Below are 56,810 nucleotides of genomic sequence, written 5' to 3'. Positions count from 1 at the left end.
CGAGGACCGATGCGAAGGATGGTTATGCCGACCTCACCAGCCACCGCGACGAACAGTTCGTCGAAGGGAACCACCCAAGCGATCCTGCTCGAACTGGTCGACGAGCACGGCAACACCATCGGCACCGCGGAGAAGCTCGCCGCGCATCAGGCGCCCGGGCTGCTGCACCGGGCGTTCTCCGTCTTCCTCTTCGACGAGCACGGGCGGCTGCTGCTCCAGCGCCGCGCGCTGGGCAAGTACCACTCCCCCGGGGTCTGGTCGAACACCTGCTGCGGTCACCCGTACCCGGGCGAGGCCCCGTTCGCGGCGGCCGCCCGGCGTACGCACGAGGAACTGCGGATCTCGCCCTCGCTGCTCGCCGAGGCGGGCACGGTCCGCTACAACCACCCCGACCCCGACTCGGGTCTGGTGGAGCAGGAGTACAACCACCTCTTCGTGGGACTTGTGCAGACTCCGCCGCGGCCGGACCCGGACGAGGTCGGCGAGACGGCCTTCGTGACGCCGAAGGAGCTTCAGGCGCGGCATGCCGAGAGTCCGTTCTCGGCATGGTTCATGACCGTGCTCGACGCGGCACGCCCGGCGATCCAGGAGCTGACCGGTCCGTCCGGCGGCTGGTGACCGGACTGGCACGGCGACTTACGGGACGGGCCGGGCGACCCACCGGCCCGGGCAGGATGGCTAAAAGACCGCGGAGCCACCCGGTCTGAGCGGCAGCGCGGCCCAGATGATCTTCCCGCCGCTCGCGGTGTGCTCGACGTCGCAGGATCCCCCGGCTTCCAGGGTGATCTCGCGCACGAGAAGCAGACCGCGGCCGCCGGTCTGTCCGTAGTCCGTCTCCAGCGCCTTGGGCCGGTAGGGATGGTTGTCCTCCACCGACACCCGGATCCACTCCGTTCCGATGGCGACCTCGACGGCGACCTCGGGCGAGAGAAGGGCGGCGTGCCGTACGGCATTGGTGACCAGCTCGGAGACGATCAGCAGCAGTCCCTGGACGAGGTCGTCCTGGGCGGGGACGCCTTGACGGTTCAGCAGGTCCCGTACGGCGTGCCGGGCCTGCGGTACGGACACGTCGACCGCTGGAGCGGTGAATCGCCAGACGCCCTCGTACGACAGGGGCCGGGCCGGGACGCTCCCGCGGCTCTCCATAGTCCGGCACCCACCCTCGGCTCGACTGCCACTGACCATCGAGTAATAAGTGTTGGTGTCCGTTGGTCCGGACCCGGCGGCTGAACACAAGTCAGCGTCTATCGACGCCTTTTGACCGAGTGCGCATGACGCGGTCAGCCGTGTGACCGTTCCTGATCTTCTTCTGGCTGATTGGTGGGCTCGGGGGCGGCGGATAGCATCCGGCGCATGGAGCCGCAGCTGGACCTCACCGTCGCGGACGGGGTCGCCACCGTCGTCATCAGCAATCCCGCCAAGCGCAATGCCATGACCGCGGGGATGTGGCGCGCGCTGCCCGGGCTGCTCGCGGAGCTGGCCACGGACGCTTCGGTACGAGCGCTCGTACTGACCGGCGAGGGCCCGACCTTCTGCGCCGGCGCCGACATCTCCTCACTGCGGGAGCCCGGCGAGGCACCCCAGACCCTCGCCGTACAGGCCGAGGAGGCGCTGGCCACGTTCCCCAAGCCGACGCTCGCCGCGGTGCGCGGCTACTGCGTGGGTGGCGGCTGCCAGCTCGCCGCGGCCTGCGATCTGCGGTTCGCGGAGGACGACGCGCTGTTCGGGGTGACCCCCGCGAAGCTCGGGATCGTCTATCCGGCCTCGACCACCCGGCGGCTGGTCTCGCTGGTGGGCCCGGCGTCGGCCAAGTACCTGCTCTTCTCGGGCGAGTTGATCGATACGGAGCGGGCACTGCGCACCGGACTGGTGGACGAGGTGCTGCCGAAGGGCGAACTGGGCAAGCGGGTCGCGGAGTTCACGCGGATCATCGCGTCACGCTCGCAGCTGACCCAGGCGGCGGCAAAGGAGTTCGCGGCCGGCCGCACCGACCGGGACGCCCACTGGGAGCAGCAGGCGCACACCGGCGGCGACACCGCCGAGGGAGTCGCCGCCTTCCTGGAGCGCCGGGCGCCCCGTTTCACCTGGTCTGTGTGACCTTCTTTGCCCGCGCCCGCAGCGTTACGTTTGCGCCGTGCCCCACTCGGGGTTTCACGACGTACCGACCAGTCGGTAACATCTCTCGTATGAGCACTCTGCCCGCGCGCTCCGGCCGCCACTGTCACCACGCCCTCAATCCGACGCACTCGACGCTCTACTTCTCGCCGGACTTCGCGGCCGAGTACGCGCGGCTCGGCATCGAGGACGAGCGCGCTGCCTACTTCGCCGCGCGCGCGGCCGCGATGGGGGCCGTCGGCCCGGGCGCGGTCGCGGCCACCTTCTACAACTTCAATCACGAGCTGATCGCCCAGCATCTGCCCGCCGTGTGGGACACCGCCTCGCCCGAGGCGGTGCTCGACGCCCGGCTGCGCATCGTCGACCGCACGCTGCGGCGGCTGCTCGGCGACGAGGTGATCGCCTCCAAGGAGCTGGCGGAGGCCGCCGAGCTGGCGCTGCGCGCCACCGAGGCCTGCACCCGGCACGCCCGGCCGCTGTATGCCGCGCACGCCGATCTGCCCGTGCCCGCCGAGCCCCATCTCGCGTACTGGCACGCCGCGACCCTGCTGCGCGAGCACCGTGGCGACGGCCATCTCGCCGCTCTGCTCTCGGCCGGGCTCGACCCTCTCGAAGCGATGGTGAGCCACACGGCGACCGGAAAGGGCGCTGCGCCGCGCTGGATCCTGGCCACGCGCGGCTGGCGGCGCACCGACTGGGAGGCCGCCCAGGACCGGCTGCGCGAGCGCGGACTGCTCGACGCCGAGGGCGAGTTGACCGAGGCGGGCGCAGAGCTGCGGGCCGGGCTCGAAGACCATACGGACCGCATCGACCAGGCTCCGTACGCACATCTGGGCGCCGAGGGCGTCGAGCGGCTGACCGAGCTGGCGCGCGGCTTCCTGAGCCTCGCGGTGGGCGCCGGTGCCTTCCCCGCGGACCTCCGCAGCAAGGACTGACACCTGCGGGCGCGGCACGATGGCCGGATCGGGTCCGAGGCGGCGCGCGACACGGGCCCCGGCCACCCGGCACAATGCACTCTCAAGCACAGCCAGCACGACCAGCATGAGAAGGCGAGTCGGGGAACCGTGACGACGTCCATCGAAGGCAGGATCGCCGAGGAGCTCGGCGTACGCGAGCGGCAGGTGAAGGCGGCCGTCGAGCTGCTCGACGGCGGGTCGACCGTGCCGTTCATCGCGCGCTACCGCAAGGAAGCGACCGAGATGCTCGACGATGCGCAACTGCGCACGTTGGAGGAGCGGCTGCGCTATCTGCGGGAGCTGGAGGAGCGGCGGGCCGCGATTCTTCAGTCCGTGGGCGAGCAGGGCAAGCTCACCGGCGAGGTCGAGGCGCAGATCCGGGCGGCCGACACCAAGGCGCGCCTCGAGGACATCTATCTGCCCTTCAAGCCCAAGCGGCGCACCAAGGCACAGATCGCGCGCGAGGCCGGTCTCGAACCGCTCGCCGAGGGGCTGCTCGCCGATCCGTCGGTGGAGCCGCTCGCGGCCGCCGCCGCCTTCGTCGACGCCGACAAGGGCGTCGCGGACGCCGCTGCGGCGCTGGACGGCGCGCGGTCGATTCTGACGGAGCGGTTCTCCGAGGACGCCGACCTGATCGGCGAGCTGCGTGAGCGGATGTGGACGCGCGGGCGGCTGGCGGCGAAGGTGCGCGCGGGCAAGGAGGAGGCGGGCGCCAAGTTCGCGGACTACTTCGACTTCGCCGAGCCTTTCAAGGAACTGCCCTCGCACCGGGTGCTCGCCATGTTCCGGGGCGAGAAGGAGGAGGTCCTCGACCTGGTCCTGGAGCCCGAGGAGCCGTCCGAGCAGCCGGGTCCCTCCCTCTACGAGTCGATGATCGCCCGGCGGTTCCATGTCGCGGACCGAGGCCGTCCCGGCGACAAGTGGCTCGCCGACACGGTGCGCTGGGCGTGGCGGACCCGGATCCTGGTGCACCTGGGCATCGATCTGCGGCTGCGGCTGCGCACGGCCGCCGAGGACGAGGCGGTACGCGTCTTCGCCTCGAACCTGCGTGATCTGCTGCTGGCCGCCCCGGCGGGCACCCGGTCCACGCTCGGGCTGGACCCCGGCTTCCGTACGGGTGTGAAGGTCGCCGTCGTCGACGCGACGGGCAAGGTCGTCGCGACCGACACGATCTATCCGCATGTCCCCGCCAACAAGTGGGACGAGTCGCTGGCGAAGCTGGCGCGGCTCGCCAAGGAGCACTCGGTCGATCTGATCGCGATCGGCAACGGCACGGCCTCCCGCGAGACGGACAAGCTCGCCGGTGAACTGTGCACCAAGCACCCAGAGTTGGGCCTCACCAAGGTGATGGTCTCGGAGGCGGGCGCCTCGGTGTACTCCGCCTCCGCGTTCGCCTCTCAGGAGCTGCCCGGCCTCGATGTCTCGCTGCGCGGCGCCGTCTCCATCGCCCGCCGCCTCCAGGACCCGCTGGCCGAGCTCGTCAAGATCGACCCCAAGTCGATCGGCGTCGGGCAGTACCAGCACGACCTGTCCGAGGTGAAGCTCTCCCGCTCGCTGGACGCGGTTGTCGAGGACTGTGTGAATGGCGTCGGAGTTGACGTCAACACCGCGTCCACGCCGCTGCTTTCACGGGTGTCCGGCATCGGCACCGGACTCGCCGAGAACATCGTGGCGCACCGCGACTCCAACGGCCCCTTCCGCTCCCGCAAGGCGCTGAAGGATGTGGCGAGGCTCGGCCCCAAGGCGTACGAGCAGTGCGCGGGCTTCCTCAGGATCCGCGGCGGCGACGACCCGCTGGACGCCTCCAGCGTGCACCCGGAGGCGTATCCGGTGGTGCGGCGCATGGTGAAGACGGCGGGCGAGGAGGTCGCCTCGCTGATCGGCAACGCGCCGGTGCTGCGCTCGCTGAAGCCGGCCGACTATGTGGACGAGACCTTCGGTCTGCCGACGGTGACCGACATTCTGCGGGAGCTGGAGAAGCCGGGGCGCGACCCGCGGCCCGCGTTCAAGACGGCCACCTTCAAGGAGGGCGTGGAGAAGATCGGCGACCTGGCGTCAGGGATGATCCTGGAGGGCGTGGTCACCAATGTGGCTGCCTTCGGTGCCTTCGTGGACATCGGCGTCCACCAGGACGGCCTGGTGCATGTGTCGGCCATGTCGAAGACCTTCGTCAAGGACCCGCGGGACGTGGTGAAGCCGGGCGACGTGGTGAAGGTGAAGGTCCTGGACGTCGACATCCCGCGCAAGCGGATCTCGCTCACGCTGCGTCTCGATGACGAGGCCGCGCCGAAGGAGGCCGGCGGCCCGAAGCAGCGGGAGCGCGGTGAGCGCGGCGGCCGTCCGCCGCAGCAGCGCGGACGGCAGGGCGGCCGCGGGGACCGCGGCGGCGACCGCCAGGCTCCGCCGCCGGCGAACAGCGCGATGGCGGACGCGCTGCGGCGCGCGGGTCTCACGGATCCCGACCGGCGTCGCTGACAACACGTCAGGGCCCCGTCACCGTCCGGTGGCGGGGCCCTTCGCGTCCGTTCCGATCGCGGTTCAGTTCCGCGGAAGTGACGAGACGTCAGCCTTCGGTGACCTTGCCGGCCGACACGTCGATACGCCGCGTGGTGCGGACCGAGTCGAGCATCCGGCGGTCGTGTGTGACCAGAAGCAGCGTGCCGGTGTACGAGTCGAGCGCGGACTCCAGCTGCTCGATCGCCACAAGATCGAGATGGTTGGTCGGCTCGTCGAGTACGAGGAGATTGACGCCGCGGCCCTGGAGCAGCGCCAGCGCGGCGCGGGTGCGTTCACCCGGCGAGAGCGTGGTCGCCGGGCGCAGTACGTGCTCGGCCTTGAGCCCGAACTTGGCCAGCAGGGTGCGCACTTCGGCCGGTTCGGTGTCGGGGACGGCGGCGCTGAACGCGTCGAGCAGGGTCTCGGTGCCGTAGAAGAGACCGCGCGCCTGGTCGACCTCGCCGACCACGACGCCCGAGCCGAGCGAGGCATGGCCGGCGTCCAGTTCGATGCGGCCCAGCAGGGCGGCGAGCAGCGTCGACTTGCCCGATCCGTTGGCTCCCGTGATGGCGACCCGGTCGGCCCAGTCGATCTGGAGCGAGGCCGGGCCGAAGGTGAAGTCGCCACGGCGGACCTCGGCCTCGCGCAGGGTCGCGACGACGGAGCCGGAGCGCGGGGCGGAGGCGATCTCCATCCGCAGCTCCCACTCCTTGCGGGGCTCGTCCACAGCGTCGAGCCGCTCGATCATGCGCTGCGTCTGGCGCGCCTTCGCCGCCTGCTTCTCGCTCGCCTCGCTGCGGAACTTACGGCCGAGCTTGTCGCTGTCGGTCGCCTTGCGGCGGGCGTTCTTGACGCCCTTGTCCATCCAGGACCGCTGCATCTGGGCGCGCCCTTCGAGCGCGGCCTTCTTGTCGGCGTACTCCTCGAAGTCCTCGCGAGCGTGGCGGCGGGCGGTCTCCCGCTCCTCCAGATACGCCGCGTATCCGCCGCCGTACAGGGTGATCTGCTGCTGTACGAGATCGAGTTCCAGGACCTTGGTGACGGTACGGGTCAGGAACTCGCGGTCATGGCTGACGACGACCGTCCCGGCGCGCAGTCCCTGCACGAAGGTCTCCAGACGGTCCAGGCCGTCCAGGTCGAGATCGTTCGTCGGCTCGTCGAGCAGAAAGACGTCGTAGCGCGACAGCAGCAGGGAGGCGAGGCCCGCGCGGGCCGCCTGGCCGCCGGAGAGCGCGGTCATCGGCAGGTCGAGCCCGACGGTCAGACCGAGGCTGTCGGCGACCTCCTCGGCGCGCTCGTCGAGGTCCGCGCCGCCGAGAGCGAGCCAGCGCTCCAGGCTGTCGGCGTACGCGTCGTCCGCGCCGGGCGCGCCGTCCACGAGCGCCTGGGTCGCCTCGTCCATCGCGAGCTGGGCGGCGGCGACACCCGTCCGGCGAGCGAGGAAGTCCCGCACGCTCTCCCCGGGCCGCCGCTCGGGCTCCTGCGGGAGGTGCCCGACGGTGGCCGTGGGCGGGGACAGCCTCAGCTCGCCCTGCTCGGGCCGGTCGAGCCCGGCGAGCAGACGCAGCAGGGTCGACTTGCCGGCGCCGTTGACTCCGACGAGACCGATCACGTCGCCGGGCGCGACGACGAGGTCGAGCCCGGAGAAGAGCGAGCGGTCGCCGTGCCCGGCGGCGAGTTCTTTGGCGACGAGGGTTGCGGTCATCAGGGGGCGATCCTAGCGGCGGGGGTGGGGGTGGTTGTGGGGGCGGTGGGGGGGTGGGCCGCTGCGGCAGGGCTCGGGGGCGGGGTGTCGGGGTGCTGGTAAGAACCGCCTTGGTCTACGTGAGCACCCCGATGCTCCAGGACGTCCTGGGCGAGCCGGAGTGGGCCGACCCCTCCTTGCGCCTGCCGACCGGCGCCTTGACCCCGCTGTTCTGGTCCCATGTGCGCCCGTACGGCGAGGTGAACCTCGGTATGGCCGCCCGCCTCAACCTCACCGCGGTCACCGTGCCCAGCCCCCGTACAGCGGGCGATGAGAAGCCGGCCGAGGAAGGTGCGGACACGCAAGGCTGTCCAGTCCCGTCACTGACGCGATCCCGGCTACCAGCAAACTTTCCAAAGGAATTTCTGCAAAAATACTTTTGGAAAGTCCTCAGATCGCTCTACCCTCCCGTCATGGTCAGCGAAGAGCAGAAACGCGTACTCGATCCCGAGCGGGACGCAGCAGCCCTGAAAGCCCTCACGCACCCTCTGCGCATCCGGCTGCTCGGGATGCTGCGGCAGGACGGCCCGGCCACCGCGAGCGAACTCGCGGTCAGGACTGCGGAGTCATCCGCTTCCACCAGTTATCACCTGCGGGTGCTGGCGAAGTACGCGTTCGTCGCCGAGGCCGAGCACCGTGACGGGCGGGAGCGCCGCTGGCAGGCGGTGCACTCCGTGACCTCCTGGAGCAACAAGGCAATGGAGGCCGCGCCGGGCAGCCGCGCCTGGGTCAGCCTGTCGCGCCGGGCCCAGATCGAGCACCTGGAGGCATCTCTCGCCCGGCACGAGGCCGACATCGCCGATGGGCGGCTGGGCCAGGAGTGGGTGGAGCCGTCCGGAATCAACGACCTGATGCCCCGCCTGACCCCCGAGTCGCTCACCGAACTCTGGGAGGTGCTTGGCCGGAAGCTGGAGGAACTGACTACCCGCGACGCAGAAGATCCGCGCGCAGCGCAGGTCGTATTCCTCACTGCCGGGCTGCCCTTGGCACCGTGCGACCCCGCCACTGCGGCGGACGCCTCTGCCCCTGCGGGGACAGACACCGAGGACGCGTCATGACCGGGCCGCTGGGCATACGCACCGCACGCCGCCGCTACATCACGGTCTGCGTTCTGTTCTGGCTGCCGCTGGGACTGAGCATTGCCCCCCTGATCCTGCTGTTCATCGAGCGCGGCACGGCCATGGCGGCCATCGCGGGCTTCTTCGCCGCACACTCCCTCACCGCCGCCGCGCTGGAACTGCCCACCGGAGGACTGTCCGACGTCCTCGGACGCCGCGCCGTTCTGGCCGCCGCCGGCCTGCTGAACCTGGCCGCCTTAACCCTCGTGGGCCTGGGCACTGCTCCCTGGCTGCTCGGCCTCGGCATGGCCCTCATGGGCGCGGGCCGTGCCCTGTCCAGCGGACCGGCCGAAGCCTGGTACGTCGACACCGTCCAGACGCACTCCGGCCCCGACGCCGAACTGCGCACCGGACTGGCCCGCGGCGGCTCCGCGACATCCGCCGCGCTCGCCACGGGCACCCTGCTCGGCGGCGCCCTTCCCTGGCTGCTCGGCCTCGGCCCCGACCTCGGCGCCAGACTGAGCGAAGCAACGTCCGAGCTGGTGCTGCCCCTTTCCGTCCCGATGCTGCTGGGCGCAGCAGTCGAGATCGCCTTCGTGCTGTATGTCCTGACCGCTCTGCGGGAGCCGCCCCGACCGGCAGCCACCCTGCCCGACGTACTCCGAGGCATCCCGGCCACCGTCGTGGGCGGACTGCGACTGGGGGGCCGCGATGCGCTGGTCCGCCGGGTGTTCCTCAGCGCAGGGGCCGCCGGCAGCGCCCTGGCCGCGATCGAACTGCTCACGCCGGGCCGTGCCGCGGCCCTCACGGGCACATCGGAGTCGGGGGCGGTGCTCTTTGCCGCACTCGCCTGCGCCGGATTCATCTGCGCGGGTATCGGCAGCCACCTTGCACCGCTGACGGCTCGGCTTGCAGGCAGTGGTGAGCGTGCGGTCATGGTGAGCCTCGGCGCGAGCGCGTGCGGCCTGCTTCTGCTCGGCGCCACCGCAGCGTTCACAGGAGTGGGCCCCATTGTCCTCGCGGCCATCGGCTACGGCCTGGTCTACGTCGGGCTCGGCGCGGCGGGGCCGAGCGGAAAGGACCTCTTGCACCGCCGTGTCCCAAGTTCGGGCCGGGCCACCGCGCTGTCCGTCCAGTCTCTCGCTCTGCAACTGGTGGGAGCGCTCACCGGCTTGATCATTGGTGTCCTTCCGTCAGGCGCGCCGCCCTGGCTGCTGGGAGGCACGGTGCTGCTGGCAGGACATCTCCTGTGGATTCACCACAGCGGGACCACGCCCCCGACTCCGGCGGCAACGCCTCAGCCCCACGCCGTGTCGTCCTCCCCGAGCACCGCTGGCTCCGACCACCATCAGCAACATGCCGATCAGTAGCGCCGGGACCAATAACCCGCAGACCGCACAATCGCACGGGTGCCCGAAAGGCGCCGCGCATGTTCGCGAACACACGACTCGTTCGCACGGCGCTCATCTATCGACCGATTGTTGAGCAAGATCGGTTGGCGGGGGATCGGAGCCGGATCGACGCTGGATCTTGCCCATAAAACGATGTCAAAAAGTGGGCGTGCTCAAGAACTTCGGCATGACCCGAGGCCCCGTCCATGCGTCACGAGGATGTACGCAAAGACGGAGCAGCCCGACGCACTGAGCCGGGCCGTCCTGGGCGTGCCGCAGCTCTACTCGTCCCGCGTCACACGGGCGTGATCAGTCGCGACTCGACGGAAAAGGTCATGGCCGGTGCGGCCGGTGTGGCATAGGCGCCAGTCCTGAGTCGACTCCTGGGCCTCCTGGAGACCGGATGTCTCGCCACAGCCGGACATGACGCAGAACGCTTCGTACGTGACTCCGCCCTCGGGCTCGTGCCGGATCGTATGGCGCACGTGGCGCAAAATGGCACGGCTCATCCGAACGCCTCACCGGGCAGGGCGCGGCCACCGTCGATGTCGCCGTCGGGCAAGGCCAAGGGAAGTGCGTTCAATAGCTTCACCACTGAGCTGATCGGGAGCGCCCCGACTTCCACGTACGCGCGTCCCCTGCCCGTCACCAGGGCACGAACGCGCAGCGTCCTCCGGGATTCCGGCGCGCATGAGGGCTGCACGCAACAGCGCTGCCGTGTGCTCCGCCTCAGCGCGTAAACCCTTGTACTGCGCCATGGGGATCATGAGCAGCGCTGTTCGTGTGGGTGGCTGCGAATCTCGACGTTGCAGTCAGAGACCTTCGACCCGTTGCCCACGGCGCGTGCCCCGCTGCGTTCCTTGTCCAGTGCGTCGCACACATCGCAGCCAGCAACAGGGGGAGGATCGGCGTTGAGTCTCCGTGGTAGTTTAACAGGCGGACCGGGATACGTCGTTGGGTGAGTCATGGGGCCGTCCCCTCGCGGGCGTCATCCTGATGGCGACAACGCTAGGAACGACGGACAGCCAACCTCAACGAACATGCACGAACTTGCGCACGCTCACCCGAGAGAGTCGATTGCCGACGTGATCAGCGCGCGTGCAGCGGCACCGTAGACCGCCAAGTCGGCCAGATCAACGAAGGTCTGGGCGTACATGCCAACCTCGTGCGGCTGCGTGACCGTTAGGAAGGCGGAGACCAACTCGACGTTGACTTGGGCGTCATCGAAGATCCAGAAGTCTTCGACAGGCCACAGTGCGGTACGGTCCGCGCTGAGCGGGATCACGCCCAGGCTCACGTTCGGCAGCGTGGCCAGGGAGAGCAAGTGACCAAGTTGACCGGCCATGGTCGCGGCGCCGCCGATCCGGTGCCGTAGGGCGCCCTCCTCCAGGATCACAGCGAAGCGGCGTGGCCCTTCGTGCAAGACTCGCTGCTTGTCCACGCGGACTTGAACGGCTTCCTCTAGGTCGTCGGGCAGCGCGCGACGGTCCCGAATCGCTCTGAGCAGTGCCTCGATGTATGCGCGTGTCTGGAGCGGTCCTGGGATGAGCCATGACGAGTAGGCACGGAAGTGCCGGGTTCGCTCCCACAGCGGGATGACCGACTCCTGCGCACGGCGCAGCCCGGACCGTTCCATGCGCCGCCACTCGACATATGCGCCGTCGATGTTGCGCGCGGTGGCAATCAGGTCGGCCGTCTGGTCCGCGGCACCGCAGTGCAGCGTGTACGCGCGCAGGTCGTCGTCTGACGGTGGGGTGCGGCCATTCTCGATACGGCTGCACTTGCTTTCATGCCAACCGGCCCGAGAGGCAAGCTCCCGCCCTGTCAGTCCGGAATCTTTCCGGATCTCACGCAGCCGCTTGCCGAGAGCCTCTCGGGCTTGCTGGACGCTGGACGATGAAGTCACGTTCGACTGTTCCGGATACGTGCTGTCAGACCGGCCGGTACTCCTCGTGCGGGGTAGCGCGTTCCCATGCAGCGGCGAACGCGGCCACGCACAGCTCCACCACGGCAGGGTCAGTGACCAGCTCTTCGCCGGTCATCGTTCCGTCCCCTGCGAAGTGGTTGAACAGGACCGACGTACCGTCGAACAGCCAGAAGTCGTTACCAGGCAGCGCCAGGTCGGATGCTCGCCGGCGAGGTAGCCAACGTACGGCCTCGCCGGCCTTGACGTTGTGCCCGCTGGTCAGCTCGTACTCATACCGCACGTATGGGGAGATCGGTTCGGAGACGATGCGCGCTCGGTGTACGTCCACGCCACGGGCCACCGACGCCGAGACGAGATCGATCCACCATGACCAACGCTCCGCAGGATCGAACCGGTGGCCCGAAGTCCACTCCTGGAAGTCGCCATCGAGCCCGTACGCGTCCCTCATCTCCAAGTGATACGCGCCGTGTTGAGCGGAGCGGAACAGATCCTCAAACGTCGGCTCCGTCGCCACCGCTCACCTCCGGGAAGAACTCCATCATGCGCCTCGGGAACTCGATCACCGTTTCATGATCCGGGATGTTCATCTGCGCCAGGCGCTCAGCGTCCGTCACGCGCCACCCTTGCAGGATGTAGTTCCCGGTCTCATCGTCCAAGTACACCGTCGGAGAGCCGTTGTTGGGGCTCTCCGGGTCCTTGCCCAGCCGGTGCAGCGTCATGGTGGCCTCCTCGGCCTCAGGTGACGATCGACATGGCTGAGCTTGGATCGCACGGCCGCTGCGCGCCAGCAACTTGCACGAACTTCTACGTGATGTTCGGGCACGACGAAAGCCCCCGCGCCCGCCGCTCTCATGAGGGTGACGACCAACGGGGGCTCTGTGGTGGGGTCAGCCATTCAAGACATGGCCGTGAACCCAACCGCTGAGTCCTAACGGCCCACCCGGCGAACACCGCCCTGTCCGCGCCCAGTTACAGGAAGGGGCGGGGTGGGGGGAAAGAACCTCACCCCACCACCGGCGCCACCACCACGCCCCCCATCGTCCGCCCCACCAGGAACGACCGCCCCCGCACCGCCCGCCCCTCCACCGGAATCCGGTGCCCGCCCGGGTCCAGCACCCCGTCGAACACCTCCCTCGTGTGGGTGCGGTACAGCCGGTCCAGGCGGTACGCGACCAGCTGTACCCGGCACGTCGAGGTCACCTCCACGTGTGCCAGCCTCGCCGACGCCGTCAGGCTGATCAGTCTCCGGCGTTCCGGCGGGCTGCGGTCCAGCGCGTGTTCTATCTGGGCGACCAGCAGGGGGATGATGGGGGCGAGTCCGTCCACGTACACCGCGTCCGCGCCCGCCGCCTCGAACGCCGCCCGAACCGCCGCGCGTTCGGGTTCGCCGACCGCGCGGCCGAAGGCGACCGCGCCGTAACCCAGAAGCTCGTCCGCGTGGATCGCGGTCGCGTCCTGGGTGATGTCCGCGCCGATGCCGATGGTCCGCAGGGCGGCGGCCAGCTTGGCCAGTACGTCGACGCGCGCGCCGATGAGCAGGACCCGGCGGCGCGGGGGCGGTGCGGCGTCGCCGTCCGGCAGCAGGCGTTCGAGCTCGGCGCGGTACGCATCGCCGCGGAAGCGGAACGGCCCTATCCCGTGGTAGCCGTTGAGTTCCAGGTCCGCCGCCTCGGACGTCTGCCAGGCGAAGTCCCGCCAGACGACGTCGTCACCGTCGCACTCGATGACGGCGGTCACCGCGCCGCACTCGATGCTCTCGCACTCGGGGCAGCCGTAGATCACACAGCGCCCGTCCGCCAGCGGCGCCGGCGCTTCGAGCAACAGGGTACGCAGCTGGACGGTGAGTATCGCCGGGGGTATGTCGGCAGCCAGCGGAGAGACGGCGTCGAGGTCGCTGAGCTGGAACAGCAGCGGCCGCCCGTCGACGATGAAGTCCATGAAGTCCCGGTGCACTTGGTGGCCACCATCCGCGAGGACTCCCCCGACCCGCGTCGCCGGCGACAGCTCGAAAGTCGCGTACACGGCAGACATGTCCTGAGTATCCCCACCTATGACCCGTTCTGAGCACGGCGCCCGCCATTGGGTACGGTCCCGTCATGAGCGGCGACGTGTTGGTGGTGGGTGGCGGGGTCATAGGGCTGACGACGGCGATCGTGCTTGCGGAGAGTGGCCACCGCGTACAGGTGTGGACGCGGGACGCGCCGCAGGAGACGACATCGGCGATGGCGGGCGCGTTGTGGTGGCCGTACCGCGTCGAGCCGCTGGAGTGCGTCGGCGCATGGTCGCTCGCCTCGCTGCGGGTGTACGAGCAGCTGGCGGGCGACCCGGAGGAGACGGGCGTGCGCCTGGTCGCGGGCGTGCACGCCCATGAGCGGCTGTCGGGTCTGGGACCGTGGGCCGCCGAGGTGGCGGGCCTGCGCGAGGCGCGCGCCGACGAGCTGCCCGAGGGGTACGGGAACGGGCTGTGGGCCAGGCTTCCGCTGATCGACATGCCGGTTCATCTGGGCTGGCTGCGACGGCGGTTGGAGGCGGCGGGCGGCACGCTCGTGACGCGTACGGTGAAGACTCTGGCCGAGGCGTCGGACCGGGCACGGGTCGTGGTCAACTGCGCGGGGCTCGGCGCGCGCGAGCTGGTCGGGGACGCCCGGCTGAGGTCCGTGCGCGGGCAGTTGGTGCTGGTGGAGAATCCGGGCATCGAGGAGTGGTTCACCGCGGCAGACCACGCTTCCGCGAAGACGACGCATTTCTTCCCTCAGCCGGGCCGGCTGATTCTGGGCGGCACGGCGGAGGAGGACGACTGGCGGCTCACGCCGGATCCGGCGACGGCCGAGGAGATCGTGGAGCGGTGTGCGCGCATTCGCCCGCAGATCGCGGGGGCGCGGATCCTCGGACACCGGGCGGGGCTGCGTCCGGTGCGGAAGAGCGGCGTGCGCATCGAGGCCGAGGAACTGCCCGGCGGCGGGCTGCTGGTCCACAACTACGGCCACGGCGGCGCCGGAGTGACGGTCGCCTGGGGTTGCGCGGAGTCTGCGGCGGCGCTGGCCGCACGGTGACCGGAGTGGGGCGCACAGCCGCATCGCCCGCCCCGAAGTGTCCCGGGGCGGGCGATGTCGATGTGAGACCGCTCGGCGTCAGCCGCTCGTTTGGTCAACCGGCCTCAGCACGTGGCCACCGCCAGCCCCGAGGTGAGGTGATATGTCGCACGGGAATCGAGCAGCAGCGGGATCAGCTCGCGCTGGGACTGCCGCAGCGGTACGAAGGCCCCGTCGCCGTCCGGTCTCGACGCGACGCCGTGCAGGGCCAGTTCGTCCCTGACGTCCGCGTACTGCGCGCCGTCGAGGCGATAGCCGCAGGGCGGGTCAGCGAGGGTCTCCTCCGGGGTCGCAGGATCGTTGTCGGCGCCGCCCAGATAGACCGGGCCACGATCCTTGAATCCGGCCGTCCTGGCCTCCGCGGTCACCGCCCCGATCCGGCCGCGCCGTTCGTCGGCGAAGGCCAACAGTCCGCCCAGGGCGTCCAGTTGGCTGCTGACACGGCGGCGGTTGTTCAGTGCGGGATCGGCCTTCTCCTCGGGTGTCATGGGGTCGACGCGGCTCTCGATGAGCAGTCCCAGGGCGTTCTTGACGCCCGAGGCATTGCGCAGGATGCGCTCCTGGCCGTCGCCCGCGGTCTGTTTGACGGGGTCGCCCGTGACCGGGTCGGTCCAGATGCCGTAGGTGCCCGTACTGAAGCCGCCCTCGTGTGCGGCCGGGCGGACATAGTCCCGCGAGAGCGTCTGTGACTCCTCGTGGACCTTGGCGTCGGTGTTCAGATTGCGCGGCCAGAGGTCGAACAGGTCCTTGTCGTAGTACGGAGGGGTCGCGCCGTACTCGTGCAAGTCGTAGACCACGTCCGGGCGTTGGTCTCGGATCACCGCGGCCATCGCCCGCGCCTCGGCGGTCTTCAGGGCGATGTGGTCGCGGTTGATGTCCAGGCCGTCGGAGTTCTCGCGGGTGTCGGCGGCCCGTCCGTCCGGGTTGGCGGTGGGGACGACGAGGATCCTCGTACGGGACAGCAGCCTGCGGGTGTCGCTGTCCCTTGCGTACGCGAGATCGCGGATCGTGGTCAGACAGGCCTCCCGGCCCGAGGGCTCGTCCCCGTGCTGCGTGCAGATCAGCAGCACGGTGGTCGGCGCGTGCCGGGAGCCGATCCGTACGAGCTGGAGCGGCCGGCCCTGCTTCGTCGTACCGATCCGGCCGACCGAGACCCGCTCGCTGCCCCGGTCGACGGCGGCGAGGAAGGTCTGTTCCTCGGGCTGCCCGGTCCAGCGCGCGCCCTTGCTGGTCTCGAAGCCGGTGCGCGGCACGCTGTGCGCCGCCTCGGCCGGGGCGGAGACGAACGGCAGCGCGAGCGCGGCGGCCGTGACCGTGAGGGCCATGGTGCGGGCACGGGAGATCATCGGCCGCTGCCTCCCGGGATCGGGCGGATCCTGCGCGGCTCGGCCACACCGCTCAGGCGCGACTCGCTCGGGGCGGCGGACGCGGTGGAGCCCGCTGTGGCGCGTACGAAGGCGGGGGCACCGCCGACGATCGGCAGCTTCGCCGAGGTACGGGCCAGATCGAGGGTGAGCGTCGGAGCGCTCGCGGGCGGGTCGATCAGATCCCTGTCCGTGCCGCCGACGATCAGTGCGAGCCGGTGCCCGGCCGGGACGACATGGTCACTGGCATGCAGGTCGAGAGTGATGGTGTACGCCGTGCCGGGGGTCAGCGGGCGGCCCGTGGCGTCGGAGGCGTAGTTGCCCAGATCGGCCCAGCCTCGGCTGAAGACCGTGTAGTCGACGGCGGCCGTGCGTGCTTTGGTCTCCTTGAAGCAGGGGCTGTCGCCCGGCGTGCTCGCTCCCCAGCAGGTGCGGTCGGTGAGAGTGGTGATTCCCTCGCCCGCCGCCGCGTAGTCGCGGATGGTGTCGGGACCCAAGTCGATGAGGACCGCGGAGAGATGGGCACTGGTGGTGGACGGGGTCGCGGTGATCGTCACCTTGGAGGAGCCGGAGATCCGCAGATCGCGGCCGAGCGGCTTGGTGAGGAATCCGGCCTTGGCGGGCGTCGACGTGTCGATCGCCGCGGCCCAGTCGGTCTCGTCCAGCGTCCGGTCGTCGGTGAACGTCTCGGTCGCGCCGGGACGTGCGGGGGTCAGCGCGAGGGTGCCGACGCCTGCCGCAGTGCCCTTGCCCGGACGGAGGCTGGTGGTGCCGGTGACCCGGGGCGGCCAGACCCGGTCGGTGGACCACTGGTCGGGGGCGCGCTCGATGTCGGCCATCGGCTCGCGGTCGATGCCGTTGTCGTAGCCGAGGAGATAGTGGTCGAACCAGCGGTGCAGGGTCCTGGTCCACTCGGCCCGGCGGAAGTCGAACGGGTCGACGTGCCCGGTCTGTGAGAGCCAGACCTTGCGCTCCACGCCCCGGTCGGCGAGGGCGTCCCACCACTGGCCGAAGTGCTTGCTGCGGACATTGAGGTCCTGCATGCCGTGCACCGCGAAGACGCTGGCGCGGACGTTGTCAGCGGTGCGGACGTAGTCGCGCTCGCTCCACAGCCGGGTCAGGTCACCGGTGCGCGGAGCCTCGTCGACCAGCCGCTTCTGGACTGCCTGGCAGCGGGCGCGGGCCTCGGGGCTCTCGACATAGTCGGAGAGCCATTCGGGTCCGGAGTCGTAGAGCGGGGCGCCCTTGGCGAAGTAGTAGTCGTACCAGGAGGAGATGGCGGCGATCGGGACGATCGTCTTCAGCCCCTCGACTCCCGTCGCCGCGACGCCGTTGGCGATGGTGCCGTCGTAGCTCTTGCCGATCATCCCGGTGTCGCCGGTGGTCCAGCCGGCCCGGGCGGGTGCACGGCCGGTGCGGGTGGTGTAGCCGCGTGCGCGGCCGTTCAGCCAGTCGACGACGGCCTTCGCGGACTGGACGTCGGAGCGGCCGCCGACATCGACGCAGCCGTCGGAGCGGTTGGTTCCCGCCAGATCGACGCCGACGAAGGCGTAGCCGCGCGGGACGAAGAAGTTGTCGTAGTAGAGCGGCATCTGTACGACGTTGCCGTTCGCGTCGTAGGTCTTCTTCTGGCTCTCGTTGCCGCGTCCGCAGCAGGAGTAGTACGGACTCGCGTCCATGATCACGGGGATTTTCCGGCCCTGCTGGGCAGGCTCCCGCGGCCGGACGATGTCCACGGCGACACGGTCGGTCCTGCCGTCTCCGTCACCGTCAAGACGCGTGTCGACCCACACGGACTCGCGTATCGCGTTCTCGTACGAGTAGACGGGCCTGCTCTCCCGCAAGGGCGTGCTCTGGGCGCCCGTCGGGGCCAGGGTCATGGCCATCAGGGCAGCCGAAGCCGCCACCACCAGCGATCTGCACGTCAAGCGGGTGCCCCGCGCGCGTATCGGCATGGGCGGAAGGTACTCCGGCCAACTCCCTTGCGACAGAGGGCCATCAGGGCATCAAAGTGACGACTGGGACACCCGGGTTCATGTCGGCCGAATGGCGATCCCGTGAAAGGCCGAGCTTCGCTCCTGACTGAGAGCCCGGCCTCTGCATAGGGTCCAAGTGATCATCACCCCCCACGACTTGGAGCATCCGTGCACCGCAGACTCATCGTCCCGAGCGCGCTCGCGGCCTCTCTCGTGCTGGCGATCCCGGCATCGGCCGCGGACTTCTCGCCGGGCGCACCGGGCATCGGCGACCCCTACTACCCGGCCAGCGGAAACGGCGGATACGACGTATCCCACTACGACCTCAGGCTCACCTACCAGCCGAAGACCGATCTGCTGGAGGGCACGGCGACGATTCTCGCCACCACCCAGCAGAATCTGAGCCGCTTCAACCTCGACTTCGGCCTGAACGTCAAGGAGGTCCGGGTCAACGGCAAGAAGGCGACATTCGCCAAGGAGGGCGACCAGGAGCTGGTCATCACTCCTGTCGCACCGCTGGAGAAGGGCAAATCCGTCTCGGTGGTGGTCCGTTACGCGGGCAAGCCGTCCGAGCTGAGCATCGGCGGATACACCGCCTGGCACCGCACCCCGGACGGCGGCGTCGCGGCCCAGGAACCGGACTCGGCCGTGTGGTGGTTCCCCAGCAACGACCACCCGCTGGACAAGGCGACGTACGACATCTCCGTCTCGGTGCCTGACGGCACCCAGGCCATCAGCAACGGCGTACTGCAGTCGCAGAGTTCGAAGCTCGGCTGGACCCGCTACAACTGGCGCTCCAACAAGCCGCAGGCGTCATATCTGGCCACGCTCGCCGTCGGGAAGTTCGACATCACGACGGACAAGACGGCCGACGGGCTGCCGATCCTCAATGCGTACAGCAAGGATCTCGGCGACAACGCGGGGGCTGCGCGGGCGAGCGTCGAGCGGACCGGTGAGGTCGCCGAATGGCTGACCGAGGTCTTCGGCCCGTACCCGTTCAACGCGCTCGGGGGCTATGTCCCCAACGTGAAGAGTGGCTACGCGCTGGAGACGCAGACCCGCCCGTTCTACAGCCCGCGCCAGTTCGCGAACGGCGCGAATGTCTCCGTGGTCGTCCACGAGCTGGCCCACCAGTGGTACGGCGACAGCGTCTCCGTCCACGGCTGGAAGGACATCTGGGTCAACGAGGGCTTCGCCCGGTACAGCCAGTGGCTGTGGTCGGAGAAGGAGGGCGAGGGCACGGCGCAGCAGCTCGCGGACTGGGTCTACGCACAGCACCCGGCCGACGACGCCTTCTGGACGGTCAAGCCGGGCGACCCGGGCGCTGACAAGCAGTTCGACATCGCCGTGTACGACCGGGGTGCGCTGGCGCTGCAGGCGCTGCGCACCGAAGTCGGCGACAAGGACTTCTTCGCGATCCTCAAGGGCTGGCCGGCCGAGCACGCCTACGGCAACGCCAAGGTCGGCGACTTCGTGAAGTTCGCCGAGAAGATCTCCGGCAAGCCGCTGGCCGGGCTCTTCGACACCTGGCTCTACCAGCCGTCGAAGCCGGGCGCTCCTGCGGCTGCCGGGGCGCGGATCGCGCGGGCGGACGTGGAGCCCGCCCGGCCCGCGTCGTGGAAGAAGATCGCCGCGACGAACTCGATCCACGATCACGATCACGATCACGACCACAACTGAGGTGCCCGCGTGCGGCGTCGCGGTCCCAGGCCGGGACTGCGACGCCGTTCACCTCGGGACACCGCGGGTGGGAGCGCTCTCAGCCGATCGCCGGGACCGGATACCCTGTACGTCCCACGCGGCTGAATGACGCAGACGAGGAGCACCCGCCTTGCCCGAGCAGACCACTGGCTCCCGCCCCACTCTGGAAGCCGTCGCCGCTCGCGCCGGTGTCTCCCGGGCCACGGCATCGCGGGTCGTCAACGGCGGCGCGGGGGTCAGACCGCCGCTGGTCGACAAGGTGCGCCAGGCGGTCGAGGAACTCGGGTACGTACCGAATCACGCGGCCCGCACGCTGGTCACCCGGCGCAACGGCGCGATCGCGGTGATCATCGCCGAGCCGGAGTTCCGGATCTTCTCGGACCCCTTCTTCGAGCAGCAGGTGCGGGGCATCAGCCGTGAGCTGACGGCGTACGACTCCCAGCTGGTACTGCTGTGGGTGGAGGGTCCCGGGGACTACGACCGGATCGCCCGCTATCTCGGCGGCGGCCATGTCGACGGCGCGCTGGCCTTCTCGCTGCACAACGACGACGAACTGCCCTCCATCATCCGCCGGGTGAAGGTTCCGACCGTGTTCGGCGGCCGCCCCGGCTGGCCCGGCGCCGCCGCCGAGTCCGCCGTCCCCTATGTCGACTGCGACAACCGCGGCGGCGCACGCGAGGCCGTGCGGTATCTCGTCTCTCTCGGCCGCGAACAGATCGCGCACATCGCGGGCCCGCGCGACCAGACCTCCGCGACGGACCGGATCGACGGCTACCGCGACGTTCTGCTGGACGCCGATCCCGGTCTTGTCTGCCAGGGCGACTTCACCGCCGCGAGCGGCGCCCGGGCGATGGCCGAGCTCCTCGACCGCCGCCCGGAGCTGGACGCCGTCTTCGCCGCGAACGATCTGATGGCGTCGGGTGCCCTGCGGACACTGCGGGAACAGGGACGGCGGGTGCCGGAGGATGTGGCGCTGGTCGGTTTCGACGACATGGCCTCGGTGGTCGAGTCGACCGATCCACCGCTGACGACGATCCGTCAGGACATCGAGGGCATGGGCCGGTTGATGGTACGGCTGCTGATGCGCGTCCTGAACGAGGGCGAACCGGGCTCCGGCGCCCCCGCCTCCGTGATCACCCCGACGACACTGGTGCGGCGCGCCTCGGCCTGACGCCCGCCGCGGCTGCACCGAGCGGCCCGCGGGCGTGCCGCGTCATCGCACGCGGCGGACTGACCGGCTGAGTCCGGCGGCACGCCGCGCCTCGCGCGCGATCGGGAGGTAGCGCAGTCGCTCGGGCAGTACGGGAACCACGGCCCGTACGACCCGGGCGAATCTGCGCAGTGCGCGCTCCTGCTCCGCGGTCCACTGCAGACCGATCGCGTCGCGCGCCTCGGGCGGCATCAGCCCGATGGTGAGGAAGCGGCGGAAGCGGACGAACGACGGAAGCAGCATCGGCCACAGCATCGCGAGCAGCACCCTGACGGCCCGCGGCCCGCGGTCGGGAGGCGGCAAGGTCACGTCGAGGGCGACCAGTTCGCGTACGACGGCCGTCTCCTCCACCTCCTCGGCGAGCCTCTTGCGGAAGTACGGCCAGAACTCCTCGACCGTCTGCGGCATGTCCCGCTCCTCGATGCCGAGGATCCGGCCGACCTGGAGCCACTCGGCGTACAGCTGCTGCTCCTGCGCCGCGGTGAGCGGGCGCGCCAGATAGCGCAGCGCGTGCCGGAAGACGGGGAAGCCGGTGGCGTGGACCCAGGAGTAGCACTCGGGATCCAGCGCCCGGTACCGGCGGCCGTGGGAGTCGGTGCCCCGGATCGCCTTGTGGAGCTCGCGGAGCCTGCGCCCCTCGTCGGCCGCCGCTTCACCTCCGTACACCCACAGCTGGAGCGAGCGCAGGGAGCGCTCACCGCGGCCCCAGGGGTCGGTACGGAAGACGGAGTACTCGTCGACGCCCGCGGCGACGGCGGGGTGGGCGACCTGGAGGGCGAGGGCGGCGGGCAGCATGAGCAGCTCGCGGATGTCGCCGACGACGGACCACAGCACTCCGCCGGGCGGTGGTGGTACGGGATCTGACACGGCCCCGGTCATGTTCACCATCGTAGTGTCGCGAGCCGGGCGCCGGGGAGTTGGTGTGATCGTGAGGTTGTGGAAAGAAAGTGGGCACCTGGTCATTACCAGGAGGTAACTCTGGCTGATTTGATGTGCCGCGCCGGTCGTACCCCCCACCTGAATTGGGAGTTCCTGTGCCGCACTCCGTGCTCCGCCGAATCCCTGGCGCAGCTGTGTCCACCGCGCTCGCCGCCGCCGTCCTGACCGGGACGGCTCCGGCGGCTTCCGCCGCCGAGGCGGCGACCCCGCCCCTGAAGGTGCTGACGTACAACACCTTCCTCTTCAGCAAGACGCTGTACCCCAACTGGGGCCAGGACCACCGGGCCGCCGCGATACCGGCGACCTCGTTCTTCCAGGGCAAGGACGTCGTCGTGGTCCAGGAGGCCTTCGACAACTCCTCGTCGGACGCGCTCAAGCAGAAGGCCGCCGCCCAGTACCCGTACCAGACCCCGGTGATGGGGCGCAGCAAGGACGGCTGGGACGCGACGGGCGGTTCGTACTCGGCCACGACGCCCGAGGACGGCGGCGTGACGATCCTCAGCAAGTGGCCCATCGTGCGCAAGGAGCAGTACGTCTACAAGGACGCCTGCGGTGCCGACTGGTGGTCCAACAAGGGCTTCGTGTACGTCGTGCTGAATGTGAACGGCACGAAGGTCCATGTCGTGGGCACGCACGCGCAGTCCACCGACCCCGGCTGCGACGCGGGCGAGGCGGCGCAGATGCGCAGCCTCCAGTTCAGGGCCATCGACGCCTTCCTCGACGGCAAGAACATCCCCGCCTCCGAACAGGTCCTGGTGGCGGGCGACTTCAATGTCGACTCGCGGACGCCGGAGTACAACACGATGCTCGCGGACGCCGGGCTCACGGGGGCCGACACCCGCACCGGGCACCCGTACTCCTTCGACACCGAGCAGAACTCGATCGCGAACTACCGCTACCCGGACGACCCGCGCGAGGACCTCGACTACGTCCTGCACCGCGCCGGGCACGTGAAGCCGGCCGACTGGACCAACGAGGTGATCAAGGAGCAGAGCGCGCCCTGGTCGGTCTCCAGCTGGGGCAGGACGTACACGTACACCAATCTCAGCGACCACTACCCCGTGATCGCGTCCGGGCAGTAGTCGCGAGCCGTTCGCAGCTGGTCAGAGGCCGCTTTTCGGCAGTGGCTGCAAGCTAGTTGATGTGTCACGGTGGTGACCATGACGGGGTTCGGACACGTCCGTGGTCACCACCATCACGCTCCGCACGACCGCGTCGACGCGGCCCTGGAAGGGTCGGCGCAGGGGCTGCGCACGCTGTGGTTCTCCTTCGGTGTGCTCGCCGCGACGACCGCAGTCCAGGCGGTGATCGCGGCCGCCTCGGGCTCGGTGGCGCTGCTGGGCGACACCGTCCACAACGCGGCCGACGCGCTCACCGCGCTGCCGCTGGGCCTCGCCTTTCTCCTCGGCCGCCGGGCGGCCACCCGCCGCTACACCTACGGCTTCGGACGTGCCGAGGATCTGGCGGGCGTCTTCGTGGTGCTGGTGATCGCCGCGTCCGCGTTCTTCGCCGGGTACGAGGCGCTGCGACGGCTGTTCGAGCCGCAGGAGGTCAGTCATCTGGCCGCGGTGGCGGGGGGCGCGCTGGTGGGCTTCGCCGGCAACGAGTGGGTGGCCCGGGCCCGCATCCGGACCGGCCGCAGGATCGGTTCGGCCGCGCTCGTGGCCGACGGACTGCACGCCCGCAGCGACGGGTTCACCTCTCTGGCCGTACTGCTGGGCGCGGGCGGAGCTGCACTCGGATGGCGGTGGGCCGATCCGGTGACCGGGCTCGCGATCACCGGGGCAATCGCCCTGGTACTGCGCGGTGCGGCCCGTGAGGTCTGGCACCGGCTGATGGACGCGGTCGACCCGGCGCTGATCGACGAGGCCGAGCACGCGTTGTCCCATGTCGAGGGCGTACGGGCTGTGGGGGACGTGCGCATGCGCTGGCTCGGGCACGGGCTGCGGGCGGAGACCTCGATCGTGGTCGACCCCGCGCTGACAGTGATGCAGGCACATAAAGTGGCGTTGGCCGCCGAGCACGCCCTGATGCACGGGGTCCGGCGGCTGAGCACGGCCACCGTGCAGATCCATCCCTGACCCCCCCTTGCCGGGAGGGTGCTCCGGTATTCCCACACTCCTGTGTACATGACAGGGCCATGCCACATCGATCAACCGGACTGCTTCATTTCGCATCACTTCTCGGCACTCCCCCACAGCGCACTCGTACGAAGGAGAAGCCCCCCATGAGACGCACGCTCCGCGCGCGCATCTGCCTTTCCGTCCTCATCTCCCTGCCCGCCGTCGGCCTGGGCTCGGGCACCGCCGGTGCCGCCCCGGAACCCACACCGGGCGTCACCGCCTCAGCCACCCAGTACGCCATCGACAGCAGCCTCGAACGCGCACTCGACGACGACAACAGCGCCGGGTCGTATCTCGACGCCGCGACGGGCGAGTTGGTCGTCGCCGTCACCGATACGGCCGCGGCCGAAGCGGTGAAAGCCGCCGGCGCCCGCCCCAAGCTCGTCGAGCGGAGCACCACGGAACTCCGGGCCGCCATCGACACCCTCGAAACCCAGGCGAAGATCACCGGCACCTCATGGGGCATCGACCCCTCCACCAACCAGGTCGCCGTCGAGGCCGACGCTTCGGTCTCCGTGCGCTCCATGACCCAGCTGCGGAACGTGGGCGCAGGACTCGGCGCGGCGGTACGGATCACGCGCGTGCCGGGCGTCTTCAAGAAGGAGGTGTCGGGCGGCGACGCAATCTACGGCGGGGGCTACCGCTGCTCGGCCGCCTTCAACGTCGCCAGGGGCACGGCCCGCTACTTCCTGACGGCAGGCCACTGCACCAATCTGGCCTACAGCTGGTCGGCGACGTCAGGTGGAATGCCCATCGGCATCCGCACGGGCACGAGCTTCCCGACCAACGACTACGGCATCGTCCGCTACTTGTCCGCCAGCCCCCAGCCCGCCGGCAGGGTCAACCTGTACAACGGCTCGTACCAGGACATCGTGACCTCGGCCAATGCCATCGTCGGCCAGGCCATCAGGAAGAGCGGCTCGACCACCCATGTGACCACCGGGAGGGTCACCGCGGTGAACGTCACGGTGAACTACCCCGAGGGGCCCGTCTACCAAATGGTCCGCACCACCGTGTGTTCTGCCGCCGGTGACAGCGGCGGCGCGCACTTCGCCGGTTCCGTGGCCCTGGGCATCCACTCGGGCAGCTCGGGCTGCTCCGGCACCAATGGCTCGGCGATCTTCCAGCCGGTACGGGAAGCGCTGAGCGTGTACGGCGTGAACGTGTACTGACGCACGACGTGCGATGAGAGCGGGCGTGCCCACCGGGGTGGGCACGCCTGCCGCGCCACCGACGCGGGCGCGCCACGCCGACGGCCCTGCGCCCGGGACGGCATCCTGTCACCCCTGATGGTCGTACACGGTGACCGGTATTCCCCGGCCGGTCAGCCGCTGAGCTATCAACGGCTCGACGCGGGACCACTTTCCGCCCGCCAGCCCGCAGCCGATCCTCGGCATATGAACCGAGGCCTCCAGCTCCGCGGCCTTCTCGGCGAGCGCGCGGAGGGCCGTGTCGATCGCCTCGTACCGCACCGGGACGCCCTTGCTGCCGGTCCGCATCCCCCGCTGCCCCACCATGTTCGCCACCCACAGATACGGTCCCACCTGGACGTACTGCACGGCGCCGAGCCCGAAGTCATTGCCCGCACGCTCGCGGTGCCAGCGGCGGTACGCCGCCTCGGGCGCGGGCCAGCGGCGCGATATCGCCAGCACGAAACCCTTGCCCCAACCGCCCAGGTCGTTGCAGACGTGCGCGATCAGCTTCACGCCCTTGCCCCGCGGCGTGGTGGCGTCCCCCTGTACGTATTCGATCTCGAGCATTCATCCACCATAGAGAGGGTCACTGACAATCGGCCTTCGCTGTACAGCGCCTTTCACAACAATGGTGAGACAGCAATACTGTTGCACCGGGTAGATGTCGGGAGAGGCGAGGAAGACCATGGCGACCGAGACCGAGGAGCCGACGCTCACCGTCGACGAGCTGGCTGCGCGTGCCGGGGTGACCGTGCGGACCATTCGCTTCTACAGCACGCGCGGGCTGCTGCCGCCCCCGGTCATCGGACCGCGTCGCGTCGGGCACTACGGGCAGGGGCATCTGTCCCGGCTCGCCCTCATCGAGGAGCTTCAGCACCAGGGCATGACGCTCGCCGCGATCGAGCGTTATGTGGAACAGCTGCCGCCCGACCTGAGCGCGCACGACCTCGCCATCCACCGTGCGCTGGTGGCTTCCTGGTCGCCGGACTCGGCCGAGGAGGCGACCCGTGCCGAGCTGGAGCGACGCGCGGGACGGCCGCTCGGCGAGGAGGACATCGACCGGCTCGCGGCGATGGGCGTCCTGGAGCGCGATGCCGCCGGGGACGGCTACCGGCTCGACCCGGGGCTGCTGAGGCTCGGTGTGCAGTTGCTCGACGTGCCCATCGCGCACGAGACGATCCTCGCCGCCCGTACCGTCCTGCTGGAGCACACCCGCTCGGCCGCGCACGAGCTCACCCGGCTGTTCCGCGACGAGGTGTGGAACCCGTACCGGGAGCGGGAGTCGGACCCCGAGCATGTGGCCGCGATGAAGTCGCTGTCCGCCCATATGCAGCCGATGGTCGTGCAGGCGCTGGTCACCGCCTTTCAGCGGTCGTTGAAGGAAGAGCTGCGGGCCGCGTTCGGCCGGGAGGGCTGAACGCGGCCCGGGCATCGGGCGTCACGCGTCACGCGTCGGTGAAGACCTCGCCGCGCTCCGCCTTCTCCACAAGCAGCGCCGGCGGCTCGAAGCGCTCGCCGTAGCGCTCGGCGAGTTCACGGGCGCGCGCGACGAAGCCGGGCAGCCCGCCCTCGTAGCCGTTGATGTACTGCAGCACGCCGCCCGTCCAGGCCGGGAAGCCGATGCCCATGATGGAGCCGATGTTGGCGTCGGCGACCGACGTCAGCACGTTCTCCTCCAGGCAGCGGACGGAGTCCAGCGCCTCGGAGAAGAGCATCCGCTCCTTCATGTCGGTGAAGGGGACGTCGACGTCCGGCTTCGCGAAGTGCTCGCGCAGGCCCGGCCACAGTCCGGCCCGCTTGCCGTCCTCGCCGTACTCGTAGAAGCCCGCCCCGCCGCTGCGGCCCGGACGCGCGAACTCGTCGACCATCCGGTCGATCACCGCGTCCGCCGGGTGGCCGGCCCAGGTGCCGCCCGTCTCCTCGACCGCGCGCCTGGTCTCGTTGCGGATCTTGCGCGGCAGGGTCAGCGTCAGCTCGTCCATCAGCGAGAGCACCTTGGCGGGGTACCCCGCCTGCGCCGCGGCCTGCTCGATCGACACGGGGTCGACGCCCTCGCCGACCATCGCCACGCCCTCGTTGATGAACTGCCCGATCACACGCGAGGTGAAGAAGCCGCGCGAGTCGTTGACCACGATCGGGGTCTTGTTGATCTGGCGGACCAGGTCGAAGGCGCGGGCGAGCGCCTCGTCGCCGGTGCGCCCGCCCTTGATGATCTCGACCAGCGGCATCTTGTCGACCGGCGAGAAGAAGTGCAGACCGATGAAGTCGACGGGCCGCGAGACGCCTTCGGCGAGCAGGGTGATGGGCAGGGTCGAGGTGTTGGAGCACAGCAGCGCGTCCGGCTCGATGACGTCCTGGATCTCCTGGAACACCTTGTGCTTGAGCGCGGTGTCCTCGAAGACCGCCTCGATCACGGCGTCGCAGCCCGCGAGATCGGCGGGGTCGGCGGTCGGCGTGATCCGGGCGAGCAGGGCGTCGCGCTTGGCCTCGGTGGTCCGGCCCCGGGAGAGCGCCTTGTCGAGCAGCTTCTCGGAGTACGCCTTGCCCTTCTGGGCCGCCTCGGCCGTCACGTCCTTGAGGACCACGTCGATGCCCGCGCGGGCGCAGGAGTACGCGATGCCCGCGCCCATCATCCCGGCGCCGAGGACGGCGACCTTGCGGACCGGCCGCTGCTCGATGCCCTTGGGGCGGTTGGCGCCGGAGTTGACGGCCTGGAGGTCGAAGAAGAACGCCTGGATCATGTTCTTGGAGATCTGCCCGGTGACCAGCTCGGTGAAGTACCGGGCCTCGATGGTCAGCGCGGTCTCGAAGTCGACCTGGGAGCCCTCGACGGCCGCGGCCAGGATGTTGCGCGGCGCGGGGTACGGGGCGCCCGCCGTCTGCTTCTTGAGGTTGGCCGGGAAGGCCGGGAGGTTCGCCGCGAAGCGCGGGTTGGACGGGGTGCCGCCGGGGATCTTGTAACCCTTGACGTCCCAGGGCTGCTGGGAGACGGGGTTGGCGTCGATGAACGCGCGCGCCTTGGCGAGCATCTCCTCGGGCGTGGCGGCGACTTCGTGGACGAGCCCGTTCTCCAGGGCGCGCTGCGGCGAGTACTGCGTGCCCTGCAGCAGCACCTTCAGCAGCGCGTCGGCGATGCCCATCAGCCGTACGGTACGGGTGACTCCGCCGGCCGCCGGGAGCAGTCCGAGCGTGACCTCGGGCAGGCCGATCTTGGAGCCGGGTGCGTCGAGCGCGATGCGGTGGTGGCTGGCGAGCGCGATCTCGTAACCGCCGCCCAGCGCCGCGCCGTTGACGGCCGCGACGACGGGCTTGCCCAGGGTCTCGATACGGCGCAGGGAGTTCTTGATGGCTCTACCGGCGTCGAAGGCCTGCTGGGCCTGCTCGGGGCCGACCTTGATCATGTCCTTGAGGTCGCCGCCCGCGAAGAAGGTCTTCTTGGCGGAGGTGTAGATGATGCCGCGGATCGAGTCCTTCTCGGCCTCGGCCCGGTCGGCGATGACCGCGATCGAGTCCTTGAACGCCTGGTTCATGGTGTTCGCGGACTGGTTGGGGTCGTCGAGGACGAGGGTGACGATCCCCGTCTCGTCCTGCTCCCAGCGGATGGTGGTGCTCTGGGTCATTGCGAAGTCTCCTGACGGTGTGGTGAGGACGCGGGCGGACCCGTCGCGCGGCGACGGTCACGCACACGTCCGCGCGGCTGCGCCGCAGCGGGCTCGCGCACCGGACGTACGCGTGCCCCGGGAGTGTGCGTGCGGCGCTACAGGCGCTCGACGATCGTGGCGATGCCCATTCCGCCGCCCACGCAGAGCGTGACGAGGCCGTACCGCTTGTCCTGGCGCTCCAGTTCGTCGATGACGGTGCCGAGGATCATCGCGCCCGTCGCGCCGAGCGGGTGGCCCAGAGCGATCGCGCCACCGTTGACGTTGATCTTGTCCAGCGGGAGGTCCAGATCACGGGCGAAGCGCAGCACGACACCGGCGAACGCCTCGTTGATCTCGACGAGATCGATGTCGTCGATCGTCAGTCCGGCCTTGGCGAGCGCCTTGCGGGTGGCGGGCGCGGGGCCGGTGAGCATGATGGTCGGCTCGGAGCCGGAGACCGCGGCCGAGACGATGCGGGCGCGCGGGGTCAGGCCGTAGCGCTCGCCGACCTCCTTCGTGCCGATCGCGACGAGCGCCGCTCCGTCGACGATGCCGGAGGAGTTGCCCGCGTGGTGGACGTGGTCGATCTTCTCCACCCAGTGGTACTTCTGCAGCGCCACGGCGTCGAAGCCGCCCATGTCGCCGATGCCCGCGAAGGAGGGCTTGAGCGCGGCGAGGCTGTCGGCGGTGGTGCCGGGGCGCATGTGCTCGTCGTGGTCGAGGACGACGAGGCCGTTGCGGTCGCGGACCGGGACCACGGACCTCTCGAAGCGGCCGTCCTTCCATGCCGCGGCGGCACGCTCCTGGGAGAGGGAGGCGTACTCGTCGACATCGCGCCGGGAGAAGCCCTCGATGGTGGCGATGAGGTCGGCGCCGATGCCCTGCGGGACGAATCCGGTGTCGTAGTTGGTCATCGGGTCGGCGAACCAGGCGCCGCCGTCGGAGGCCATCGGCACCCGCGACATCGACTCGACGCCACCGGCGAGGACCAGGTCCTCCCAGCCCGAACGGACCTTCATCGCCGCCATGTTGACGGCTTCGAGACCCGAGGCACAGAAGCGGTTCTCCTGTACGCCGGCGACGGTGTCGGGCAGTCCGGCCGCGATGGCCGCGATACGGGCGATGTCGGAGCCCTGGTCGCCGACCGGTCCGACGACGCCGAGCACGATGTCGTCGACGGCCGCCGGGTCGAGGCCGGGGAAGCGGCTGCGCAGTTCATGGATCAGGCCGACGACGAGGTCGATCGGCTTGGTCCCGTGCAGGGCGCCATTGGCCTTGCCGCGCCCGCGCGGGGTGCGGATCGCGTCGTACACATACGCTTCGGTACTCAAGACAGCAGCCTTTCCATAAGTGTCAGCCGAGAAGAGAACGGCCGATGATTTCCTTCATAATCTCGGTCGTACCGCCGTAGATCGTCTGGATACGGCCGTCCGTGAATGCCCTGGCGACGCGGTATTCGGTCATATAGCCGTAGCCGCCGTGCAGTTGGAGACAGCGGTCGGCGACCCGCTTCTGGAGTTCGGTGGCCCACCACTTGGCCATCGAGGCATGGACCGCGTCGAGTTCCCCGTTCGAGTGATCCACGATGCAGCGGTCGAGGAAGGCACGGGTCACGGCGCATTCCGTGGCCATTTCGGCGATCTCGAAGCGAATGTGCTGAAGCTTGGAGAGCGGCCGCCCGAAGGCCTCCCGCTCCTTGACGTACTGCGTGGTGATCTCCAGGAGATATTCGGCGGCGGCGATTCCGGCGACCGCGATACCCATCCGCTCCTGCGCGAGATTGGTCATCAGATGGATGAAGGCGCCGTTGAGTTCCCCGAGCAGATTCTCTTTGGGGACGCGTACGTCGTTGAAGAACAGCTCTGCCGTGTCCTGGGACTTCTGGCCGATCTTGTCGAGATTGCGGCCGCGCTCGAAGCCTTCCGCGCCGCGCTCGACGACCAGCAGCGAGAGGCCCTTGGCCCCGCCCTCGGGCGTGGTCTTCGCGACGACGATCACCAGGTCGGCGAGGATTCCGTTGGAGATGAAGGTCTTGGAGCCGTTGAGGACCCAGTGGTCTCCGCGGTCCTCGGCGCTGGTGCGGATGCCCTGGAGGTCGGAGCCCGCGCCCGGTTCGGTCATCGCGATGGCGGTGATGATCTCACCGCTGCAGAAACCGGGCAGCCAGCGCCGCTTCTGCTCCTCGGTGGCGAGCCCGGTGAGGTACGGGCCGATGATGTCGTTGTGCAGCCCGAGGGCGAGTCCGGCCGCGCCCGCGCGCGTGAACTCCTCCGCCAGGACGGCGCTGTAGCGGAAGTCTGTGTTCCCGCCGCCTCCGTACTCCTCGGGCACGGCCAGACCGAGCAGCCCCTGCCTCCCCGCCGCCAGCCAGGCCTCGCGGCTGACGATGCCGTCCTTCTCCCACTGCTCGTAGTGCGGAAGGACCTCCTTGGCGAGGAAGGTGCGCACGGTCTCGCGGAAGGCCTCGTGCTCGGCGGTGAAGATCTGGCGCTTCAACGGTCCTCCTTGGTGAGGCCGGGCAGGTCCTCTTCGGTGAGCCCGGGCAGGTCCCAGTCGCGTGCCACCTCGGCGGTGTCGGCGCCCGGCTGGGCGGGTCCCCGGTACACGGAGCCGGGCGTGGCGGAGAAGCGGGGCGCGGGTGCGGGCTGGGTGATTCCGCTGTGGTCGACGAAGGTTCCGCGGGCCGCGAGATGGGGGTGCGAGGGAGCTTCGCGCAGCGAGAGCACCGGTGCGACGCAGGCGTCCGAGCCCTCGAAGACGGCCGTCCACTCCTCGCGGGTCCTGGTCTTGAAGCGGGCGGCGACGGCGGCGCGCAGTTCGCCCCAGCGGGCGAAGTCCTTACGGGCCGGGGCCTCGTCCTTGATGCCCAGCAGTTCGATGAACTCGTTGTAGAACTGCTGCTCCAGCGCCCCGACGGCCATGTACTGGCCGTCCGCGGTCTCGTAGTTCCCGTAGAAGGGGCAGCCGCCGTCGAGGAGGTTCGCCCCGCGCCGGTCCTGCCAGCCGCCGGCCGCCATCATGCCGTGGATCATCGTCGCGAGATGGGCGGCCCCGTCGACGATCGCCGCGTCCACGACCTGGCCCGAGCCGCCTTCGGTCCGGGCGTGCTGCAGGGCCGCGAGGACTCCGACGACGAGATAGAGCGAGCCCCCCGCGTAATCGCCGACGAGATTGGCCGGGACGGTGGGCGGCTCGTCGGGCTTGCCGATCAGGCCGAGGGTGCCGGTGACGGCGATGTACGCGATGTCGTGCCCGGCCCGCTGGGCGAGCGGTCCCTCCTGGCCCCAGCCGGTCATCCGCCCGTAGACCAGCCGCGGATTGCGCTCCAGGCACTCCTGGGGTCCGACGCCGAGCCGCTCGGCGACGCCGGGCCGGTAGCCCTCGATCAGTACGTCGGCCCGCTCGACCAGGTCGAGGACCCGGGCGGGGCCGTCGTCGGCCTTGAGATCGACGAGTACGGAGCGCTTGTTGCGGTTGGTGAGGTCGTACGCCGGATCGATCGCGAGCCCCGAGCCGCCGGGCCGGTCGACCCGTACGACATCGGCGCCCAGATCGGCCAGGAGCATGGCGGCGAACGGACCGGGCCCGATGCCCGCCAGTTCGACCACACGCACCCCGGCGAGCGGGCCGTTCCCCGTCGCTGCCATCGAGCCCCCAGCCCTGCCTGTGACACAACTGATGTAACACCGATGATGGTAAGAACGCGTTCCACCCGGCACAAGGGTCTGGGCCGAGCAAGCGCTTAGAACCGGCCGCAGCCTACACGCGGATTCCGACCGAAATCATGGCTTTCCGGCCCATGCTGTCAGGGTAGGCGGGTCACTCAGCGCGCCGGGGCGCCTCTCTCCCTCATCTGGCCCGCCGCCGTGCTGACCGCCGTCGACACCTCGTCGGCGCGCGAGAGTCCGGGGGCCAGCCAGTGGTAGGTGCCGACCGCCATGACTCTGGTCCGTGAGCCGTCCGTCCGCCGGATCTCCACCGCGCCGTGCCCCGGCGCGGCGGAAGCGACCTCCGCCAGCGGAATGTGCCGGTCGGTGGCCAGATTGCGGACCACGACCTCGCTGTCGGTCAGGGACACCCGGCGGTTGAAGGCGAGCAGCAGCAGATAGGCCGAGCAGACGATCACCACCCCCGCCATGCCGTACAGCTGGCCCGCCCCCTCGTCGGCGGTCGCGGCGAGCGCCACCAGTGCGGCGCCGGCGACGAGCCCGCACACCGCGAGCGCGGTGTGGAACCACCGCACCAGGCGATGGGGACGCCATGTACGCATGTCTTCACGCTAGATCCGGCCCCGTGGCCCGGCATGTTACCGATGGGAAACGCATCTTCTTCCCAGGCCCGTTCGCACGCTAGCCTCAGCCACCGACATGACCGCGGGGGCAACGGCGGAGGGGCCATTGAACAGGCAGAACGGGACCGATCGCGCACAGCGCCCGTACGACATAGTGCTCTTCGGGGCGACGGGCTTCGTCGGCGCGCTCACCGCGGAGTACCTCGCGGCGCACGCGCCCGAAGGCTGCCGCTGGGCCGTCGCGGGCCGCAGCCGGCAGAAGCTGGAGCAACTGCGTGAGCGTCTTGCCGCCAGGCATCCCGGCTGTGCCGGGCTGCCGCTGATCGAGGCGGACGTGAATGATCCCGAAGCACTTCGCCAACTCGCCGAGTCCGCCCGTGTGGTGGCCACGACGGTCGGCCCCTACCTGCTGTACGGCGAGGCGCTGGTCGCCGCGTGCGCGGAGGCCGGGACCGACTATGTCGACCTGACCGGCGAGCCCGAGTTCGTGGACCTGATGTACGTACGCCATGACGCGCGGGCCAGGGAGACCGGGGCCCGGCTGATCCACGCCTGCGGCTTCGACTCGGTCCCGCACGACCTGGGCGCGTACTTCACCGTCCAGCAGCTCCCCGAGGGCGTGCCGCTGCGCGTCGACGGGTTCGTACGCTCCAACGCCACCTTCTCCGGCGGGACTCTCGCCTCCGCGCTGAACGCCATGGGCCGCGGGCGGCAGATGCTGCGGGCCGCGCACGAGCGGCGGCTGCACGAGCCGCGGCTGGTGGGACGGCGGGCCCGGGCTCCGCTCGGCTCGCCGCGGTTCAGCCGTGAGACGGGGGCCTGGGCGCTGCCGCTGCCGACGGTCGACGCGCAGATCATCGCGCGCTCGGCGCGGTCGCTGAAGCGGTACGGCCCGGACTTCCGGTATCGGCACTACGCGGCGGTCCGCACCCTGCCGATGGCGGCGGGCGGTGCGGCGGCCGTCGGCACGCTCTTCGCGCTGGCCCAACTGCCGCCCGCCCGGCGCTGGTTGTCGGAGCGGATCAAGCCCGGCGAGGGTCCGGACGAGCAGCGTCGGGCGAAGAGCTGGTTCTCGGTACGTTTCGTGGGCGAGGGCGGTGGCCGCACGGTGTTCACGGAGGTGTCGGGCGGCGATCCGGGCTACGGCGAGACGGCGAAGATGCTCGCCGAGTCGATGTTGTGCCTGGCCCACGACCAACTGCCTGACACCTCGGGGCAGGTGACCACGGCGGTGGCGATGGGTGATGCGCTGCTGGAGCGGCTTCAGGCGGCGGGCATCCGCTTCCGGGTGGCCGCCACGCGCTGAGACCGGAGCGTGGCGATCACGACCCGCCGGTGATCTCCGCGAGTGCGCGCCTGCACAGGCGGTCGGCCAGCCGCGTCGATTCGGGGAGCCGGTAGCGGGACGCGAGGTGGAGCGTGTGCGCGCAGGCGTTGTCGAGCGTCGTGCGGTGGCCGACGGAGACGAAGACCGGCTTGACGTCGTCCTGGGTGCGCAGCGCCCGGCCGACCTCCTCGCCGTCGTCGGCCCGCAGGGCGGCGAAGTCGCCGCGCTGCGGGCCCAGTTCGCCGTAGCTGAAGACGAAGGGGTTCTTGGCGACGCCGATCACGGGCAGCCCGGTCAGCACTCCGAGATGCGAGGCGAGCCCGAAACGGCGGGGATGCGCCCGGCCGTAGCCGTCGCAGACGACAAGGCCGGGATCCGACGTCAGGGATTCCAGTACGGCGAGCACGGTCGGGATCTCCCGGAAGGCCAGCAGCCCGGGGACGTAGGGGAAGGCCACCCGCCCGACCGCCGTGGCCTCCTCGACGACGGCGAGCGTCGCCGCGTCCAGGACGACGGCCGCCGCGGCCACGACGTCGCGGTCGTCGTCGTAGGCGACATCGACGCCCGTCACCAGGCCGGTGGCGGGCGGCGGCCCCGGCTCGTCCAGGACGACGCGCGTGCGCAGTTCGTCCTGGACGGCAAGGGCCGCGGCGTCGTCGGCAGGCCAGTGCGGGGGCGTCTCGATGATCTTCATGGTGATGCCCAGCCTACGACCCGGACGGATCGGTGCCAGGGGATCTCGGCCTGCCGGTGGCCGTCGCACCGAGTCGCGTAGCCTGACGATCATGTTCGTACTGGAATTGACCTACACCGCACCCCTTGAGCGCGTCGACGAACTCCTCGACGCGCATGTGGCCTGGCTGGACGCGCTGTACGAGGAGGGCGTGTTCCTCGCGTCGGGACGCAAGAATCCCCGCGACGGCGGGGTGATCCTGGCCGTGGGGGACGACCGCGCGACGATCGAGAAGACCGTGGCGGCCGACCCCTTCGCGGTGGGCGGCGTGTGCGAGTACCGGATCACGGAGTTCATCGCGACGAAGACCGCGCCCGAACTCGCCCCGTACCGGCAGCAGTTGCCCTCCTGACGCGATCGCCGAGCGCGGCTCAGAACTCCAGCCGTGCCACGCGGCCCTTCTCGCCCGAGGCCCAGCAGCCGAAGTCGGCGGTGCAGTCGACGGTGTCGTACGAACCGGTGTCGACCGTGCGCCAGCTGCGGCCGCCGTCCAGGGTCAGATCGGTCCCGGTCGGGCCCACGGCGAGCGCCGCCGAGCGGCTGTGCGGGAGCCAGGTCACGCCCGAGCGGTAGGCGGGCGGCGGTGTCTTCGCCTGCTGCCAGCTGCGGCCGCCGTCACCGCTGACCGCCCCGGCGCTCGGGGATGCCTGGTCGGGGCGGTAGTCACCGCCGACGGCGATGCCGTGGGCACGGTCGCGGAAGGCGAGCGCGAAGACTCCGCGGGCCGGGTCCCCCGCCGGGATGGTCGCATCGGCGACGGTCCAGTGCAGGCCGCGGTCGGCGGAGTGCAGCACGCGCGCGGTCGCGCCACCGCCGGTCGCCAGCCATACGTCCTGGCGTCCCGAGCTGACCAGGCACTGGCCGCTCGCCGCGAAGGCCGCCTCGCCCGGCAGTGCGTCAGGCATCCCGGCGCTCGGCAGCACCTTCCACGACTTTCCGCCGTCGCCGGTCGACAGGATGCGGTACTTGCCGTCCACTGGATCGCTCATCGCGAGGCCGTGGCGGCTGTCGAAGAAGGTGATGCAGTCGTAGAAGGCCTTCGGGTCGGGGTTGCGGAAGGACTCGGTCCAGCTCGCGCCGCCGTCGTCGGTGCGGAAGACCCGGGAGGCTTCCCCCTCGCCGATGGCCAGCACCACGGCCCGCCTGCCGTCGAAGGCCTCGATGTCGCGGAACTCCAGCCCGCCCGCCCCCGGCGGGGAGACGTTCAGCCAGCTCCGCCCGCCGTCCGCGGTGCGCAGGACCGTGCCCTTGGAGCCCGCCACCCAGGCGGTCCGGCGGCTGACGGCCGCCAGGCCCCGGAACCGTACGTCGGTGCCGGTGTTCTTCAGGCTCCAGGCGGGACCACCCGTCTCGGCCGCTTTCTCCCCGGCCGCGCCGCCGGTCTGCTGGGCCGCCTGTGCCGGTGCGGCCAGCGCGGCGGCGACCGCCGCGGCACACAGCCCCACCGACACCATTCGTCTCGTCTTCCCCTTGGACGTCATGGCGCTGGAAGCTAGCCCACGGGCCTGAGCCCGTCCAGGGTGCGTTCCGGCGGCGCTTAGGTCGTCAAAGTCCCGTTTGCCGGGCGGTGACACAGGTCACTCTGCTTTCCGATGCACGGATTCCGTCGTTCCGACGTCTCTGACGGTGTCAGCGAGACGTCAGCGAGCCGCGCACGAAGGAGCAGGCCTTGTCCACCGTCATCGAGCAGGCCGTGCAGGCCCGCCTGGTCGCCTCGGCGCCCCAGATGGAGTCTGTTCCGGCCACGCTGCGTTACGACCGCGAGGATCCCTTCGCCGTACGTATGGCCTTCCCGCCGCCCGCGACGCTGGAGGGCAACGAGGTGTCGTGGGCGTTCTCGCGCGAGCTGCTCGCGGCGGGCATCGACGGACCGGCCGGCGTCGGCGACGTACGCGTCAGGCCCTTCGGCTACGACCGTACGGTCCTGGAGTTCCACGCCCCGGAGGGCGTCGCGATGGTGCACATCCGCACCAGCGAGGTGCGCCGTTTCCTCAAGCGCGTCCAGGGCATGGTCCCCACCGGCCGTGAGCACCTCTATCTCGATCTCGACCACAATCTGGCCGAGCTGCTGCGCGACGCCTGCTGACGCCTTCCCTGATATTCCGTTGACGGCCACCCGGCACCTTCCTACGGTGTACAGCGGTTCTGTTGCCGTTGAATAGGAGAAGGACGTTGCTCGTCTGAGGTCTTGAGACACCGTGCGTCGCAGCTGCTTCGGTCAAGCTGCGCGCTTCGTGTGCGACCTCGGCATTCGAGCCGTCCTCCCCCGGCCGGGACCTCTTCCGTCCCTGTGTCCCCCGGCGGCCGTCGCCCGCGCCGCGGTGTCTCCACCCGTTGCCCCAACCCCTTCTTCACGCAACCGGGAGACCCGTATGTCTACTGCCCCCGCGCACATCACCTGCTCCTCGCTCACCTTCGCCTGGCCGGACGGCACCGGCGTCTTCGACGACTTCCATCTGGCGGTCGGCCCGGGCAGAACCGGGCTGATCGGCCTCAACGGATCAGGAAAATCAACGCTGTTGAAGCTGATCGCCGCCGAACTGGCGCCGACGGAGGGATCGGTCCGCACCACCGGCGAGGTCGGCTGTCTCGCGCAGAACCTCGTCCTCGACACGGCGCTGCGGGTGGACGAGGCGCTGGGCATCGCCCGCACGCGCGCCGCGCTGCACGCCATCGAGGCGGGCGACGCGAGCGAGGAGCACTTCACGGCGGTCGGCGACGACTGGGACGTGGAGGAGCGGGCACGCGCCACCCTCGACCAGCTCGGGCTCGGCCACATCGGGCTGGAGCGCACCATCGGTGAAGTGTCGGGCGGCGAGGGCGTCCTGCTGCGGCTGGCGGCTCTGCTGCTGGCCAGGCCCGGCGTCCTGCTGCTCGACGAGCCGACCAACAACCTCGATCTGTACGCGCGCCGACGGCTGTACGAGGCGGTCGCCTCCTGGTCCGGCGTGATGGTCGTGGTCAGCCACGACCGCGAACTGCTGGAGCTGGTCGACCAGATCGCCGATCTGCGCGACGGGGAGGTGAGGTGGTACGGCGGAAACTTCTCCGCGTACGAGGAGGCGCTCGCCGTCGAACAGGATGCCGCGGAGCGGATGGTGCGCGTCGCCGAGTCGGATCTGCGCAAGCAGAAGCGCGATCTGGCCGAAGCGCACATGAAGTTGGCGCGCCGCAAGCGGTTCGGACAGAAGAGCTACGACAACCAGCGCGTGCCGAAGATCATCGCCAATGCCCGCAAGGCCGAGGCCCAGGTCTCGGCGGGCAAGCATCGCATCCTGCACGAGGAGAAGCTCGCCGAGGCCAGGGAACGGCTCGACGAGGCCGTGGACGCGGTGCGCGACGACGACGAGATCCGCATCGAGCTGCCGTTCACCAAGGTCCATCCGGGCCAGGGCGTGCTGCGCCTGAGCGAGCTGCGGCTGCGCTACGGAGCCGAGGTGAAGGGAGAGTTCGAGATCCGCGGCCCCGAGCGGATCGCGCTGGTGGGACGCAACGGAGCGGGCAAGACGACACTGCTGCGTACGATCGCCGGCGAGCTGGAGCCGCTCGCGGGTGAGGCCGTGGCGGAGGTCCCGCTGCGGTTTCTGCCGCAGCGGCTCGATGTGCTGGACGACGAGCTGAGCGTGGTGGAGAACGTGGCGCGGTTCGCGCCGGAGGCCACCAACAACCGGATCAGGGCGCGGCTGGCCCGCTTTCTCTTCCGGGGCGCGCGGGCCGACCGGCCGGCCGGGACGCTCTCGGGCGGGGAGCGGTTCCGCGCCGCGCTCGCCGCGCTGCTGCTCGCCGATCCGGCGCCGCAGCTGCTGATGCTCGACGAGCCGACGAACAATCTGGACATGGCGAGCGTCCGGAAGCTCACGGCGGCTCTGGAGTCGTACGAGGGAGCGCTGATCGTGGCGAGTCACGATGTGCCGTTCCTGGAATCGATCGGCATCACACGCCGACTGCTGCTGGAGGGCGAACTGCGCGAGATCACGGCGGACGAGGTACGGGAGGGGTGCCGGCTCGCTGACAGGGCCCCAGGGCACCCGCCGCGAGGCACAGCGCCACGGGTGCCGCACCTCCCCTTGCGCGACGTCCCCAAACGCGGCCCGTCAGGGATTCCATCGGCCGAGCATGGCGGGACATGATGGGCGCCACCAGACCCGTAACCCCTGGAGAACCCCTCGTGCCCAGCAGGAAAGCACTGATCCGCCGCCCCAGCCCGCGTCTTGCCGAGGGCCTGGTCACCCATATCGAACGCTCACCGGTCGACGCCGCGCTGGCGCTGGAGCAATGGGAGACGTACGCCGAGACCTTGCGCGAGCACGGCTGGGAGACCGTCGAGACGGAACCGGCCGACGACTGCCCGGACGGTGTGTTCATCGAGGACACGGTGGTGATCTTCCGCAATGTCGCGCTGATCGCCCGCCCGGGGGCCGAGTCCCGCAGGCCGGAGACGGCGGCCGTCGAGGAGACCGTCGCCCGCCTCGGCTGCTCGGTGAACTGGGTGTGGGAGCCGGGCACGCTCGACGGCGGCGATGTGCTCAAGGTCGGCGACACGATCTACGTGGGCCGCGGCGGCCGTACGAACGCGGCGGGCGTGCAGCAGCTGCGCGCCGCCTTCGAGCCGCTGGGCGCCCGGATCGTGGCGGTGCCGGTGACCAAGGTGCTGCATCTGAAATCGGCGGTGACCGCGCTGCCGGACTCGACCGTCATCGGCTACCCGCCGCTGGTGGACACCCCGACCGTCTTCCCGCGCCATCTGCCCGTGCCGGAGGAGTCGGGGGCGCATGTGGTGCTGCTGGGCGGCGGGAAGCTGCTGATGGCGGCGAGCGCGCCGAAGACGGCCGAGCTGTTCACGGATCTCGGATACCAGCCCGTGATGGTCGACATCAGCGAGTTCGAGAAGCTCGAAGGCTGCGTCACCTGCCTCTCCGTACGTGTACGTGACCTGTACGCATAACGGAATGTAACCGGACATCTGTCATCCGGGCTTGGCCAGGGGCTTACTGCGGCTTTAACCTACGGTCTCGTAACCTACGAATACGTAGGTAACTCTCCCGTCCCCCAGGAGCACCCGTGACGATCACCTCTCCCCACCTCGGCAGTTCGGAAGCGTGGAGCGACGCCCGACTGCTGTTCGCGCTGGAAGAGGTGGTGGAGAAGGAACTCAACCGCCATCTCAAGGTCGCCAAGGACTGGATGCCGCACGAGTACGTCCCGTTCAGCGACGGCCGCAACTTCCCCGGCTACTTCGAGGACGGCCAGGCCTGGGAGCCCGAGCAGTCCAAGGTCACCGACATCGGCAGGATCGCGCTGGTGGTGAACCTGCTGACCGAGGACAACCTCCCCAGCTACCACCACGAGATCGCCTCCCTCTTCGGCCGCGACGGCGCCTGGGGCACCTGGGTGCACCGCTGGACCGCGGAAGAGGGCCGGCACGGCATCGTGATGCGCGACTACCTGCTCACCTCGCGTGCCGTCGACCCGGACAAGCTGGAGCAGTTCCGGATGGCGCACATGGCGGAGGGCTTCGAGTCCGACAACCGCCACTCGATGCTGCACTCCGTGGCGTACGTCGCCTTCCAGGAGCTCGCCACGCGCGTCTCGCACCGCAACACCGGCCATCAGTCCGGCGACCCGGTCTGCGACCGGATGCTGGCGCGGATCGCGACCGACGAGAACCTGCACATGGTCTTCTACCGCAACCTGCTGGGCGCGGCCTTCGAGCTCGCCCCCGATCTGACCATGCAGGCCGTGCGCGACGTCGTCGTCAACTTCCGGATGCCCGGACACGGCATGCCCGGCTTCGAGCGGGCCGCCGCGCAGATGGCGATCGGCGAGATCTACAACATGCGCATCCACCACGACGACGTGCTGCAGCCGGTGCTGCGCTTCCTCAAGGTGCTCGACATCGACGGTCTGGGCCCTGAGGGTCTGAAGGCGCAGGAGGAGCTCGGCCTCTATATGGGCGGGCTGGACTCCGAGGCGACGAAGTTCGACGAGAAGCTCGCGGCACGCAAGGCGCGGATGGCGGCGCGCGCGGCGGGCTGAGTCCCGCCGCGTTCGGGCGGCCGGCTCACCAGTCGGCCTCCTCGTAGTCCTTCAGAAAGACACCGGCGACCGGTGCGCCCGCCTCACCGCGCACGATCGGGTCGTAGACACGGGCCGCTCCGTCCACGATGTCGAGCGGCGTCCGTATCCCGGCGGCAGCGATGCGCGCCTTGCGCGGCGCGGGATTCTCGTCCGTGATCCACCCGGTGTCGACACTGCACATATGGACCCCCTGGGCGGCGAGCCCGGCCGCGCTCGTGCGGGTGAGCATGTTGAGCGCGGCTTTCGCCATGTTGGTGTGGGGATGGCCGGGCGTCTTGTTGCGTACGGCGAACCTGCCCTCCACGGCAGACACGTTGACGATGTAGCGGCGCGGCCGGGGTGAGGCCAGGAGCAGCGGGAGCAGCCGGTCGGCAAGCAGCGCGGGGGCGAGAGCGTTGACGAGCTGGGTCTCCAGGAGCTCGGCAGGGTCAAGGTCACCGAGCCGGGCGGACCAGGAATTGGCCGGAGAGAGGTCGGGGAGCAGCCCGGCCTCGTCCACCTCGCCGAGTACGAGCGCCAGGCCGCGCGTCCCTTTTTCGAGGGCAGCCATGGGCGCGTAGCCGGGCGCGGCCAGCACGCCGGGTGGCAGCGCGCCGCTCTCCCCGGCCGCGAGCAGGGCGTACGACTCGGGCGGCCGCCGGATGGTCTGCGCGGCGTTGTTGACGAGAATGTCGAGCGGCTCCCCGTCCGCGCGCAATCGCTCGCACAGCCCGAGTACCTGGCGCGGGTCGCGCAGGTCGACGGCGACAACCGTCAGCCGGTCCAGCCACTGCCGACTGCCCTCGACCGCGGCGAACCGGCGCAGGGTGTCCTGCGGGAAGCGGCTGGTGACGAGGAGCTCGGCGCCGTCGCGGAGCATCATCAGCGCGAGCTGGAATCCGATCTTCACGCGCCCGCCGGTGAGCAGGACGCGCCGTCCCGAAAGGTCGGTGGACAGGGCGCGGCGCGCGGTGTTGTCGGCGGCGCATCCCGGGCACAGCCGGTGGTAGAACCCGTCGGTCCGCCGATAGAGCGCTTTGCAGACATAGCAGTGCCGGGGCCGCAGGAAGACACCCGCACGTCCCTTGCCGGTCAGCGCCGCGTCCTCACGCCGGTCGAGCGCACCGGTGGCGGTGCCCGCCGTGACGGCGGCGTCCGCGTCGCTCTCCACGCGCCTGCGCGCCTTGCGTCGCTTGTTGCGGCTCTCGCGCGCGAAGGAGGCGGCGATCTCCTCGCCCCGGATACGCAGGGGATCGGCCATCGGCAGAGCCCGCAGCCTGCGGACGGTGCGCTCGAAAGCCGCCAGTTCGTCGTGAGTGACCGTGTCGTCCATGTGCGCTGCGCCCCCGTTGTTTCCGGGCGATCCTAATGACCGGGCACGGGGTCAGCATCCGGATATCCCACGGTGTTTGTCGCATGCGCTGGGTCAGCTCACTGAGGCAATCGAGTCGGCGGGGCGCGCCGTCCCCGAAGGCACCCCCCGAGGACGACGCGCTCGCGCCCGCCATAGGGTCAGCCCTGGTTTCGCTTGAGGCGGTACCGCTCCTTCTCGGACAGCCCGCCCCACACCCCAAACCTCTCGTCATGCGCCAGCGCGTACTCCAGGCACGGCACCCGTCCCTCGCACGCCCCGCACAGCTGCTTCGCCTCCCGCGTCGACGAGCCGGGCGCCGGGAAGAAGAATTCCGGGCCCGCCTGGGCGCACAGCGCGTTCTCCTGCCAGGAGAGTTCCTGGTCCGTGGTGGTGTTGATCGGCATGCGGCACACATTCCCCCGCCGCGATAAACACCGCATCAACGAAGCATCAACGTCCCAACGGGCACCACCCCGGCGACGGGCCATCCCGCGCGCGTCACCACGAAGACGGCCGGCTCAGTCGTCCTGCTGCACGCCCTGCATCACTGCGAACCGCGCCCCCGCCGGGTCCGACAGTTTCGCGAAGCGGCCGACGCCTTCCATGTCGACCGGGGCCATCCGGACCGTGCCGCCCAGTCGTTCAGCCGTGGCCACCGCCGCGTCGCAGTCCGTCACTTCGAAGTAGGGCAACCAGTAGGGGCCCTCCGTCTCGACCGGGTCCGCGGCCAGCGGGACGATGCCGCCGAACATCGCTTCGGCGCCCGCGCCCGCCGGGTTGATCATCGTGTACGAGCCCGTGCCGTCCGGCAGCGGCATCGTGGACGTCTCCCAGCCGAACACGCCCTGGTAGAAGCCGAGGCCCGCGCCCGGGTCCTCGGTGTACAGCTCGGCCCAGCACAGCGTGTTGGGGTCGTTGACGGCCTCCAGGCCCTTGGTCTGGCCCGGCTGCCAGGTCGCGAAGGCCGCGCCCGCGGGGTCGGAGAAGACCGCCATGCGGCCGAGTTCGAAAACGTCCATCGGCTCGAACAGGACCGCGCCGCCGCCCGCCTGGACCGCTTTGGCCGTGGCGTCGGCGTCGAGCGACTGGAAGTAGAGGGTCCAGCCCGCTCCGCCCTGTTCGGGGGTGACCGTCATGGCGCCCGTGACGGTCTTGCCGCCCAGCTGGTACATGCCGTAGCCGCCGGCGTCGGGACCCGCGGACTGGAAGGTCCAGCCGAACAGTCCGCCGTAGAAGGCGGTCGCCGCGTCGAGGTCGGGGGTGCCCAGGTCGATCCAGTTCGGGGAGCCCGTGACAAAGCGGGTGCTGAGCATGGTGCGCTCCTTCGAGGTGATCCCGTCGTCCTGCCCTGCCCTGCCGAGTCTGCTACCGATCCCCCGGGCCCGCACTCAGGCGGCGTTCGTCACGAAGCGGTCGAGCAGCGCGGCCAGGCCGGCGGCCAGCCCCTCCGGTCCGCCGTGTTCGGCGAGAGCGGGCGCGGTCTTGCGAAGCAGGGGAAGTTCCTGGACCGGCATGCGGTGCAGCCCGAGCCGGAACGCGGGGTCGGACTCTTCGGGGTTGTCGACCATGGCTCGCAGCTCCACGAAGATGTAGCCGAGCACCCAGCTGGTGAACGCCCGGAAGGCCATCGAGGCCTTTTCCTCATCGAGTCCGGCCTGTTCCAGCAGCTCCAGTACGCGCTCGTGGTCCATGAGGACCGCCAGCGGGCGACGGGCAAGCGGGACCGCCAGCATGCGGGTGGCCAGGAGGGGGACCACCTGCGGGTGGGCAAGGGCGACCTGGTAGGTAGCCTGGGCGATCCGGTGCAGCTCGGTGCGCCATTCCGGCCCGTCGGCCAAGGAGCCCGCGCCCGTGGCCACCGCGTCGTCCTGGCCGCCGGCCGCGTCGTCATCCAGGTATTCCTGCAGCTCGATGAAGAGGGCCTCGACCAAACCGTCCAGGAGTGCGTCCTTGCTGGGCGCGTACCGGTACAGGGCCATGGCCTCCACGCCGAGCTCGGCTCCCACCCTGCGCATGCTCAGCGCCGAGAGCCCTTCGCGGTCCACCAGCTCCAGAGCGGTGGCCAGTACGCGTTCCCGGCTCAGCCGCCCGTAGTGGCCGCGATCGCCGGACCGTCGGCCGCCCTCCTTCCCCCCGGGCTCGGCGCCCTTGCCCTTCTTCGCCATGTCGTCCCTCCAGTCGCCTGAGCAAGCCGCCTTGGCCTCCCTCTTGACCGTAGACGCAAAAGGGACAAAAGTGTATGTATACAGCGTAAATATATAGCGTCAGGGCGCGGCATGAGAATCCAGGCGCCCACCCGGTCCCGGGCCCGCCCCTTGGACGGCCGGCTGAGACCTCCCCCTCGGCACATCGCGTCCAAAGGAGAAGAGTCCATGCCCGAGCCGCCAATCGTCCTGGTCACCGGTGGCGCCGGTTTCATCGGCAGCCATACCTGCGTCGAACTTCTCGAACGCGGCTACGAGGTCATCGTGGTCGACGACTACTCCAACAGCTCGCCCCTGGCGTGCGTACGCATCCAGCGGGTCGCCGGCCGCCCCCTGACAGGCGTGTACGCGGTCGATCTGCGTGACCGGCGCGCACTCTCGGCCATATTCCACCAACACCAGGTGGATGCCGTGGTGCATCTCGCCGGCAAGAGGTCCGTCGACGAATCCCTGCAGATGCCGGTCGAGTACTACGACGTGAACGTCGGCGGCACCACCTCCCTGCTGAACGCGATGCGGGAGCACGGTGTGCACCAGCTCGTCTTCTCCTCCTCCTGCTCCATCTACGGCGACGGCGACAGGGTCCCGCTCGCGGAGAACGCCCCGGCCCATCCGGCGACACCTTCCGCCGCGTCGAAGTGGGTCTGCGAGCAGATGCTCGCCGATGTGTGCCGACTCCGCCCGGAGTTCACCGTTCTGACGCTGCGGCACTTCAATCCGGTCGGCGCGCACCCCAGCGGACTGCTCGGCCAGGACTCGCACGGCGAGCCCGCCAATCTGATGCCCCGAATGGCCCGCGTCGCGGCCGGGAGGCATGTGCGCCTCAGCGTCTTCGGCGGCGATTACGACACCGCCGACGGCACCGTGGTCCGGGACTACATCCACGTCATGGACCTCGCCGATGCCCACCGCAACGCTCTGGAGCATCTCGCCGACCGCAGGGGTATGCGCGTCTTCAACCTCGGCGGCGGGTCGGGCACCTCGGTCCTCGAACTCGTGGCGGCGTTCGGCGAGGCATGCGGCAGGTCCATCCCGTACGAGGTCGTGGACCGCCGCCCGGGCGATGCGAGCGAACTCGTCGCCGACGCGAGCGCGGCAGCGCGGGAGTGGGGCTGGCAGCCGACCAGGGATCTTGCCGCGATGTGCCGCGACGCATGGCGCTTCCAGCAGTTCAACCCGTCCGGCTACGCGTCCGACACTTGACCAAATGTCCGATATGGTTAATATGTATATATACGGTGTAAACGTACAGAGGACACGGAGCCCTCCCCGACTCGAATCCGGAGACATCATGACCACGAACCAGACGCATCACGCGGCCACCGACCCGGCGCCGTCCCCCACCGCTCAGCCCGCCCGCCGCGCCGGCGACGCACCCGCCCACCCGATGCGCCGGGCCGGCGACACAACCGCCCACCCGATGCGCCGCAGGGAGGACAACCTCCCGCCCCGCGGGTCCGTGAGCCTGGTCGTTCCGGCCCTCAACGAGGCACGCAACATCCCCTGGGTCTTCGAGCAGATCCCGGACTGCGTCGACGAGGTCATCCTGGTCGACGGCAACTCCATTGACGCCACGGTGCCCATGGCGACCCACTGCCTCCCCACGGTCCGCAGCGTCAAGCAGAACGGCCCGGGCAAGGGAAACGCCCTGCGCACCGGGTTCCTCGCTGCGACCGGCGACTACGTGGTGATGATGGATGCCGATGGCAGCATGTCGCCCGCAGAGATCCCGCACTTCCTGCACTTCCTCGAGAACGGCTACGACTTCGTCAAAGGCTCACGGTTCGTCGCTGGCGGCGGCTCCCTCGACATCACCCGCTTCAGGCAACTGGGCAACCACGTGCTGCTGGCAGCGGTCAACCGGCTCTACGACGCCTCGCTGACCGACCTGTGCTACGGATTCTGCGCATTCCGGCGCAGCTTCCTGGACCAGTTGGACCTGCATGCGGCCGGCTTCGAGATCGAGGCCGAGATGATCGTGCACGCACTGCGTTCCGGACTGCGGATCGCCGAGGTCCCGAGCCTCGAACTGCCCCGCCGCAGCGGCCGTTCCAATCTGCACGCCATCTCCGACGGCCGCCGCGTGCTGCGCACCCTGCTGTCCGAGCGCCCCGGCGCACGGTCCGCGTCGACCGGACGGAGCACCGGGTGAACGCCGCCGGCCCCCGTTTCCCCACCCCGGACACGGCAGCCTCCGTGCCCGCCGCCCCGCCGTACACCCCGGCAAGGATCGTCGACATCGACCTGGCCGAGCCCGGCGAGTTCAGCCCGCCCGGCAGCCTCGAGCGGATTCGCCCGGAGGGCAGGGTGCTGGCCCTGGTACGGCTGCACGGCCACCCGCTGGGCATGGTCTCCACGACCGGCCCCGGCCCTGTCGAGCTGTGGCAGGCCCTGGCCAACGCGGCCCACAGGGAGCTCACCACCCCCGTCTCCCGGCACCTGGCAGCCGACGGTCCGAGCAAGGCGTTCGGGGATTCCTCCTGGTCATGGAACGAACCGGCCGTCCTGCACTGTCAGGCCGCCCGGCTGCGCGCCCTCCAGGAGGCCACCGACATCAGCGTGATCGTCGCCACTCACAACCGGCCCCAGCAGCTGCGCCAGTGCCTGGACTCGCTCCTGCAGATGGAGTACCCCCGGTTCGAGGTGATCGTGGTGGACAACGCCCCGGCGGACGGGGCCACCGAGCAACTGGTCCACGAGGTCTACGGCCGCCGCGTCCGCTACGTCCGCGAGCCCGTGGCCGGTCTGGCACGCGCACACAACCGTGGCCTGGCCGCGGCGCGCGGCCGGATCGCCGCCTTCACGGACGACGACACCCTCGTCGACTCCCGGTGGCTGACCGAACTCGCCGCCGCCTTCGCCGGCGACCCTCGGATCGGCTGTGTCACGGGCCTGATCGTGCCCGCCGAGCTCCAGACCGGAGCCCAGGCCGCCCTGGAGCGGCACGGCGGATTCTCGAAGGGGTACACCCCTCGCACGTGGTCGCTGCACAATCCGCCGGACGACCCGCTGTTCCCGTTCACCGCCGGACGCTTCGGCTCCGGCGCCAACATGGCCTTCCGTACCGATCTGCTGCACGCCATCGGCGGCTTCGACCCGGCCACCGGAACCGGAACCCCGGCACACGGCGGCGACGACCTGCTCGCCTTCTTCCGGGTTCTCATCGCCGGCCACACGCTCGCCTACCAGCCGGGCGCGATCGTCTGGCATCGCCATCACCGCACCGAGGACGCCCTGAAGACGCAGGCCTTCGGATACGGCGCCGGGCTCGGGGCGTACCTGACCGGCGCACTCGCCCACGAGCCCAAGATGCTGCCCGCCCTGTTGCGCAGGCTCCCCGGCGGTATCCGGTACGCGGCGACCAAGGCACGCGGCCGGACAGAACCGGGCGACAGATGGTCCCGGCGGCTCGCCTTCCTGGAGATCAAGGGCCTGCTCTACGGGCCGCTCGGCTATCTGCTGAGCCGCTGTCTCGGTCACCGGGCCTCCGGGAGGTCCTCATGAATGGCGCACCGACTCTGTCGGTCGTCGTCTGCGCCTACACCGTCGACCGGTGGGACGACCTGCGGGCCGCGATCGGGTCGGTGCACGCCCAGGACCACCCGGCGGACGAGATCGTGCTGGTCATCGACCACTGCCAGGAGCTCTACGAGCTGGCCTCCACGTCGCTGTCCGGAGTACGGGTGATTCCCAACCACGAGAGCAAGGGTCTGTCGGGTGCCCGCAACACCGGTGTGGCGGCGGCCCGTTGCGAGGTGGTGGCCTTCCTCGACGACGACGCGGCCGCCGACCCGGACTGGACCGAGCGGATGCTGGAACGCTACGACGACCCTGACGTCGTGGGCGTCGGCGGGCTCGTCCGGCCGTGGTGGGGCACGCGCCGGCCGGTGTGGTTCCCGCAGGAATTCGACTGGGTGGTCGGCTGCTCGTACCGGGGACTGCCCGAACAGCCCGCCCCGGTACGGAACTTCATCGGCGCCAACATGTCCTTCCGCAGAGCCGAGGTAGTCTCGGCCGGCGGCTTCCGCACCGACCTCGGACGCGTCGGAACCCGGCCCCTGGGTTGCGAGGAGACAGAGCTGTGTCTGCGGATCGCAGCCCGCCGGCCCGACGCCGTACTGCTGTACGAGCCTGCCACGGCGGTACGCCACCATGTCCCCGAGACGCGTACCACCTGGGCGTACTTCCGTTCGCGCTGCTATGCGGAAGGGCTCTCCAAGGCGCTGGTCGCCCGGCACAGCGGCAGCAGAGCCGCGCTGGCCAGCGAGCGCACCTACCTGCGGTCGACCATCCCCCAGGCCTTCGTCCGAGCCCTGCGGCCGCGCCGTCCCGGCGCCCTGCGCACCCTTGCGGCGCTGACCGCGGGCGTCTGCGCCACCGTCGCCGGGTACGTAGTCGGCCGGATTCACTCGCTGTCGTCCGGCTCCGCCGCGCACCGCACGCAACCGCCCCTGGAGCTGCCGGACACCGACGGTGCACCGGTGCCCTTCTGGGGGTCCCCCTACGCACTGCGGGGGTGGGGGCACCATGGCAGGAGAGGCTGACCCGTTGCCGCTCAGTGCTGCCAGACGCGTACCCAATCCACCCGCATCTGCGCCGAATCGACCGAGGGGGGCGGGGGACCGGGCACGCCGACCGCCAGATTCACCAGTACTTCCATGGCGACGTGCGGGATCCTGTCGGCTTGTGTCACCCGGAGCCGTTTGATGCCGTCCACGTACCAGGTCAGCTCGTCGGCCTCCCAGAGGAGCCCGAACACGTGGTACCCGGCGGGGAAATCGACCGGCCCATAGGTTCCTCTCACCCGCTGCTCGGCACCCTCGGGGTCGCGCCAGTGCACATACATGAAGACTCGCTGCGTGGTTCCGATGAACTCCATGATGTCCAGCTCAGGGGGTGTATAGCGGGACGCGGGCATCATCCAGAAGGCCGGGAACATGCTCTCCGGGGGAATCCGGATCGCCGCTTCGAAATAGCCATAGGTGAAGGTCCGCCGGGGACGGCCGTCCCAGTGGTCACGTCCCGTGGAGATCATGCCGGAGGTCCACGGATAGGTCCTGCCGTCGCTTCCCCGGGTACTTCGGCGCTCGGCGTTCAGGGTCAGGGCGCCTTTACCCACCGACACCTGGCTCGGGAGGTACCACTGCGCCTCGTTGTTCCCGCGGTTGGTGCACCCGGCCTTGTTCCAGTCGTAGCAGGTGACCCAGCGTTCAGTATCGAGTTTCGAGCCGTTGAAGTCGTCGTGGAACACCAGTCGCCACGTGCCCGCGGCAGGCGGGCCCGGGGGCGCGCTACCGGTGCCGCAAGCCGTCACCAGGAGCAGCAGACTCGCGGCCACCGCCTGCCAGGCCCGCCGGGCAGGCCCCGCTCTCACCGGCTCGTCGCCGCGACCGCGGCGGCGACCTGCCGGGCGGCGAACCCCGTACCGCAGACAAACCGCAGGACCGGCCCGAAGCAGGGTGCCGCGGCCAGCCCGGTGAAGTAGAGGCCGGGCACCGAGGACTGGAAGCCGGCCGACAGCCGCGGCGCACCGCCGAACGTCTGCACCGCCTGACGGAGTGTGGGCTCCAGGAGCCCGAGCCGGTCCACGTCCACCCGGTAGCCCGTGGCCATCAGGAGATGGTCGGCGCGCACCAGTTCTCTTCCGCCGCCCGGGTCCGCCAACTCCAGGCGTACGTTCCCGTCCTCCGGTGCGGCGGAGACCAGCGTGCGCCCGCTCAGCACCGGGACGCGGCCCGCCACACGATCCCGCAGCCACCAGGCGCCAGACGGCCCCAGCACGCTGTGCAGCACTCGCATCCGCATCGGCGTCGGCAGGTGGCGGTAGGCGGCGGGGCCACGGCTGACGGCCCACAGCGACCAGCCTGGGCCGAGCGTGGAGGCGGGCTTGCGGAGCCGCATGGCACGGGAGCGCGTGTCGGGCAGGTCCGCCTGCGGACGGTCACCGAAGCGGACGGACCGGGCGCAGGCGACGACGGTGGGGCGGGCAGCTGCCTCGTGCAGCAGTGCGGCGCTCTCCAGCGCCGACTGCCCCGCCCCCAGGACCGCCACCCGCTGACCCGCGAAGCGGGTCATATTCCGGTGCTCGCATGCGTGGGAGGTCAGCCCCGCCGCGGCGAAGCGGCGCAGCTCTCGCGGTTCATGGGCGAACGGGACCAGTCCAGTGGACACGACCACAGCTGAGGCGAGGAATTCCTCACCGGAGTCCAACGTGATACCGAAACCGCCGTCGACGGCCTGCACACCGCGCACCATCGACCGCTCGACTTCGGGCACCCGGCGTTCTTGGAACCATCGCCCGTAGCCGATGAACTCCTCCACCGGGATCGGATAGAGGTCGCCAACCGGTCCGCTGCCCTGAGCCGCCCGGAAATCCGCGAAGCCGTACCCCGGTTCCGGGGCGGAAATCGACGATGCCGCCGGGACGGACTTGAGGTACATGCCTTCGGGCATATGAGTGTGCCAGCCCTGCATCGGCTCGCCGAAAATTCTCAGACGAACCCCCGATGCGATCAGCCGGGCAGCGGTGGCGAGCCCGTACGGGCCAGCTCCGATGACCACGACCGGAACCCCTCCCCGGCGGATCCCGGTCGCTCTCGTGGCTGCCCGGTACCGGGCAGCCACGCGCAAATTCGGGGGCATTCCCGTACCTCCTCCGAGGAAAGGTCCTTCAACCAGGGTGCACCAGACGCCCGAAGGCGACCATTCGCGGACCCTTTCCGCGGAGCGCCGTTCCCTGTCACGCTTTCGACTCGGGCTCAATGGCCGGCGTTGTGGCCTGCCGTTCCTCAAACCGCTTGCCACCTCGTCGCGGCATGAGTGCGAGGACGGAGGTGAGGACGGCGAGTGCCAGCAGGGCCCGCCTGGCGGTGAACGTGCCGCTGAGGAAGAACGCCTCCGCCACGAGCACCGACAGCGACAGGCTGAGCACCACGCTGAGCACGGCGACCTCGAGAAAGGCGACCCGGCCGACGCCTCGTCGCGCCGCCGGACGTACGGGTCCCACGGCCGCGAGTCCAGGGCAGACGAGCAGAAAGACGGCGGTGACGGCAACGCGCAACGGAGTCCCTGCCGGCGCCACGGTAGCCGCGAGCGCCAGCCAGCCGGACGCGGCGAGCCCCCAACGTAGCGACGTCATCGGCGGATCGTCTCCCTTGGAGTCTCGTACCGGTACACCACTGCGTCATCGTTGTGGTAGACGCGAGCGAAGCCCGCTGTCCCGGACAGCGCCGATTCCAGTCGTTTCACGGTGTCGGCGGGCAGCTCCCCTGTGAGGTAGAGGTCCCTGGCCTGCGCCCGGCTGAGGATGATGTACGCGGGCTCCTTGGCAGTGGCCCCGTAAACGAAACCCTTCACGCCGTCCACAGGATCTCGTACCAGCCGACGTCTGTCCGCGATCTCCTGCTGGCCCAGTAGCACGCGTTCGTGCTGGTCATAGCGCATGAAGAGGCCGGGCACGGCGGAGGTCAGTGCCACGATCCGCGAACCTTCCGGAGCGTGGGAGGTCACATAGCGGGCGGCGGCGACCTCCTGGAGGGTGAAGTGGTTCACGGCCTCCTTGCCGTAGTAGCCGAAGACGAGGCCGCCGAGCAGGGCCAGCAGCAGAGGGTAGATGGCGAGCATCCGCGGGCGTGGCCGTGTGCCGCGGTGCACGAGCAGCGCGGCGATCAGGAAGGCGGCGGCGGGCAGTGCGAACAGGTAGGCCCGGAAGATCATCTCTCCGCCGTACGCGTTCGCGGCGAGGATCGGCAGGGGGGCGATCACCAGCAGGGGCAGTCCGGTACGGCGTGTCCACGGACGGCGTACGAAGCCGATCACGGCCAGCAGGAACACGACCCCGGACAGGCCACGGTCGATCCAGGACACCAGGGCCAGTCCCGGAGCTGCGGTTCCCAGGGTGGCCAGCCCGGAGGAGATGTTGGCGTCGGGCTGGACCAGGGCGTCGAGCATGCTGCTGAGGTGCGGGGAGATGTACGACCGCGCCACGGTGGCGTCCCACGCGGCCGTGAGCACGAGCGCTCCGGCCAGAACCGGCAGCACCACCCGCCGGTTGCGCCGTGGCAGCGACAGCACGACCAGCGCACTGAGCAGCATCAGCGGGGTGAGTGGGTGTGACGACACGATCGCGGCCACGATCACGAACACCAGGAGCAGCAGCCCCGGCGGCCAGGCTCCCCGTCGGCGACGGTCCGGCCGTGGGAGCGCGGAGGACGGCAACTGCCGCATGACCAGGGCGATCACGGTCACGAACAACAGGAAGGCGAAGGCCTGCGGGGCGAAGTAGTCCTGTCCCACCCAGGAACAGGAGTAGAAGATCCAGGCCGCTCCCCAGATGAGCCTTCTGTCACGGGCCACCGACCGGTACATCAGCAGCAGCGGACCGAGCAGCAGGGCGTTGGTGAACGCCGGGGCCCAGGCCGCGTATCCGACGGCGGATTCCAGACCGGTGGCTCGCAGGAACAGCGCGTTGAGCTGGAAGAAACCCGGCCACTCGTTGTAGATGGAGAGCTCTCCCGAGTTCGGCACCTCGCCGCCGTGGCGCAGCATCGCGTCGACGATCGCCAGATGCTTCCAGGCCCAGGAATAGCGCAGGGTCGGATAGAGCAGCGTGGGTGTGGCGTGGATGACAGCGATCAGCCCCAGGACGTAGGCCGCGTACCAGCTGTTGCCGGTCCGCCGGTCGCCCAGCGCAAGGCAGAAACCCAGGGCGAGCAGGGCCAGTGCGACCCAGAAGAGCACCGGCAGCACCTGCAGCAGGCCGAGATCGCGCATCCGGTCGAGGTCGACATTGCGCAGCGACAGCAGCCACAGGGCGAGCGCGGTCGGCAGCACCGCCCGGATCGCCCAGCGGCGCGCGGCTGCTCGCCCTGGACTGGATTCGCCGGTCGTGGACGTGCCGGGGGGCGCCTCGGCCCCCGTACGAAGCCACGTCGAGCCACCTGTCAGCGTCGGGCGCTCGCCCATCGGGACGCCTCCTCAAGGACCGGGGCGACGGTGTGGGCCACCCACCAGCGGCTCCGGCCGAACTGCGGCGCCTTCTGCACATTGCTCGCCACGTGCCACAGCCACGTCAGCAGCGGCAGTGCTGCCGGGTCGCCGCCGTCCGGATCCACGGCGGCGGACGCGAGCAGTGCACGGTCCGCGGCCGGCAGCCCGTCGGCGCGGAGGGCATCGGCGACCAGCCTTCCCAGCGGGCGGCCGCTGAGCGCCTGCCGGACTGTCAGCACGAAGGTGCAGGCGTCGATCTCGGAGGGACCGTCCATTCGTGCGTTCCCCCAGTCGTACACACCAGTGACCCGGGTCCGCTCCTCGTTCAGCAGCACATTGCCGGGATGAAAGTCCCCATGCGTCCAGGCCTGCGTCAACTCGGTTCCGGCCAGGCCATCGTCCAGGCGCCGACGCAGCGCCTCCAGCCCCTCCGCTCCGGCACCTGTCCTGCACCATCCGATCTCCGTCGAGAGGATCTGCAGCTGCGGTTCGGCCCACTCGCCGGCACGTTCGGCTGCCGGCTGCCGGTGCCCGTTCGCACGCCGCAGTTCCGCCAGGAAGGACAGTGCGGCAGTGACCGTACGCTGCAGGTCCTGCGGTCTGTGCGGGGCCAGGTGATCGGCGGGTACGCCCGCGAGCCAGCCCTGGGCCAGCATCCGGGCCGGCCCGTCGGGCCGGTAGCCGACGGGTTGTGGCAGCAGCTGCCGCCAGGGTTCGAGCCGGTCGTCCGCGGCCAGCTGCCGCAGGACCTCCCACTCACGGGCGAGGCCGTCTGCTGCCCTTTCGTTCCTTGGGTGCTTGACCAGGACGGCCCATGTGCCTCGCTCCAGCCTGAACACGAGCAGGTTGGTCTGAGGGTAGGTGTTTCGCCGAACCACGCTGACATCGCAGGGGTGCATCCCGCGCACCAACCGGTGCGCCCTCAGGCCGTCGGTCAGTCCGCCGAGAACACGTGGGGAGCGGAGCGGCAGCAGCCCGAGCACGGGCTCCCACCGCGAATGACCGCTCCGGTGGCCCGTCGATTTCACGGCGTCCACACACTGCCCGGTCGGAAGCCTCGTCATCGTCTCGGGCGGGGTCGCGAAGTTCTGAGCATGATTCATGATCAAACTTTCGGGGGCCGGGCGCCCACCGGCACGACCCGCCCCTCGCGCGAACGGTGGAACTGGTGGGTCCAGATGGCGGTACTTCTGTCCGACAGCGCAACCGAGCGGCGATTCGCTGTCCACTGCCGGGGGTCGATTCTCGAGGAACGCCACTCAATCGTGAGATGAGTGATCCAGGCTATATATGGTACTAATTCCTAGCTTCTCCGGCATAAGCGCTGATGGGCAGCAGGATGGATCGGGTAACGGTCCGTCACGCCGCGAGCAGGACAGCAGGCGCATCCCCGTCGCGTGAAGGGAGAACCGTGAGGCCACGAGTGAGGGGGCGAGGCCCTTCCCGGTTGGCGGGCCGGGGGGACCAGGAACGAGCCGGCCCGGACGACCCACTGCCCGCCGCGGCCGAGGCGATCAGGCCGGCAGGCACCGTGGCGCATCGCATCGGTTGCTCCTGAACCTCCGGCTCGGCGGACACCGGAAGGTGTCCTGCCCCTGATGCCGAATCGCGCGCGGCCGGGCACCTCTCCGACTCGCGCGTTGCTGTCGACCCAACCACAGCGAGTCGTCCTATATCTGACCACTGCTCATATATATGGTGATGAGTCATGATTTTTACGCAATAGTGGACGGAGGGTCCGTGGACGTCGCCTTCCCTCAAGCCGAGCTGTCGGGATCCTGGGTGCGCGGCCTCATCCCGATCCGGCCCCGCAGCCTGCTGACCCGGCCCGCAGATCTGCTGATGGCCCGTCGGCTGGCGAGCCGGCTGCGTACGGACACCGTCAGCTTCCGCGACCTGCATCGGCTGCAGCGAACAGTCTCCGATCTCCTGGTGTTCCAGTTGGACGGACCGGCCGAGCAGCCCCCTCTGGTGGTCAAGCATCCTCGCAGCAGCCGAGCTACCACGTCGCTGGCCGTGGGATGTGAGGCCGTGCGGCAGCTGACGCGGGACGACCGCCTGGACGACTGGAGGCGGCTGCTGCCTCGCGTGGAGGTGTGCCGACTCGATGAGCGGCTTCCCCTGGTCGCGGAAGGCCTGCTGCCTGGCGTCGAAGGCGACACACTGCTGCGGCGCTCCCCGCGGCAGGCTCGGCGCGTGGCGGTCTCCGCCCTCCGGACGGTCGGCGACCTGCACCGGGCGACCGGCCGCCCCGAGCGCGTCACGGACCGTGTCGAGGACTGGGTGGACCCCCAGCTCGCGACCCTGTCCGAAGAGATCCACTGGTGCCGCAAGGGCCGCGGCGCGGCCGCCGTCGAGGCACTGCGGGAGCGCCTTGTCCGTGGTCTGGACGGACGTACCATGACGGTCGCGTGGACCCATGGGGACTTCCACCCCGGAAACGTTCTGCTGAGCGAGGAGCGCGGGACACTCACCGGGGTGATCGACTGGGCGAGCGCCCGCCCCGACGGCCCGTGCGTGATCGATTCCTACATATTCGTTCTGACGCTCCGGCAACAGCGCGGTGGGCGGCAGCTGGGGCGCATCGTGGCCGATGTCGTGCGACGCGGGTCCCTGCTGCCCGAGGACCGCCGCCTCCTCACCGAAGCCGATGTCCCGCAACCGGACGAGGACGAGGCGGTGCTGCCCCTGCTGACCTGGTTGTGGCATGTGGCGGGCAACGTGGCCAAGTCGGCTCGCTACGGGCGCAGCCATCGGTGGGTGGCGGGCAATGTGGTGCCAGTGCTCAAAGAGGTGGCGGGGCGGTAGGGCCCAGCACCCGTTGCCGGCCGCCGAGTGCCGCCGGGAGGCCGTGCGACGGGGCTCGGCCTAGGCTCGGGAATGAGGCAGGCAGGGGCCGCCCCCGTCCCCGACCGTTCGTCCCGTCCTCT

At 70.0% G+C, this 56,810-nt stretch carries 50 protein-coding genes; 24 read left to right on the top strand and 26 right to left on the bottom strand.

The features are described 5' to 3' along the window. Window positions 1-24 precede the first annotated feature (24 nt). Complete coding sequence (gene idi / locus OG741_RS33040) at window positions 25-618, top strand: isopentenyl-diphosphate Delta-isomerase (RefSeq protein WP_405603799.1); 594 nt, start codon at window positions 25-27, stop codon at window positions 616-618. Between the two features lie 60 nt (window positions 619-678). Here the strand turns inward: idi and OG741_RS33035 are convergent, their stop codons facing one another. Then, entirely contained in the window at window positions 679-1,146 is a 468-nt protein-coding gene (locus OG741_RS33035) for an ATP-binding protein (RefSeq protein WP_405603797.1), read from the bottom strand. A 207-nt stretch (window positions 1,147-1,353) separates the two neighbouring features. On the opposite strand from OG741_RS33035, the gene OG741_RS33030 reads away from it, so the two are divergent. The 3 genes from OG741_RS33030 to OG741_RS33020 all read left to right on the top strand — a co-directional run bounded on the left by OG741_RS33030 (window position 1,354) and on the right by OG741_RS33020 (window position 5,546). Beyond that, window positions 1,354-2,097 (top strand): enoyl-CoA hydratase/isomerase family protein, encoded by a 744-nt coding sequence (locus OG741_RS33030; protein WP_405603796.1) that lies wholly within the window; start codon window positions 1,354-1,356, stop codon window positions 2,095-2,097. An 89-nt stretch (window positions 2,098-2,186) separates the two neighbouring features. Further along, on the top strand, window positions 2,187-3,050 hold the full coding sequence (locus tag OG741_RS33025; RefSeq protein ID WP_405603795.1) for an SCO6745 family protein: 864 nt from the start codon (window positions 2,187-2,189) through the stop codon (window positions 3,048-3,050). A gap of 129 nt (window positions 3,051-3,179) precedes the next feature. Further along, window positions 3,180-5,546 (top strand): Tex family protein, encoded by a 2,367-nt coding sequence (locus OG741_RS33020; RefSeq protein ID WP_405603794.1) that lies wholly within the window; start codon window positions 3,180-3,182, stop codon window positions 5,544-5,546. A gap of 88 nt (window positions 5,547-5,634) precedes the next feature. On the opposite strand, the gene OG741_RS33015 is transcribed toward OG741_RS33020, so the two are convergent. Next, window positions 5,635-7,272, bottom strand: a complete 1,638-nt coding sequence (locus OG741_RS33015; RefSeq protein WP_405603792.1) for an ABC-F family ATP-binding cassette domain-containing protein — start codon at window positions 7,270-7,272, stop codon at window positions 5,635-5,637. A gap of 452 nt (window positions 7,273-7,724) precedes the next feature. On the opposite strand from OG741_RS33015, the gene OG741_RS33010 reads away from it, so the two are divergent. Both OG741_RS33010 and OG741_RS33005 read left to right on the top strand, forming a co-directional pair. Beyond that, window positions 7,725-8,369, top strand: a complete 645-nt coding sequence (locus tag OG741_RS33010) for an ArsR/SmtB family transcription factor (protein WP_405605890.1) — start codon at window positions 7,725-7,727, stop codon at window positions 8,367-8,369. Continuing rightward, window positions 8,366-9,739, top strand: a complete 1,374-nt coding sequence (locus tag OG741_RS33005; RefSeq protein WP_405603791.1) for an MFS transporter — start codon at window positions 8,366-8,368, stop codon at window positions 9,737-9,739. The genes OG741_RS33010 and OG741_RS33005 overlap by 4 nt, the downstream gene beginning before the upstream one ends. A 1,081-nt stretch (window positions 9,740-10,820) precedes the next feature. Here OG741_RS33005 and OG741_RS33000 read toward each other — a convergent pair. From OG741_RS33000 to OG741_RS32985, 4 genes are all read right to left on the bottom strand, one after another. Continuing rightward, window positions 10,821-11,666, bottom strand: coding sequence for a helix-turn-helix domain-containing protein (locus tag OG741_RS33000; RefSeq protein ID WP_405603790.1), 846 nt, complete (start codon window positions 11,664-11,666; stop codon window positions 10,821-10,823). Window positions 11,667-11,691: 25 nt separating this feature from the next. Continuing rightward, window positions 11,692-12,135 (bottom strand): DUF6879 family protein, encoded by a 444-nt coding sequence (locus OG741_RS32995; RefSeq protein WP_405605888.1) that lies wholly within the window; start codon window positions 12,133-12,135, stop codon window positions 11,692-11,694. Window positions 12,136-12,178: 43 nt separating this feature from the next. Continuing rightward, window positions 12,179-12,406: a hypothetical protein gene (locus tag OG741_RS32990; protein WP_405603788.1), complete on the bottom strand. Its 228-nt coding sequence runs from the start codon at window positions 12,404-12,406 to the stop codon at window positions 12,179-12,181. A gap of 283 nt (window positions 12,407-12,689) precedes the next feature. Next, window positions 12,690-13,718 carry an oxidoreductase gene (locus OG741_RS32985; protein WP_405603786.1) on the bottom strand — a complete coding sequence of 343 codons (1,029 nt, stop codon included), beginning with the start codon at window positions 13,716-13,718 and terminating at the stop codon, window positions 12,690-12,692. Between the two features lie 65 nt (window positions 13,719-13,783). On the opposite strand from OG741_RS32985, the gene OG741_RS32980 reads away from it, so the two are divergent. After that, the gene (locus tag OG741_RS32980; RefSeq protein WP_405603784.1) at window positions 13,784-14,740 is read left to right on the top strand and encodes an FAD-dependent oxidoreductase; all 957 of its coding nucleotides are present in this window, start codon (window positions 13,784-13,786) and stop codon (window positions 14,738-14,740) included. A 104-nt stretch (window positions 14,741-14,844) separates the two neighbouring features. On the opposite strand, the gene OG741_RS32975 is transcribed toward OG741_RS32980, so the two are convergent. Beyond that, a complete protein-coding gene (locus tag OG741_RS32975; protein ID WP_405603783.1) occupies window positions 14,845-16,125 on the bottom strand; it encodes a M14 family metallocarboxypeptidase in 1,281 nt (426 codons plus the stop codon). After that, window positions 16,122-18,098: a Xaa-Pro dipeptidyl-peptidase gene (locus OG741_RS32970; RefSeq protein ID WP_405603782.1), complete on the bottom strand. Its 1,977-nt coding sequence runs from the start codon at window positions 18,096-18,098 to the stop codon at window positions 16,122-16,124. The genes OG741_RS32975 and OG741_RS32970 overlap by 4 nt, the downstream gene beginning before the upstream one ends. A gap of 189 nt (window positions 18,099-18,287) precedes the next feature. On the opposite strand from OG741_RS32970, the gene OG741_RS32965 reads away from it, so the two are divergent. Beyond that, window positions 18,288-19,799 carry a M1 family metallopeptidase gene (locus OG741_RS32965; RefSeq protein ID WP_405603780.1) on the top strand — a complete coding sequence of 504 codons (1,512 nt, stop codon included), beginning with the start codon at window positions 18,288-18,290 and terminating at the stop codon, window positions 19,797-19,799. A gap of 151 nt (window positions 19,800-19,950) precedes the next feature. Beyond that, a complete protein-coding gene (locus tag OG741_RS32960; protein WP_405603779.1) occupies window positions 19,951-20,991 on the top strand; it encodes a LacI family DNA-binding transcriptional regulator in 1,041 nt (346 codons plus the stop codon). Between the two features lie 42 nt (window positions 20,992-21,033). On the opposite strand, the gene OG741_RS32955 is transcribed toward OG741_RS32960, so the two are convergent. After that, the gene (locus OG741_RS32955; RefSeq protein WP_405603778.1) at window positions 21,034-21,909 is read right to left on the bottom strand and encodes an oxygenase MpaB family protein; all 876 of its coding nucleotides are present in this window, start codon (window positions 21,907-21,909) and stop codon (window positions 21,034-21,036) included. A 155-nt stretch (window positions 21,910-22,064) separates the two neighbouring features. On the opposite strand from OG741_RS32955, the gene sph reads away from it, so the two are divergent. The 3 genes from sph (at window position 22,065) to OG741_RS32940 (ending at window position 25,264) form a co-directional block, all read left to right on the top strand. After that, window positions 22,065-23,051: a sphingomyelin phosphodiesterase gene (gene sph, locus OG741_RS32950; RefSeq protein ID WP_405603776.1), complete on the top strand. Its 987-nt coding sequence runs from the start codon at window positions 22,065-22,067 to the stop codon at window positions 23,049-23,051. Between the two features lie 78 nt (window positions 23,052-23,129). Continuing rightward, entirely contained in the window at window positions 23,130-24,050 is a 921-nt protein-coding gene (locus tag OG741_RS32945) for a cation diffusion facilitator family transporter (RefSeq protein WP_405603774.1), read from the top strand. A gap of 146 nt (window positions 24,051-24,196) precedes the next feature. Further along, window positions 24,197-25,264 carry a S1 family peptidase gene (locus OG741_RS32940; RefSeq protein WP_405603773.1) on the top strand — a complete coding sequence of 356 codons (1,068 nt, stop codon included), beginning with the start codon at window positions 24,197-24,199 and terminating at the stop codon, window positions 25,262-25,264. Between the two features lie 108 nt (window positions 25,265-25,372). Here the strand turns inward: OG741_RS32940 and OG741_RS32935 are convergent, their stop codons facing one another. After that, window positions 25,373-25,852, bottom strand: a complete 480-nt coding sequence (locus OG741_RS32935; protein WP_405603771.1) for a macro domain-containing protein — start codon at window positions 25,850-25,852, stop codon at window positions 25,373-25,375. Between the two features lie 118 nt (window positions 25,853-25,970). On the opposite strand from OG741_RS32935, the gene OG741_RS32930 reads away from it, so the two are divergent. Beyond that, on the top strand, window positions 25,971-26,702 hold the full coding sequence (locus tag OG741_RS32930; protein WP_405603769.1) for a MerR family transcriptional regulator: 732 nt from the start codon (window positions 25,971-25,973) through the stop codon (window positions 26,700-26,702). Window positions 26,703-26,730: 28 nt separating this feature from the next. Here the strand turns inward: OG741_RS32930 and OG741_RS32925 are convergent, their stop codons facing one another. From OG741_RS32925 to OG741_RS32905, 5 genes are all read right to left on the bottom strand, one after another. Then, the gene (locus OG741_RS32925) at window positions 26,731-28,905 is read right to left on the bottom strand and encodes a 3-hydroxyacyl-CoA dehydrogenase NAD-binding domain-containing protein (protein WP_405603768.1); all 2,175 of its coding nucleotides are present in this window, start codon (window positions 28,903-28,905) and stop codon (window positions 26,731-26,733) included. 137 nt (window positions 28,906-29,042) lie between these two features. Continuing rightward, window positions 29,043-30,257: an acetyl-CoA C-acetyltransferase gene (locus OG741_RS32920; protein ID WP_405603766.1), complete on the bottom strand. Its 1,215-nt coding sequence runs from the start codon at window positions 30,255-30,257 to the stop codon at window positions 29,043-29,045. A 22-nt stretch (window positions 30,258-30,279) separates the two neighbouring features. Continuing rightward, window positions 30,280-31,422: an acyl-CoA dehydrogenase family protein gene (locus OG741_RS32915; protein ID WP_405603764.1), complete on the bottom strand. Its 1,143-nt coding sequence runs from the start codon at window positions 31,420-31,422 to the stop codon at window positions 30,280-30,282. After that, window positions 31,419-32,573 carry a CaiB/BaiF CoA transferase family protein gene (locus OG741_RS32910; protein WP_405603762.1) on the bottom strand — a complete coding sequence of 385 codons (1,155 nt, stop codon included), beginning with the start codon at window positions 32,571-32,573 and terminating at the stop codon, window positions 31,419-31,421. The genes OG741_RS32915 and OG741_RS32910 overlap by 4 nt, the downstream gene beginning before the upstream one ends. Window positions 32,574-32,749: 176 nt before the next feature. Beyond that, on the bottom strand, window positions 32,750-33,196 hold the full coding sequence (locus OG741_RS32905) for a hypothetical protein (RefSeq protein ID WP_405603760.1): 447 nt from the start codon (window positions 33,194-33,196) through the stop codon (window positions 32,750-32,752). Window positions 33,197-33,323: 127 nt separating this feature from the next. Between OG741_RS32905 and OG741_RS32900 the strand changes: the two genes are divergently transcribed. Continuing rightward, the gene (locus OG741_RS32900; RefSeq protein ID WP_405603758.1) at window positions 33,324-34,523 is read left to right on the top strand and encodes a saccharopine dehydrogenase family protein; all 1,200 of its coding nucleotides are present in this window, start codon (window positions 33,324-33,326) and stop codon (window positions 34,521-34,523) included. A gap of 16 nt (window positions 34,524-34,539) precedes the next feature. Here OG741_RS32900 and OG741_RS32895 read toward each other — a convergent pair whose 3' ends face one another. Beyond that, a complete protein-coding gene (locus tag OG741_RS32895) occupies window positions 34,540-35,238 on the bottom strand; it encodes an endonuclease V (RefSeq protein ID WP_405603756.1) in 699 nt (232 codons plus the stop codon). A 91-nt stretch (window positions 35,239-35,329) separates the two neighbouring features. Here OG741_RS32895 and OG741_RS32890 point away from each other — a divergent pair, with 91 nt between their 5' ends. Continuing rightward, window positions 35,330-35,629: a YciI family protein gene (locus OG741_RS32890; protein ID WP_405603754.1), complete on the top strand. Its 300-nt coding sequence runs from the start codon at window positions 35,330-35,332 to the stop codon at window positions 35,627-35,629. Between the two features lie 19 nt (window positions 35,630-35,648). Here OG741_RS32890 and OG741_RS32885 read toward each other — a convergent pair whose 3' ends face one another. Then, window positions 35,649-36,758, bottom strand: a complete 1,110-nt coding sequence (locus tag OG741_RS32885; RefSeq protein ID WP_405603753.1) for an oxidoreductase — start codon at window positions 36,756-36,758, stop codon at window positions 35,649-35,651. Window positions 36,759-36,946: 188 nt separating this feature from the next. On the opposite strand from OG741_RS32885, the gene OG741_RS32880 reads away from it, so the two are divergent. The 4 genes from OG741_RS32880 to OG741_RS32865 all read left to right on the top strand — a co-directional run bounded on the left by OG741_RS32880 (window position 36,947) and on the right by OG741_RS32865 (window position 41,313). Beyond that, window positions 36,947-37,363 carry an SsgA family sporulation/cell division regulator gene (locus tag OG741_RS32880; RefSeq protein WP_405603751.1) on the top strand — a complete coding sequence of 139 codons (417 nt, stop codon included), beginning with the start codon at window positions 36,947-36,949 and terminating at the stop codon, window positions 37,361-37,363. 286 nt (window positions 37,364-37,649) lie between these two features. After that, window positions 37,650-39,407, top strand: coding sequence for an ABC-F family ATP-binding cassette domain-containing protein (locus tag OG741_RS32875; protein ID WP_405603750.1), 1,758 nt, complete (start codon window positions 37,650-37,652; stop codon window positions 39,405-39,407). Between the two features lie 38 nt (window positions 39,408-39,445). Beyond that, complete coding sequence (ddaH, locus tag OG741_RS32870) at window positions 39,446-40,222, top strand: dimethylargininase (protein ID WP_266483437.1); 777 nt, start codon at window positions 39,446-39,448, stop codon at window positions 40,220-40,222. A gap of 116 nt (window positions 40,223-40,338) precedes the next feature. Next, on the top strand, window positions 40,339-41,313 hold the full coding sequence (locus OG741_RS32865) for an acyl-ACP desaturase (protein ID WP_405603748.1): 975 nt from the start codon (window positions 40,339-40,341) through the stop codon (window positions 41,311-41,313). A 25-nt stretch (window positions 41,314-41,338) separates the two neighbouring features. On the opposite strand, the gene OG741_RS32860 is transcribed toward OG741_RS32865, so the two are convergent. The 4 genes from OG741_RS32860 to OG741_RS32845 form a co-directional block, all read right to left on the bottom strand. Continuing rightward, window positions 41,339-42,667, bottom strand: a complete 1,329-nt coding sequence (locus OG741_RS32860; protein ID WP_405603746.1) for an SDR family oxidoreductase — start codon at window positions 42,665-42,667, stop codon at window positions 41,339-41,341. A gap of 179 nt (window positions 42,668-42,846) precedes the next feature. After that, window positions 42,847-43,092: a WhiB family transcriptional regulator gene (locus OG741_RS32855; RefSeq protein ID WP_266483432.1), complete on the bottom strand. Its 246-nt coding sequence runs from the start codon at window positions 43,090-43,092 to the stop codon at window positions 42,847-42,849. A 114-nt stretch (window positions 43,093-43,206) separates the two neighbouring features. Continuing rightward, window positions 43,207-44,001: a VOC family protein gene (locus tag OG741_RS32850; protein ID WP_405603744.1), complete on the bottom strand. Its 795-nt coding sequence runs from the start codon at window positions 43,999-44,001 to the stop codon at window positions 43,207-43,209. Between the two features lie 75 nt (window positions 44,002-44,076). Then, a complete protein-coding gene (locus OG741_RS32845) occupies window positions 44,077-44,853 on the bottom strand; it encodes a TetR/AcrR family transcriptional regulator (RefSeq protein ID WP_405603743.1) in 777 nt (258 codons plus the stop codon). A 207-nt stretch (window positions 44,854-45,060) separates the two neighbouring features. On the opposite strand from OG741_RS32845, the gene galE reads away from it, so the two are divergent. The 4 genes from galE to OG741_RS32825 all read left to right on the top strand — a co-directional run bounded on the left by galE (window position 45,061) and on the right by OG741_RS32825 (window position 49,436). Continuing rightward, a complete protein-coding gene (gene galE / locus OG741_RS32840; protein ID WP_405603742.1) occupies window positions 45,061-46,095 on the top strand; it encodes a UDP-glucose 4-epimerase GalE in 1,035 nt (344 codons plus the stop codon). 88 nt (window positions 46,096-46,183) lie between these two features. Next, window positions 46,184-47,044: a glycosyltransferase family 2 protein gene (locus tag OG741_RS32835; protein WP_405603741.1), complete on the top strand. Its 861-nt coding sequence runs from the start codon at window positions 46,184-46,186 to the stop codon at window positions 47,042-47,044. Continuing rightward, on the top strand, window positions 47,041-48,396 hold the full coding sequence (locus OG741_RS32830; protein WP_405603739.1) for a glycosyltransferase: 1,356 nt from the start codon (window positions 47,041-47,043) through the stop codon (window positions 48,394-48,396). The genes OG741_RS32835 and OG741_RS32830 overlap by 4 nt, the downstream gene beginning before the upstream one ends. Further along, window positions 48,393-49,436: a glycosyltransferase family 2 protein gene (locus OG741_RS32825; protein WP_405603738.1), complete on the top strand. Its 1,044-nt coding sequence runs from the start codon at window positions 48,393-48,395 to the stop codon at window positions 49,434-49,436. Before OG741_RS32830 ends, OG741_RS32825 begins: the two co-directional genes overlap by 4 nt. Before the next feature lie 11 nt (window positions 49,437-49,447). Here OG741_RS32825 and OG741_RS32820 read toward each other — a convergent pair whose 3' ends face one another. The 5 genes from OG741_RS32820 to OG741_RS32800 all read right to left on the bottom strand — a co-directional run bounded on the left by OG741_RS32820 (window position 49,448) and on the right by OG741_RS32800 (window position 54,983). Then, entirely contained in the window at window positions 49,448-50,266 is an 819-nt protein-coding gene (locus OG741_RS32820; RefSeq protein ID WP_405603737.1) for a family 16 glycosylhydrolase, read from the bottom strand. Beyond that, entirely contained in the window at window positions 50,263-51,453 is a 1,191-nt protein-coding gene (locus OG741_RS32815) for an FAD-dependent oxidoreductase (RefSeq protein ID WP_405603735.1), read from the bottom strand. The genes OG741_RS32820 and OG741_RS32815 overlap by 4 nt, the downstream gene beginning before the upstream one ends. Before the next feature lie 178 nt (window positions 51,454-51,631). After that, on the bottom strand, window positions 51,632-52,030 hold the full coding sequence (locus OG741_RS32810) for a hypothetical protein (protein WP_405603733.1): 399 nt from the start codon (window positions 52,028-52,030) through the stop codon (window positions 51,632-51,634). Continuing rightward, a complete protein-coding gene (locus tag OG741_RS32805) occupies window positions 52,027-53,856 on the bottom strand; it encodes a glycosyltransferase (RefSeq protein WP_405603732.1) in 1,830 nt (609 codons plus the stop codon). Before OG741_RS32805 ends, OG741_RS32810 begins: the two co-directional genes overlap by 4 nt. Further along, entirely contained in the window at window positions 53,835-54,983 is a 1,149-nt protein-coding gene (locus tag OG741_RS32800; protein WP_405603730.1) for a phosphotransferase family protein, read from the bottom strand. Before OG741_RS32800 ends, OG741_RS32805 begins: the two co-directional genes overlap by 22 nt. A gap of 637 nt (window positions 54,984-55,620) precedes the next feature. On the opposite strand from OG741_RS32800, the gene OG741_RS32795 reads away from it, so the two are divergent. Continuing rightward, complete coding sequence (locus OG741_RS32795; protein ID WP_405603728.1) at window positions 55,621-56,688, top strand: phosphotransferase family protein; 1,068 nt, start codon at window positions 55,621-55,623, stop codon at window positions 56,686-56,688. Window positions 56,689-56,810 lie beyond the last annotated feature (122 nt).

Source organism: Streptomyces sp. NBC_01410 (assembly GCF_045040195.1).
Lineage (GTDB): Bacteria > Actinomycetota > Actinomycetes > Streptomycetales > Streptomycetaceae > Streptomyces.
The sequence above is the reverse complement of the archived record's forward strand: the minus strand, read 5'-3'. Positions and strand labels throughout refer to the sequence as shown.

What these genes read in the sequence shown, in the direction of transcription:
- idi (WP_405603799.1), top strand. Translation starts at nt 25, where the DNA reads ATGCCGACCTCACCAGCCACCGCGACGAACAGTTCGTCGAAGGGAACC.
- OG741_RS33035 (WP_405603797.1), bottom strand. Translation starts at nt 1,146, where the DNA reads ATGGAGAGCCGCGGGAGCGTCCCGGCCCGGCCCCTGTCGTACGAGGGC.
- OG741_RS33030 (WP_405603796.1), top strand. Translation starts at nt 1,354, where the DNA reads ATGGAGCCGCAGCTGGACCTCACCGTCGCGGACGGGGTCGCCACCGTC.
- OG741_RS33025 (WP_405603795.1), top strand. Translation starts at nt 2,187, where the DNA reads ATGAGCACTCTGCCCGCGCGCTCCGGCCGCCACTGTCACCACGCCCTC.
- OG741_RS33015 (WP_405603792.1), bottom strand. Translation starts at nt 7,272, where the DNA reads ATGACCGCAACCCTCGTCGCCAAAGAACTCGCCGCCGGGCACGGCGAC.
- OG741_RS33010 (WP_405605890.1), top strand. Translation starts at nt 7,725, where the DNA reads ATGGTCAGCGAAGAGCAGAAACGCGTACTCGATCCCGAGCGGGACGCA.
- OG741_RS33005 (WP_405603791.1), top strand. Translation starts at nt 8,366, where the DNA reads ATGACCGGGCCGCTGGGCATACGCACCGCACGCCGCCGCTACATCACG.
- OG741_RS32995 (WP_405605888.1), bottom strand. Translation starts at nt 12,135, where the DNA reads ATGAGGGACGCGTACGGGCTCGATGGCGACTTCCAGGAGTGGACTTCG.
- OG741_RS32990 (WP_405603788.1), bottom strand. Translation starts at nt 12,406, where the DNA reads ATGACGCTGCACCGGCTGGGCAAGGACCCGGAGAGCCCCAACAACGGC.
- OG741_RS32985 (WP_405603786.1), bottom strand. Translation starts at nt 13,718, where the DNA reads ATGTCTGCCGTGTACGCGACTTTCGAGCTGTCGCCGGCGACGCGGGTC.
- OG741_RS32980 (WP_405603784.1), top strand. Translation starts at nt 13,784, where the DNA reads ATGAGCGGCGACGTGTTGGTGGTGGGTGGCGGGGTCATAGGGCTGACG.
- OG741_RS32975 (WP_405603783.1), bottom strand. Translation starts at nt 16,125, where the DNA reads ATGATCTCCCGTGCCCGCACCATGGCCCTCACGGTCACGGCCGCCGCG.
- OG741_RS32970 (WP_405603782.1), bottom strand. Translation starts at nt 18,098, where the DNA reads ATGCCGATACGCGCGCGGGGCACCCGCTTGACGTGCAGATCGCTGGTG.
- OG741_RS32955 (WP_405603778.1), bottom strand. Translation starts at nt 21,909, where the DNA reads ATGACCGGGGCCGTGTCAGATCCCGTACCACCACCGCCCGGCGGAGTG.
- OG741_RS32945 (WP_405603774.1), top strand. Translation starts at nt 23,130, where the DNA reads ATGACGGGGTTCGGACACGTCCGTGGTCACCACCATCACGCTCCGCAC.
- OG741_RS32940 (WP_405603773.1), top strand. Translation starts at nt 24,197, where the DNA reads ATGAGACGCACGCTCCGCGCGCGCATCTGCCTTTCCGTCCTCATCTCC.
- OG741_RS32935 (WP_405603771.1), bottom strand. Translation starts at nt 25,852, where the DNA reads ATGCTCGAGATCGAATACGTACAGGGGGACGCCACCACGCCGCGGGGC.
- OG741_RS32930 (WP_405603769.1), top strand. Translation starts at nt 25,971, where the DNA reads ATGGCGACCGAGACCGAGGAGCCGACGCTCACCGTCGACGAGCTGGCT.
- OG741_RS32925 (WP_405603768.1), bottom strand. Translation starts at nt 28,905, where the DNA reads ATGACCCAGAGCACCACCATCCGCTGGGAGCAGGACGAGACGGGGATC.
- OG741_RS32910 (WP_405603762.1), bottom strand. Translation starts at nt 32,573, where the DNA reads ATGGCAGCGACGGGGAACGGCCCGCTCGCCGGGGTGCGTGTGGTCGAA.
- OG741_RS32905 (WP_405603760.1), bottom strand. Translation starts at nt 33,196, where the DNA reads ATGCGTACATGGCGTCCCCATCGCCTGGTGCGGTGGTTCCACACCGCG.
- OG741_RS32895 (WP_405603756.1), bottom strand. Translation starts at nt 35,238, where the DNA reads ATGAAGATCATCGAGACGCCCCCGCACTGGCCTGCCGACGACGCCGCG.
- OG741_RS32890 (WP_405603754.1), top strand. Translation starts at nt 35,330, where the DNA reads ATGTTCGTACTGGAATTGACCTACACCGCACCCCTTGAGCGCGTCGAC.
- OG741_RS32885 (WP_405603753.1), bottom strand. Translation starts at nt 36,758, where the DNA reads ATGACGTCCAAGGGGAAGACGAGACGAATGGTGTCGGTGGGGCTGTGT.
- OG741_RS32875 (WP_405603750.1), top strand. Translation starts at nt 37,650, where the DNA reads ATGTCTACTGCCCCCGCGCACATCACCTGCTCCTCGCTCACCTTCGCC.
- OG741_RS32860 (WP_405603746.1), bottom strand. Translation starts at nt 42,667, where the DNA reads ATGGACGACACGGTCACTCACGACGAACTGGCGGCTTTCGAGCGCACC.
- OG741_RS32855 (WP_266483432.1), bottom strand. Translation starts at nt 43,092, where the DNA reads ATGCCGATCAACACCACCACGGACCAGGAACTCTCCTGGCAGGAGAAC.
- OG741_RS32850 (WP_405603744.1), bottom strand. Translation starts at nt 44,001, where the DNA reads ATGCTCAGCACCCGCTTTGTCACGGGCTCCCCGAACTGGATCGACCTG.
- OG741_RS32845 (WP_405603743.1), bottom strand. Translation starts at nt 44,853, where the DNA reads ATGGCGAAGAAGGGCAAGGGCGCCGAGCCCGGGGGGAAGGAGGGCGGC.
- galE (WP_405603742.1), top strand. Translation starts at nt 45,061, where the DNA reads ATGCCCGAGCCGCCAATCGTCCTGGTCACCGGTGGCGCCGGTTTCATC.
- OG741_RS32835 (WP_405603741.1), top strand. Translation starts at nt 46,184, where the DNA reads ATGACCACGAACCAGACGCATCACGCGGCCACCGACCCGGCGCCGTCC.
- OG741_RS32825 (WP_405603738.1), top strand. Translation starts at nt 48,393, where the DNA reads ATGAATGGCGCACCGACTCTGTCGGTCGTCGTCTGCGCCTACACCGTC.
- OG741_RS32810 (WP_405603733.1), bottom strand. Translation starts at nt 52,030, where the DNA reads ATGACGTCGCTACGTTGGGGGCTCGCCGCGTCCGGCTGGCTGGCGCTC.
- OG741_RS32805 (WP_405603732.1), bottom strand. Translation starts at nt 53,856, where the DNA reads ATGGGCGAGCGCCCGACGCTGACAGGTGGCTCGACGTGGCTTCGTACG.
- OG741_RS32800 (WP_405603730.1), bottom strand. Translation starts at nt 54,983, where the DNA reads ATGAATCATGCTCAGAACTTCGCGACCCCGCCCGAGACGATGACGAGG.